At 71.0% G+C, this 49,428-nt stretch carries 43 protein-coding genes; 20 read left to right on the forward strand and 23 right to left on the reverse strand.

The genetic code is table 11. The features are described 5' to 3' along the window. Positions 1-144: 144 nt before the first annotated feature. A complete protein-coding gene (locus tag AB0I53_RS32115) occupies positions 145-846 on the reverse strand; it encodes a TetR/AcrR family transcriptional regulator (protein ID WP_358611363.1) in 702 nt (233 codons plus the stop codon). 167 nt (positions 847-1,013) lie between these two features. On the opposite strand from AB0I53_RS32115, the gene AB0I53_RS32120 reads away from it, so the two are divergent. The 3 genes from AB0I53_RS32120 to AB0I53_RS32130 all read left to right on the forward strand — a co-directional run bounded on the left by AB0I53_RS32120 (position 1,014) and on the right by AB0I53_RS32130 (position 3,782). Next, the gene (locus AB0I53_RS32120) at positions 1,014-2,432 is read left to right on the forward strand and encodes an amino acid permease (RefSeq protein ID WP_358611366.1); all 1,419 of its coding nucleotides are present in this window, start codon (positions 1,014-1,016) and stop codon (positions 2,430-2,432) included. Between the two features lie 65 nt (positions 2,433-2,497). After that, on the forward strand, positions 2,498-3,259 hold the full coding sequence (locus AB0I53_RS32125; RefSeq protein WP_358611369.1) for an alpha/beta hydrolase: 762 nt from the start codon (positions 2,498-2,500) through the stop codon (positions 3,257-3,259). 73 nt (positions 3,260-3,332) lie between these two features. Further along, positions 3,333-3,782, forward strand: a complete 450-nt coding sequence (locus AB0I53_RS32130; RefSeq protein ID WP_358611372.1) for a DUF3574 domain-containing protein — start codon at positions 3,333-3,335, stop codon at positions 3,780-3,782. 43 nt (positions 3,783-3,825) lie between these two features. Here AB0I53_RS32130 and AB0I53_RS32135 read toward each other — a convergent pair whose 3' ends face one another. Then, positions 3,826-4,347 carry an aminoglycoside adenylyltransferase domain-containing protein gene (locus AB0I53_RS32135; protein ID WP_358611375.1) on the reverse strand — a complete coding sequence of 174 codons (522 nt, stop codon included), beginning with the start codon at positions 4,345-4,347 and terminating at the stop codon, positions 3,826-3,828. Between the two features lie 79 nt (positions 4,348-4,426). Next, the gene (locus AB0I53_RS32140; RefSeq protein WP_358611378.1) at positions 4,427-9,163 is read right to left on the reverse strand and encodes a CHAT domain-containing protein; all 4,737 of its coding nucleotides are present in this window, start codon (positions 9,161-9,163) and stop codon (positions 4,427-4,429) included. Positions 9,164-9,274: 111 nt separating this feature from the next. On the opposite strand from AB0I53_RS32140, the gene AB0I53_RS32145 reads away from it, so the two are divergent. After that, complete coding sequence (locus AB0I53_RS32145) at positions 9,275-10,075, forward strand: APH(3'') family aminoglycoside O-phosphotransferase (RefSeq protein ID WP_358611381.1); 801 nt, start codon at positions 9,275-9,277, stop codon at positions 10,073-10,075. A 74-nt stretch (positions 10,076-10,149) separates the two neighbouring features. On the opposite strand, the gene AB0I53_RS32150 is transcribed toward AB0I53_RS32145, so the two are convergent. From AB0I53_RS32150 to AB0I53_RS32160, 3 genes are all read right to left on the reverse strand, one after another. After that, positions 10,150-11,505: a VWA domain-containing protein gene (locus AB0I53_RS32150; protein WP_358611384.1), complete on the reverse strand. Its 1,356-nt coding sequence runs from the start codon at positions 11,503-11,505 to the stop codon at positions 10,150-10,152. Then, positions 11,502-12,389: a MoxR family ATPase gene (locus AB0I53_RS32155; RefSeq protein WP_358611387.1), complete on the reverse strand. Its 888-nt coding sequence runs from the start codon at positions 12,387-12,389 to the stop codon at positions 11,502-11,504. The genes AB0I53_RS32150 and AB0I53_RS32155 overlap by 4 nt, the downstream gene beginning before the upstream one ends. 70 nt (positions 12,390-12,459) lie before the next feature. Continuing rightward, complete coding sequence (locus AB0I53_RS32160; RefSeq protein WP_358611390.1) at positions 12,460-13,404, reverse strand: DMT family transporter; 945 nt, start codon at positions 13,402-13,404, stop codon at positions 12,460-12,462. An 82-nt stretch (positions 13,405-13,486) separates the two neighbouring features. Between AB0I53_RS32160 and AB0I53_RS32165 the strand changes: the two genes are divergently transcribed. Next, positions 13,487-14,395 (forward strand): LysR family transcriptional regulator, encoded by a 909-nt coding sequence (locus AB0I53_RS32165; RefSeq protein WP_358611393.1) that lies wholly within the window; start codon positions 13,487-13,489, stop codon positions 14,393-14,395. Here AB0I53_RS32165 and AB0I53_RS32170 read toward each other — a convergent pair. From AB0I53_RS32170 to AB0I53_RS32200, 7 genes are all read right to left on the reverse strand, one after another. After that, a complete protein-coding gene (locus AB0I53_RS32170; protein WP_358611396.1) occupies positions 14,349-14,609 on the reverse strand; it encodes a hypothetical protein in 261 nt (86 codons plus the stop codon). The two genes, AB0I53_RS32165 and AB0I53_RS32170, sit on opposite strands and share 47 nt — an antisense overlap. Positions 14,610-14,692: 83 nt before the next feature. Further along, complete coding sequence (locus AB0I53_RS32175; RefSeq protein ID WP_358611399.1) at positions 14,693-15,532, reverse strand: endonuclease/exonuclease/phosphatase family protein; 840 nt, start codon at positions 15,530-15,532, stop codon at positions 14,693-14,695. Positions 15,533-15,672: 140 nt separating this feature from the next. Further along, positions 15,673-16,605, reverse strand: coding sequence for a tellurite resistance/C4-dicarboxylate transporter family protein (locus AB0I53_RS32180; RefSeq protein WP_358611402.1), 933 nt, complete (start codon positions 16,603-16,605; stop codon positions 15,673-15,675). Positions 16,606-16,610: 5 nt separating this feature from the next. Beyond that, on the reverse strand, positions 16,611-17,342 hold the full coding sequence (gene narI / locus AB0I53_RS32185; RefSeq protein WP_358611404.1) for a respiratory nitrate reductase subunit gamma: 732 nt from the start codon (positions 17,340-17,342) through the stop codon (positions 16,611-16,613). Then, the gene (gene narJ / locus AB0I53_RS32190) at positions 17,339-17,956 is read right to left on the reverse strand and encodes a nitrate reductase molybdenum cofactor assembly chaperone (RefSeq protein ID WP_358611407.1); all 618 of its coding nucleotides are present in this window, start codon (positions 17,954-17,956) and stop codon (positions 17,339-17,341) included. Before narJ ends, narI begins: the two co-directional genes overlap by 4 nt. Further along, positions 17,953-19,521 (reverse strand): nitrate reductase subunit beta, encoded by a 1,569-nt coding sequence (gene narH / locus AB0I53_RS32195; RefSeq protein ID WP_358611410.1) that lies wholly within the window; start codon positions 19,519-19,521, stop codon positions 17,953-17,955. The genes narJ and narH overlap by 4 nt, the downstream gene beginning before the upstream one ends. Next, complete coding sequence (locus AB0I53_RS32200) at positions 19,521-23,240, reverse strand: nitrate reductase subunit alpha (protein WP_358611413.1); 3,720 nt, start codon at positions 23,238-23,240, stop codon at positions 19,521-19,523. The genes narH and AB0I53_RS32200 overlap by 1 nt, the downstream gene beginning before the upstream one ends. 533 nt (positions 23,241-23,773) lie before the next feature. Here AB0I53_RS32200 and AB0I53_RS32205 point away from each other — a divergent pair. Continuing rightward, positions 23,774-27,313 (forward strand): NAD-glutamate dehydrogenase domain-containing protein, encoded by a 3,540-nt coding sequence (locus AB0I53_RS32205; protein WP_358611416.1) that lies wholly within the window; start codon positions 23,774-23,776, stop codon positions 27,311-27,313. A gap of 7 nt (positions 27,314-27,320) precedes the next feature. Here AB0I53_RS32205 and AB0I53_RS32210 read toward each other — a convergent pair whose 3' ends face one another. After that, positions 27,321-27,959: a TetR/AcrR family transcriptional regulator gene (locus AB0I53_RS32210; protein ID WP_358611419.1), complete on the reverse strand. Its 639-nt coding sequence runs from the start codon at positions 27,957-27,959 to the stop codon at positions 27,321-27,323. Positions 27,960-28,004: 45 nt separating this feature from the next. Here AB0I53_RS32210 and AB0I53_RS32215 point away from each other — a divergent pair, with 45 nt between their 5' ends. From AB0I53_RS32215 to AB0I53_RS32230, 4 genes are all read left to right on the forward strand, one after another. Beyond that, positions 28,005-28,865 carry a CPBP family intramembrane glutamic endopeptidase gene (locus AB0I53_RS32215; RefSeq protein ID WP_358611422.1) on the forward strand — a complete coding sequence of 287 codons (861 nt, stop codon included), beginning with the start codon at positions 28,005-28,007 and terminating at the stop codon, positions 28,863-28,865. A 23-nt stretch (positions 28,866-28,888) separates the two neighbouring features. After that, entirely contained in the window at positions 28,889-29,740 is an 852-nt protein-coding gene (locus tag AB0I53_RS32220) for a helix-turn-helix transcriptional regulator (protein WP_358611425.1), read from the forward strand. Positions 29,741-29,810: 70 nt separating this feature from the next. Further along, positions 29,811-30,572, forward strand: coding sequence for a glucose 1-dehydrogenase (locus AB0I53_RS32225; protein ID WP_358611428.1), 762 nt, complete (start codon positions 29,811-29,813; stop codon positions 30,570-30,572). Positions 30,573-30,623: 51 nt separating this feature from the next. Next, a complete protein-coding gene (locus AB0I53_RS32230) occupies positions 30,624-32,186 on the forward strand; it encodes an MFS transporter (protein ID WP_358611431.1) in 1,563 nt (520 codons plus the stop codon). On the opposite strand, the gene AB0I53_RS32235 is transcribed toward AB0I53_RS32230, so the two are convergent. Beyond that, positions 32,177-32,860: a hypothetical protein gene (locus AB0I53_RS32235; RefSeq protein ID WP_358611434.1), complete on the reverse strand. Its 684-nt coding sequence runs from the start codon at positions 32,858-32,860 to the stop codon at positions 32,177-32,179. The two genes, AB0I53_RS32230 and AB0I53_RS32235, sit on opposite strands and share 10 nt — an antisense overlap. A 37-nt stretch (positions 32,861-32,897) precedes the next feature. On the opposite strand from AB0I53_RS32235, the gene AB0I53_RS32240 reads away from it, so the two are divergent. Then, positions 32,898-33,524, forward strand: a complete 627-nt coding sequence (locus AB0I53_RS32240; protein WP_358611437.1) for a helix-turn-helix domain-containing protein — start codon at positions 32,898-32,900, stop codon at positions 33,522-33,524. A 4-nt stretch (positions 33,525-33,528) separates the two neighbouring features. Here the strand turns inward: AB0I53_RS32240 and AB0I53_RS32245 are convergent, their stop codons facing one another. Further along, positions 33,529-35,049 (reverse strand): molybdopterin-dependent oxidoreductase, encoded by a 1,521-nt coding sequence (locus tag AB0I53_RS32245; RefSeq protein ID WP_358611440.1) that lies wholly within the window; start codon positions 35,047-35,049, stop codon positions 33,529-33,531. A gap of 136 nt (positions 35,050-35,185) precedes the next feature. On the opposite strand from AB0I53_RS32245, the gene AB0I53_RS32250 reads away from it, so the two are divergent. Continuing rightward, positions 35,186-36,250 carry an NAD-dependent epimerase/dehydratase family protein gene (locus AB0I53_RS32250; RefSeq protein WP_358611443.1) on the forward strand — a complete coding sequence of 355 codons (1,065 nt, stop codon included), beginning with the start codon at positions 35,186-35,188 and terminating at the stop codon, positions 36,248-36,250. Here the strand turns inward: AB0I53_RS32250 and AB0I53_RS32255 are convergent. The 3 genes from AB0I53_RS32255 to AB0I53_RS32265 form a co-directional block, all read right to left on the reverse strand. Continuing rightward, a complete protein-coding gene (locus tag AB0I53_RS32255; RefSeq protein WP_358611445.1) occupies positions 36,212-37,240 on the reverse strand; it encodes a HAMP domain-containing sensor histidine kinase in 1,029 nt (342 codons plus the stop codon). The genes AB0I53_RS32250 and AB0I53_RS32255 overlap by 39 nt on opposite strands. Positions 37,241-37,412: 172 nt before the next feature. Beyond that, positions 37,413-38,117 (reverse strand): response regulator transcription factor, encoded by a 705-nt coding sequence (locus tag AB0I53_RS32260; protein ID WP_358611448.1) that lies wholly within the window; start codon positions 38,115-38,117, stop codon positions 37,413-37,415. Positions 38,118-38,121: 4 nt separating this feature from the next. Continuing rightward, positions 38,122-39,438, reverse strand: a complete 1,317-nt coding sequence (locus AB0I53_RS32265) for a hypothetical protein (protein ID WP_358611451.1) — start codon at positions 39,436-39,438, stop codon at positions 38,122-38,124. A gap of 143 nt (positions 39,439-39,581) precedes the next feature. Between AB0I53_RS32265 and AB0I53_RS32270 the strand changes: the two genes are divergently transcribed. The 4 genes from AB0I53_RS32270 (at position 39,582) to AB0I53_RS32285 (ending at position 42,770) form a co-directional block, all read left to right on the forward strand. Beyond that, positions 39,582-40,235 (forward strand): glycosyltransferase family 2 protein, encoded by a 654-nt coding sequence (locus AB0I53_RS32270; RefSeq protein WP_358611454.1) that lies wholly within the window; start codon positions 39,582-39,584, stop codon positions 40,233-40,235. Next, complete coding sequence (locus AB0I53_RS32275; RefSeq protein WP_358611457.1) at positions 40,232-40,954, forward strand: DUF2064 domain-containing protein; 723 nt, start codon at positions 40,232-40,234, stop codon at positions 40,952-40,954. The genes AB0I53_RS32270 and AB0I53_RS32275 overlap by 4 nt, the downstream gene beginning before the upstream one ends. Before the next feature lie 371 nt (positions 40,955-41,325). After that, positions 41,326-42,342, forward strand: a complete 1,017-nt coding sequence (locus tag AB0I53_RS32280) for a TerC family protein (RefSeq protein WP_358611460.1) — start codon at positions 41,326-41,328, stop codon at positions 42,340-42,342. Positions 42,343-42,392: 50 nt separating this feature from the next. Next, positions 42,393-42,770 carry a TraR/DksA C4-type zinc finger protein gene (locus tag AB0I53_RS32285; RefSeq protein WP_358611462.1) on the forward strand — a complete coding sequence of 126 codons (378 nt, stop codon included), beginning with the start codon at positions 42,393-42,395 and terminating at the stop codon, positions 42,768-42,770. Positions 42,771-42,774: 4 nt separating this feature from the next. Here AB0I53_RS32285 and AB0I53_RS32290 read toward each other — a convergent pair whose 3' ends face one another. Beyond that, complete coding sequence (locus AB0I53_RS32290) at positions 42,775-43,737, reverse strand: helix-turn-helix domain-containing protein (RefSeq protein WP_358611465.1); 963 nt, start codon at positions 43,735-43,737, stop codon at positions 42,775-42,777. Positions 43,738-43,854: 117 nt separating this feature from the next. On the opposite strand from AB0I53_RS32290, the gene AB0I53_RS32295 reads away from it, so the two are divergent. Next, a complete protein-coding gene (locus AB0I53_RS32295) occupies positions 43,855-44,061 on the forward strand; it encodes a hypothetical protein (protein ID WP_358611468.1) in 207 nt (68 codons plus the stop codon). Positions 44,062-44,219: 158 nt separating this feature from the next. Then, positions 44,220-45,065 carry an alpha/beta hydrolase gene (locus AB0I53_RS32300; RefSeq protein WP_358611471.1) on the forward strand — a complete coding sequence of 282 codons (846 nt, stop codon included), beginning with the start codon at positions 44,220-44,222 and terminating at the stop codon, positions 45,063-45,065. Here AB0I53_RS32300 and AB0I53_RS32305 read toward each other — a convergent pair whose 3' ends face one another. From AB0I53_RS32305 to AB0I53_RS32315, 3 genes are all read right to left on the reverse strand, one after another. Next, positions 45,066-45,809: an NPP1 family protein gene (locus tag AB0I53_RS32305; RefSeq protein ID WP_358611507.1), complete on the reverse strand. Its 744-nt coding sequence runs from the start codon at positions 45,807-45,809 to the stop codon at positions 45,066-45,068. 231 nt (positions 45,810-46,040) lie between these two features. Next, a complete protein-coding gene (locus AB0I53_RS32310) occupies positions 46,041-47,033 on the reverse strand; it encodes a DUF1015 family protein (protein WP_358611474.1) in 993 nt (330 codons plus the stop codon). Further along, positions 47,030-48,022: an NAD(P)-dependent oxidoreductase gene (locus tag AB0I53_RS32315; RefSeq protein ID WP_358611477.1), complete on the reverse strand. Its 993-nt coding sequence runs from the start codon at positions 48,020-48,022 to the stop codon at positions 47,030-47,032. The genes AB0I53_RS32310 and AB0I53_RS32315 overlap by 4 nt, the downstream gene beginning before the upstream one ends. Positions 48,023-48,251: 229 nt before the next feature. Here AB0I53_RS32315 and AB0I53_RS32320 point away from each other — a divergent pair, with 229 nt between their 5' ends. Together AB0I53_RS32320 and AB0I53_RS32325 are read left to right on the forward strand one after the other, a co-directional pair. Then, positions 48,252-48,509, forward strand: a complete 258-nt coding sequence (locus AB0I53_RS32320) for an SHOCT domain-containing protein (protein ID WP_358611480.1) — start codon at positions 48,252-48,254, stop codon at positions 48,507-48,509. Positions 48,510-48,570: 61 nt separating this feature from the next. Continuing rightward, a complete protein-coding gene (locus AB0I53_RS32325) occupies positions 48,571-49,263 on the forward strand; it encodes a DUF2306 domain-containing protein (RefSeq protein WP_358611483.1) in 693 nt (230 codons plus the stop codon). The last annotated feature ends 165 nt before the right edge of the window (positions 49,264-49,428 follow it).

A 49,428-nucleotide genomic window follows, 5' to 3' on the forward strand; every position in this document is an offset into this window, starting at 1 on the left:
GCAGTCGTGCACGCCGCCCCGCCCCGCCGCCGCGTTGTGGCAGGGTGAACGGGTGCGAATCCTGGTCGTCGAGGATGAGAAGCCGCTGGCCGATGTCCCGGGTGGCGATTTCGCCACCCGGGCCACGTGGAGAGCCCTCTTCGGTCAGTCGCGAGGCGCGCGGGCTCGCATCGATGGCAGGCGGATCTGCCAGATCTCCTCGATGAGGCCGTGGATCTCGGCGGCATCCGGCAGTGGTGTCGCGGCGGCGCGCTTCGCCGAGACGCCCAGCAGTTGCAGGGCCAGCCGCGCGTGCGCCGCGCCGATCGCGTCCAGGTCCATCTCACCGGACGGCGAGTACCACTTCGCCACGCCCGAGCACATCTCCAGCACGGCCATCCGCGCGAACCGCTCGTCGGGGACCGAGAAGACGCCGCGCTGGCAGCCGTCGGCGATCGCGTTGCGCCAGAAGTCCTCGTAGCGGTCGCGGATCTGCACCATGGTGTCGCGGCGCTCGGGGCCGAGCACGCCGATCTCGTTGTCCACCACGGTCGTCTCGTCGCGGTGCAGCGCGTGCGTGAGCACGTGGACGTGCACGAGCCGGGCGATGACCGCCTGCGGCTGCGCGGCGCCGGACGACACCCGCTCGGCCGCGGTGATCAGCCGGTCCAGGGACGCCTTCATGATGGAGAAGAGCAGGTCTTCCTTGGTGCCCATGTAGTGGTAGAGGGTCGCCGAGGACAGCCTGGCGGCCTCGGCGAGCTCCCGGATGCCGGTGCCGTGGAAGCCCTGCGCGGCGAACAGCCGGACGGCCGCCTCCCAAACCTGGCGCTGGGTGTCGTCGCCCGCGCGGCCTTGTGCGCTCATCTCGTCGTGCTCCGGATTCCTCGGTCGATTGATCGATCAGCCCGACGTGCACGGTACCGCCGCCGGGGCGGTGCGCCCGCGTTGCGCTCCTCTTGACCCCGCATTTCGGGAGAACTACGGTGCAACGCACCTCTCGATCGATCGATCGAACGAGCTTTGGAGGCGGGATGACCGATGAAGCGACTTCCCTCCGGCGGGCCCGGCCGCTAGCCGACGGGGATCCCGGATCCTCGTCGGGCCTGCGGCCTGCCCTCGGCGACCGGCAGATGAGCATGATCGCGATCGGCGGCGTGATCGGCGCCGGGCTGTTCGTCGGCACCGGCAGCGTCGTCAACAAGGCCGGGCCCGCCTCGCTGGTGGCCTACGTGCTGTCGGGCCTGCTGGTCATCCTGGTCATGCGGATGCTCGCCGAACTGTCCGTGGCGGCCCCGCGAACCGGCTCGTTCGCCAGCTACGCCACGCGCGAGTTCGGCAGCTGGAGCGGCCTGGCCATCGGCTGGCTCTACGCGTACGCGTGGTGCGTCACCGTCGGCGTCGAAGCCGTGGTCGGCGGCGGGCTGCTGCACGGCCTCGTGCCCGCGATCCCGGCCTGGGTCGCGGCGGTGGCGTTCATGGTCGTGCTGACCGCCTCGAACCTGGTCGCGGTGCGCGCCTACGGCGAGGTGGAGTTCTGGTTCGCCCTGATCAAGGTCGTGGCGATCGTCGGATTCCTGGTGCTCGGCGTGCTGGCCATCGCCGGGCTGCTGCCCGGCGTCGAGCCGCCCGGCGGCCAGAACCTGTTCGAGCGGGGCGGATTCGCGCCGAACGGCTGGTACGCGGTGCTGCCTGCGCTGCTCGTGGTGACCTTCGCGTTCAACGGGGCCGAGGTCGTCACGATCGCCGCCGGCGAGGCGAAGCGCCCGGCGGAAGCGGTGCGCAAGGCCATCCGTTCCACGGTGGTCCGCATCCTGGTCTTCTACATCGGCTCGGTCGCCGTGATCGTCACCCTGCTGCCGCACACCGACGCCGGCATCACCGACAGCCCGTACTCCGCGGTCCTCGACCGGCTGGGCATCCCGCACGCCGGGCTGATCATGGACCTCGTCGTGCTGGTGGCGGTGCTGTCCTGCCTGAACTCCGGGATCTACACGGCGTCGCGCATGATGTTCGCGCTCGCCGGGAACGGCGACGCACCGCGCCTGCTCGCGCGCTCGAACTCGGCGGGCGTGCCGATGCCGGCGGTGCTGCTGGTGGCGCTGGCCGGCCTGATCACCGCCGGGGCGAACTACTTCGTCAGCACGGCAGCGGTTTTCGACTTCCTGGTGGACTCCAGCGGCTCGGTGATCATCCTGCTCTACCTGTGCATCGCGGCGACGCAGCTGCGCAGCCGCGCCAGGGCGGCGCGCGAAGGCCGCGACCTCCAGGTGCGCATGTGGGGCTACCCGTACCTGTCCTGGGGCGTGATCGTCGCGCTGGTGGCGCTGTTCGCCCTGCTGGCGTTCGACCCCTCGACCCGGCGCTCGCTGATCCTCACCCTGGCGGTGGCGGCCGTCGCGGTGACCGCCGGAGCGCTCCGTCAACGCCGGAAATCCCACCCCACCAGCTGAACAGGGCTGACCGAGGTTGACCGGTGCGCCATGCTGGTCGCGGAACTTCTTTGTTGGAGGTGGGAATGCCTGCTGGGCGTGAGGAAGTCGGCGTCGGGGAACACCCGGTCATCGCACTGCACGGTTGGTTCGGTTCGGGACGTGCCTGGCGGCCGTTGCAGCCGCACCTGGACGGCACTCGTTTCCGGTACGTCTTCCCGGACTACCGCGGGTACGGCGCGCGGGTCGGCGAGCCTGGCGCGCACACCCTCGAAGAGGCCGCCGGGGATGTGCTCGAGCTTGCCGACGAGCTTGGCTTCGACCGGTTCTCGCTGGTCGGCCATTCGATGGGCGGTGCGGTCATGCAGCGCGTCCTGGCGGATGCACCCGATCGGGTTCGCGCACTGGTGGGCGTTTCGCCGGTGCCCGCCAGCGGTGTTCCGTTCGACGAACAGGGCTGGGCGCTGTTCTCCGGTGCCGCCGCCGAGGCCGGGAACCGGCGGGCCATCATCGACTTCACCACCGGCAACCGGCTGACCGGCGTGTGGCTGGACGCGATGGTGCGCCACTCGCTGGACACCTCCGATCCGCGGGCCTTCGGCGACTACCTGCTGTCGTGGGCCAAGGCCGACTTCCACCCGGAGATCGAGGGGCGCGAGCTGCCGGTCAAGGTCATCGTCGGCGAGCACGACCCGGCGCTCGGCGAGTCGACGATGCGCGCGACGTTCCAGCAGTCGTACCCCAACTGCGAGCTGGACGTCCTGCGCAACGCCGGCCACTACGCGATCGACGAGACCCCGGTCGCCCTCGCTACCAGCATCGAGACCTTCCTGGTGGAGGTCGAATAGCCGCGGTGCGCCGTCGCATCCGGGCCGATATCCTCCTGCGGACACGTGTATCCACTGTGGATGGAGAGCTCGGATGATCAAGTCGCCTGTTCGCCTGACCGCCGCGGTGCTGGCCGCCGGGCTCATCGGAGTGGGTGGCCCGGTGGCCTACGGCGCCCTCGGCGACGAGGCGCCGTCCGAGCGGGCCGTCGGCGCGGCGTACCTGGAGACCAGCCTGTTCTTCGGCACCGCCATGCCCGGCGGCGGCGAGCCGGTGTCGGACGAGCAGTTCCACGCGTTCGTCGACGAGGTCGTCACGCCGCAGTTCCCGGTCGGGCTGACCGTGCAGGACGGGTACGGGCAGTACCGCGACGCGCACGGCGTGATCGAGCGGGAGCGCTCCTTCGAGCTGATCCTGCTCTACCCGGTCGCCGAGTACGACGCCAACGACCCGAAGATCGAGGACATCCGGGAGGAGTACAAGAAGCGTTTCGCGCAGGAGTCGGTGGCGCGCGTCGACGACCGCACCGCCGTCGACTTCTGAGTCGGGGTCGCCGGGCCGTCGAGACCGTTCGCCGCGGTCGAGGCTAGGGGCGGTTCGCGTCGGCGATCAGTTCGAGGATGAACTCGCCGGCCATGCGTGGAAGTTCGCCGGGCTCCGGCGAGTCGCCGGGTTCGGGCTCGCCGGTGCGATGGGCGAGGGCCGTGCGGATGAGGGGATGCCAGCGTGCCGCGAAGGTGTCGAGGGCGTACTCGGCGGCGCTCTCCTTCGTGATCACCTGGCCGGTGGCGATCGTGCAGTGCAGGCGTGGCGGGCCGAGGACGCGGTTGACCGCCACGCGGTGGGCCGGGACCAGCGGCTTGCTCGGCGGTCTCCGGGACAGGGACTTCTCCGCCCGGTCTCGCCAGTGGCCGCGCAGCCGGCGCGCCTCCCGGTCGCCGATGCCCCCGTCCACCACTGCGATGAGGTCGATGTCGCGGCGACCTGGCCGCCACGCGCCCAGCGCCGCCGAGCCGACGACGTAGAAACCGGTGATCTTCCCCGGGAGCAACCGGTCGGCAGCCGTCAGGTAGCGGGCGACGGCGCTCTCGGCGTCATGCTGAAGCATCCATTTGGTCTGCCATTGCGAGAGGTTCGGCGATCGCGGGCATGACACGGGTGCCAAGATTTTGGTCCATAGTGGACTTTTAGCGGCCGTGGTAGGTGAACGCCGCCCAGCGCATCGGTGCCGCCGGGTCGATTTCGGCGAAGTGCTCGGCGAGTTCCGCCGGAACTCCGGGAATGGGGCGGCGATCGTCGTCGAGCATCCAGAGCTGCGCGGCGCGCAGGGCCGCCGCCGGATCGCAATGATCGGCGTTCAGGTGGTGGTGGAACACGATCATGAACATCGCGGTTGCCAGGTCGTCGATCTCCCACTTGGTGCCGACCACGCCGCTGGCGCCCGCGGCGAGGAACGCGGTGGCCAGCGTCAGGACCTCGTCGTGCGCGCGGATGGTCAGGTCGCTGGCGCACGCGGCGAGCACGACGAGCGCGGCGTGCGGGCCGTTCTCGTGGTGCTGGCGCAGGATGTCGCGCACCGGCAGGGCCCGCCCGGCCCCGAGCCGGAGCGCGGATTCGACCGGGATCTCGGCCTGATCGGCGTGGCAGCTCAGGTGCAGCAGCGACGCGCCCGGCAGCGCGGCCAGGACGTCCTCCGGCGTCGGCACCGACCGGCGGCGCGGGCCGGGCCGGCCGAGGTAGCTGCCGTCCGGGTAGTGGGCGTCGTGGATGTGCCCGAGCTCGTGGCGGGTCCAGTGCAGTTCGGGCGTGCGCACCAGGACCGGTTTGCGCGGCCAGGGCCGGGGGTGCCGGCGGGCGGCCTCCACGAACTGGCGCGCCGAGGCGGCGTATGCGATGACGACGTCCTGGCAGGCGTAGCGGACTTCGCCGCCCGGCGTCCGGTAGCGCGCCGCGTGCCACGGCACGACGGTGAACTTTCCGGTCGGCACCAACACGATTCGGGGCGTGCCGGGATCGTCGAGCCACTCCAGGACGGGGCCGAGCGCGGCGTCCCACGCCCAGTTGCACACCGCCTCCAACGCGGCCTGCCACGGCTGCTGCACCGCCGCGCCGACGCTGGCGAGCTCTTGCTGCAGCAAGTCGAAATGCCTGGCCGCGTCGTGGTGCACGGAAAGCTTAGGGCAGGGGAGCCGGTGGATGGTGCCGAGATCGGTGACCAGCACGGCCTCGTCGTCGATCAGGTACACCAACGCCCGGGTGCGCCGCGCTCGCAATTCGGCGGCGATGTCGGATATCGCCGTGGCCGAGACCAGTTTCCCTTCCGCGTCGGTGTCTTCGAGCGCGTGGAGCACCTTGTAGCGCAGGTCGCTGGGCAGCGGGCTCTTGGTCGGATCCGTCCGCTCGGCATGGGTGTCCCACGGCTGTTGCCGGTCGACCTCGGCTTCCCAGCGATCCGCCAGCTCGGGACTTCCGTTGTCGCGCAACAACTCCGGCATGCTCGCCGAAGTGGTGGCGGCGTGCAGGACCATGCCGCGTCCCAGTTCGAGCGCCCGGACCGCGGACTCCGGCTGTTCTGCCTCCAGGCACCGGCGCGCGGTGCGCACGGCTTGCCCGGCCGCATCCGCTGCGGCGTGCATCGCGCGCCTGGGGTTGGACTGCAGCAGCACGCCCCGAGCGCGCACCCGCAGTGCTTCCAGGTTCGTTTCGAGCGCCCGTTCCCGGTCGCCGGGATGGTCGCGGCGCCGGTAGTTCACCGCGAGCAGATCCAGGTCGTTGGCCAGGAAATCGCTGGATTCCGAGCGGAACTCGGCCACCATCCGCTCCATTCCCTCGATGGCGGGGCCAACGGCGTCCGACGGCATTCCGCGCCCGAAGCGGGACTGCCGCCCGAACGCCAGCATCCGCATCGCCAGGTGCCGGTCGTGCGCCGGGCCCACCGAACCTTCGACGAGTTCCGCGAGCACGTCCAAGCCGTAGTCAGCCAGCGGCAGATCTCCCGCAGCCAGGCCGAAACTAATGCACAGGCACGCGGCCCCGATGTTCTCGGTGGCGTGGTCGGCGCGGGTTCGCGGGATCTCCCGGGCCGCGTCCAGCGCTTGGCGGGCGGCGTCGAGGTCGAGCTTCCCGGTGAAGCCGATCCGCTGCTGGATCTTGCGGATCGAGGCGACGACATCGGCCACCTTTGCCTTCGATTCGGGTTCTAGTGCGTCCGACGCCGCGTCGATGCTGCCGGCCAGGGCGTCCATTTGCCGCAGCGACGAGATGATGCCGTTGTCGAAGGGAAGCATGCCGAGCAGTCGCACCGAGGCGGTGATCCTGGCTGTCATCCGGATGCGCTCCTCCGGCATGAGGCCCTCCAGCACCGGCCGCAGGTCGCGCAGCACGACGTCGGGTTCGCCGATGGAACTCTCCGCGACCCGGCTGTGCACGTCGTTGATCAGGTTGGCGAGCGGGCTGCCGTCCGGCGCGTAGTAGCCGGCGGCTTCGATGTCCTCGCGGTTGCCCGTCAGCGCGAAGCGGACGAAGAGCATGCCGCCCAGGGCGGGCCCGAAATCGCCCCACGCCTCATGCTCGGCGGGCAGCAGCTCGCTGGCCCGCTGGAGGTGGCCGAGCGTCGCCTCCACGGAATCGAGATCCATTTCGCCCTTCTTGTCGAAGGCGAGCAGGCTGTGGCTGAACCCGGCGGCGATGTTGTCGGACGGGTACTTCCGCACCACCTCCTCGGCGATCGCCCTGCTCCGGGCCATCGCGTCGGCGGAATCCGCACCGTCGCGCCGGGACTGGGTCACCAGCGCCGTGGCCAGCGCGGTCAGCTCCTCGGCGCGTTCCGGGGCGTCGTCGGGCATCGCGTTGACCTGTTGCTCCTGCCAACTGATCAGCTCCGCCAGATCCTCGGGGCTCAAGCCCTCCACGCCATCGACGGACAGCCGGTGCATGGTGGCCAGGAGGCGCACCGGAGATTCGGGTGGGAGGCCCGCTGTCGCGGCGCTGATCAGCCGAGGGGCATCGTCGCCCGCCAGGGCCGACTTGATGGCGTGGACCGCGTCCAGTTCGGCGCTGGTCAGCGCGGCATCCAAGGCATCTTCGGCGGCGGTGACCAGATCGTCGAGCGCACCGGCGAGGTCCTGGTGCTCGCTGCTGCGTCCCGCCCAGACGAGCAGCCGCAGCGCCGCGAGTTCGGGATTCGACGCGTTCGCCGACACCGCCGCCAGGTGCCGCCGGGCCGTGGCGAGTTCGGCTTCGTCCAGGTAGCCGACGAGTTCATCGATCCGATCCGCGCCGAGTCGCTTCCGGCGGTGTTCGGCGGGCACGTTCTTCAGCAGCGAGAGGAACGCGATCCCGGTGTGGCAGGTGTCGCGCAGGCCGGTGCTGATATCGGTCCGCTGCAGCGCTTCCTGAAAGGCGGCGATGGCGTTCTGGCGGTCGTCTTCGCCGCCGCCGAGCGTGGTGAACCGGGTCAGCTGCATCGATGCGCGGGCCATCGACGCGTTGCGGCGGAGCTGGCCGTCGCCGAGCCCGGCCAGCGCGGCGTCCAGGTCGGCGATCGCGTCGTCGACGTGGTCCAGCTCGTCCGATTCGGCCACCAACTTGGCGATGATCACGCCGCTGCGCGCGAAGATCTCCGCGCAGCCCGGATCGTCGACGGTCAGCAGCGGGCGCAGCCTGCGCAGGAGATCCACCGTGAGGCGCAGGTCGCCGCGCATCGCGTGCGCCAGGGCGAGTTGGTAGAGCGGGAGAACCTGCCCGGCCGGCTCGTCGTCGTGGAGCGCGGCCATGCTCGTGGCGATTTCGATCGTCTTGGCGGGGTCGCCGTCAGTCAGGGCGGCGCGTTCCAGCAGCAGGGCGGAGATCGTGAGCAGGTCGCCGGTGACGGATTCGCCGTCGAGATCCGAGATCACCTTCCGGCGCAGCGCGCCGATGGATTCGTCGAGCTCGGCCAGCCTGGCTACCGGCGCGGCCGGTAGCGGGTCCGACGACGACGCGGCCCGGAGCACGACCGAGCGGTGTCGACCGGGATCGTCGTCCGGGGAATGCTCGATCAGCGTGCCCAGATCCGCGGCCAGGACGTCCCAGTCGTGCGGTGTGGTTTCGGCTCCCTGCGCGAGCACGACGCCGACCCGCGCGGCGGCGACGTCCGGCATCGCGATCAGTTCGGCGGAGAGCGCGTCGAGATGGCCTCGCACGGCGAGGAGTTCGGACTTCGGCAGGCCGTTGATCAGCTGCCGCACCTGTTCGTCGGTGAGCTCCGTCCGGCGCTCGGCGGCCGGCAGGTCCTTCAGCAGGATGAGCAAGGCGAGCTCGCGGTGGCAGGCATCGCGGGCCTGGATTTCGGGCCACACCTGGGATTCGGTGAACGTCGCGACCGCCCGCCGGTGATCGGCTTCATCGCCGCCCAGCGTGCGGAACCGCGCCGCCCACAGCTGAGCGCGGGTCAGCACGGCACCGCGCCGCAGGTCGCGGTCTGCGAGCTCGTCGATGGCGATGTCCAGATCCGCGATCGCCGCGGCGAAATCGGCCGGATCCGCCAGCCGGACCACCGCATCCGAGATGATCAGCGCGCTGCGGGCGTAGATCTCGGCGCGCCCCGGATGATCCGCGGTGACCAGCTGCCGCAGCTGCCGCCAATACCCCACGGCGGCCCGCAGATCGTCCTCGCCGTGATGGGCCGCGCGCAGCAGGTGCGCCAGGCAGAGGTCGTAGAGCGGCGGGATGCGGGCGGGAGAGTCCGCGTCGAACGCACTGGCCAGCCAGTCGGCGATGGCGATCGCCTCGTTCGGTTCCGCGCCGTCCAGTTGGTCGCGCTGCAACAGCAGGTCAACCAGCTGGATGGCGGCGTGGTAGCGCTGCTCGTCGCTCAGGTCGTGCTGCAGCTCTTCGCGCAGTGCGGCAATCGCTTCGGTGAGTTCCGCCGGAACCTCGGTCATCGTCGCTCCCTGGTGCAGCGCCTCGGAACCAAGCTAGCGCGTCCCGATCGAACTCCAGCCCGGATTCGACCACCCGACGACGCTTTTCCGGTTCCCGATAAAGTCGGGTATATGTCCGAATCGTTGCGCGCCGCACTTCCCGCCGACCACGAGTGGCATCCCGTCCTGGGCGGCGAGTCGGGTGCCGGCACCTTCCGCTCCGCAGACGGATCGCGCTATGCCAAGTGCGTCGCGGCCGACCAGGCCGGCGAGCTCGAACAGGAGCGGGACAAGGCCGAATGGCTTTGCTCCAACGGGATTCCCGGCCCTCGCGTCCTCGACTGGCGCGCCGTCGAAGAGGGCGCGTGCCTGGTGACCGCCGCGGTGGCGGGCGTGCCCGCGGATGCGGTTCCGGCCGAAACCCTCGCCCAAGCCTGGGAATCGATCTCGGATGCCGTGCGACGCCTGCACGAGCTGCCCACCGACTCCTGCCCGTTCAGCCGGGACCTGTCGAAGATGTTCGCGATCGCGCAGGACGTCGTCGCCCGCGGCGCGGTCAATCCCGAGTTCCTGCCGGTGGAACAGCAGGAAACGGAGCCCGTGTCGCTGCTCGCGAGCTTGACCCCGCAGCTGGCGGAGCGGCTCGAGCAGGAAGCCGCCGAGTCCGTCGTCTGCCACGGAGACCTGTGCCTGCCGAACATCATCCTCGACCCGGACACACTTGAGGTGTCGGGATTCATTGACCTCGGCCGGCTCGGCACGGCCGACCCGTACGCCGACATCGCGCTGCTGCTGGCAAACGCCCGCGAAACGTGGCCGGACGAGAGCAGCGCTTCCGTCGCGGACGAGACCTTCGCGCGCCGGTACGGGATCAAACTCGACGCCGACCGGCAGCGGTTCTACCTGCACCTGGATCCGCTCACCTGGGGCTGAGCCTGCCCGTGAGTGTTTTGGGGCGCTATGGCACCCCAAAACACTCACGGGCGCTCACCTGGTGGAACAGCCGCTCAGACCGGTAGGAGGCGGGCGACGAGTTCGCTGAGTCGCCGGGCGTTGCGGCACTGGTGCATCTCGACGACCCCGGCGTAGGCGTGGGCCGCCGAGTCGCCGGTCGACCACCGGCTCGTCTGCTCGGGGTTGAGCCAGAACACCCGGCGCGCGCGGTCGACGATCTGCCCCAGCGCGGCCAGGTTCGGATCCCAGCCGTTGGTGCGGGCGTCGCCGAGGATCAGCACCGAGGTGCGTGGGCCGACCGCGTCCAGGTGGCGTTCGGCGAACTCGCCCAGCGCGGCGCCGTAGTCGCTGCTGTCGTGCCAGCCGGTCACCGCAGCCTCGGTGAGGATGCGGCGGCCGAGCTCCACCGGGTCGGCCGAGCCGCCGGTGATCAGGCCGGTCACCTCGTCGGCGCGGTTGACGAAGGAGAACACCCGGACTTTGCTGAACTGGTCGTGTAACGCCTGGACCAGCAGCATCGTGAAGTTCGCGAAGCCCGCCACCGAGCCGGAAACGTCGCACAGCAGCACGATTTCCGGCCGTGCGGGCCGGCGCCGCTGGTAGGCGGGGCGCAGCGGCACACCGCCGGTGGACAGCGAACGACGCAGCGTCCGGCGCAGGTCGATCCGGCCGCGAGCGGCCTGCCGGCGGCGCGCCGCGAGCCGGGTGGCGAGCTTGCGGGCCAAGGGCTGCACCGCGCGGCGCAGCTCGGCGAGCTGCTCGCGCCCGGCGTTGAGGAAGTCGATCTGGTCGGCGCTGGGCGCGATGGCGTGCTTCGCGATCTGCTCCGTGCCGCGCAGTTCGGCCGAGCGGCGCCGGGCGTCGGTGCGCACCCGGTTGCGGAAGTCCTCGATGCGGCGGCGGATTTCGTCCCGGTCGAGCCGGTCGGTGAAGTCGGCGGCATCGCCGGCCCGCATCGCGGCGAGCACGCGGGCCAGCAGCGTCTGCGGCTGCAGCCGGTCGAGCGTCTGGTGCGCGGACCAGCCCTGCGGCCCGTCGCCCGAGCCGAACCGGCCGAGCGCGTCCACCGCCTCACCGGCGAGCTGAGTCAACGCCGACCGGTCGTTCGCGGTGAGCGCCTCGACCAGCCGCTGCTCCAGGTCATGCTCGTCCCCGGCGCCTCCGGGGCGGCCGACGCCGAGCGGGAAGTAGAGGTCGAAAGTCGCGTCGAACACCGCGCGCTGCCGATCGGTTCGCAGAAGTGCCGCGGCGAGACCCTCGCGGATGCGCTCCCGGTCGGCCAGGCCGAGAACGTCCAGCGCGGCGGCGGCGTCGACGGTTTCGCCCGGGCCGATGCGGATGCCGTGGGACCGCAGAGCCTGGGCGAACCCGGTCAGCCGCTCGGGGAGGCCGTTGATCGGCTCGGTCATGCCACTGTCAGTTTTTCGGCGGCCTTGCGGACGTCGTCCTGGTGCTTGAGGATCACGCCGAGGCTGTCGCGGACGATCGCCTCGTCCAGGCTGTCGGCGCCGAGGGCGAGCAGCGTGCGGGCCCAGTCGATGGTCTCGGCGACCGACGGCGCCTTCCGCAGTTCCATTCCGCGCAGCGCGCCGACCACCTCGACCAGCGAGTCGGCCAGCGCGTCGTCGAGCCCGGGCACCTTCAGCCGGACGATCCGCTGCTCCAGCTCGGCGTCGGGGAAGTCGATGTGCAGGAACAGGCAGCGGCGGCGCAGCGCCTCGGAAAGCTCGCGGGTCGCGTTGGAGGTGAGCACGACGAACGGGCGGCGCGCCGCGGTGATCGTGCCCAGTTCGGGCACCGTCACCTGGAAGTCGCTGAGCACCTCCAGCAGCAGCCCCTCCACCTCGACGTCGGCCTTGTCGGTCTCGTCGATCAGCAGCACCGTCGGCTCGTCGCCCCGGATGGCGGTCAGCAGCGGCCGGGCGAGCAGGAACTCCTCGCTGAAGATGTCGGTGCGCGCCTCGTCCCAGGTCTCGTCGCGACCGGCGGTGATCCGCAGCAGCTGCTTGGCGTGGTTCCACTCGTAGAGCGCGCGGGCCTCGTCGACGCCCTCGTAGCATTGCAGCCGGACCAGGCGAGCGCCGCCGACCTGCGCGACGGCCTTGGCGAGCTCGGTCTTGCCGACCCCGGCCGGGCCCTCGACCAGCAGTGGCTTGCCGAGCCGGTCGGCCAGGAAAACGGTGGTGGCGACGGCGGTCGAAGCGAGGTAGCCGACCTCGGCCAGCTTCGCGGACACGTCGTCCACGGACGAGAAGAACCCGGTCCCGGCCGCTGCTGCGCCGCCATCGGTCATGCCGCAAACTCCCGTCCACCCGGCCCGGCGTGCCCAGGCCTCGCCGCGCTGAAGATTTGCTTAGAGAGACTCACTTTGTCAACGCGTCGGCCGACTTCGCGCGGCCAGTGCTGGTTCGGCGGGAGATCGCGACTCCGATGAGGCAGATCGCGCCTCCGATCAGGCCGTAGGCCGTGGGGACCTCTGCCAGCAACAGCCAGGACAGCAGGATCGACACCACCGGTACCGCGTAGCTCGCCGCGCTGAGCCTTCCCGCCGGCATCCGGTGGAGGGCGTAGGCCCACGTCGTGAAGCCGATCGCCGTCGGGAACAGGCCCAAGTAGACGGAGGCGAGGATCGCGCCGGCCGGAGCCGCCTGGAGTTCGGTGATCAGTTGCGGGGCCCACGGCAGGAGCACCGCGGTGGCGACGAGGCAACCGAGCCAGATCGCGATCGTGCCGTCCACCCCGCGAAGCGCGGCCTTCTGGACGAGCACTCCCGCCGCGTACAGGACGGCGGCCAGCACGCAGAGCGCCGCGCCGAGCCAGTCCCGGTCACCGGAGGAACCAAGTGCGATGATCGACAGCCCGCCCAGCGCCACCACGGAGCCGGCGACGAGCGCCTTGGGATAGCCCTCGCCCAGGAACAGCCCCGCGCCGAAGGCGATCAGCAGGGGCGCGATGTTCACCAGCAGCGCGGCGGTTCCCGCGTCGATGTGCCGCTCGGCGGCGTTGAGGACGACCGTGTATCCGGCGAGCCACAGCACTGCGTACACCGCGATCAACGTCAGCGTGCGGCGGGAGCGCGGGACCGGGGCCGAGCCGTGGTGCCGGATCAGCACGAGAATCGTGAGCGCGGCTGCGGCGACCGCGATCCGGATCAACGCCATCGGCGCGGGGGACAGGGTTTCGCCGATGCCGCGAATGGCGACGAACGCCGATGCCCACAGCAGCACGGTCACGATGACGGCGGCCGCCGCCTTGCCGCGTTGTGCCCCGGCCGGGGCGGATTCGGAGATCTGGAGTTGTCCGGTCACGTCAGCTATCGTCGCCAGTCCAATTGACAAGGACAAGCGATTAGTTCTGCACAATGATTAAGCTCACCTGTACAGTTGGAGGATGCTCGACGTACCTCGGCTCCGCGTGCTGCGGGCGGTTGTCGCAACGGGATCGATCCGCGCGAGCGCGACGGCGCTCGGCTACACGCCATCGGCGGTCAGCCAGCAACTCGCCTCGCTGCAGCGCGAGACCGGGCTGCGGCTGTTCGAGCGGGTCGGCCGGGGCATCGAGCCGACCATGGCCGGCCGGACGCTCGCGGCCGAGGCGGAACCGCTGTTCGCGGCACTGAGCCGGGTCGAAGGCGTCGTCGGCGATCTGCGCGCCGGCCGGGTCGGCAGCCTCTCGATCGGCTACTTCGGTTCCGCCGGCTCGACCTGGCTGCCGACGCTCGTGGCCGCACTGCGCGCCGAGTTCCCCGAACTGCGGCTCGACCTGCGGATGACCGACATCCTGGAGGCCGATCCCGACATCGACATCTTCGTCGAACATCCGGACAGCGAGCACTCCCCGCTGGTCGACGTGCACCGCCTCATCGACGACCCGTACCTCGTGGTCGTCCGCGACGACGATCCGCTCGCCCAGCGGACCGAGGTGCCGTTGGCGGATCTGGCCGAACTGCGCTGGGTGGACAACGACGTCGTCCAGGGCGCCTGCCGCAAGGTGCTCCTCGGGGCCTGCGCGGAAGCCGGGTTCGCCCCGCGGTTCGTCGTGGAGACGCACGACTACCAGACCGCGATCCCTTTCGTGGCAACGGGCATCGGCATCACGGTGATCCCGCGGCTGGGCATCGGCAACCTGCCCGGCGGGCTGCGCTCGGTGCCCGTGGTGTCACCGGCGCCGGTCCGGCGGATCAGCGCGGCGGTGAAGAAGTCGATCGCGGAGCACCCGGCGGCCAAGCGCACCGTCGAACTGCTCCACGAGCTCACCGCGGAACAGCCATCCCAAGCTGCTCCATCCCCGGCCCGGTGAGTTCTGCGGCCACCAGCTCGCCCGGTTCGCCCGGCACGGCCGGGCGCATCAGGCCCTGGTGCACGAGCCGGTGCGCCGTGGGCTGATCGCAGAAGGCCACTCCGTCGATGAACAGATCCGGCTCGCAGCTGCAGATGATCTGGACGCGGCCCGCGGCGACTGCCCGCAGGGTGGCGCGTTCCCGGTAGTTGAGTTCGAAACGCACGTCGGACATCGCCCCCAGCTCCCTCCCGACGTCGTCGGCGTTCGCGAGCCGAGTCTGCCAACGCCGCGGCCGGGCGGAAAGAGTAGGAAGACCTATCCGGCCACAGTCACCAGCACCGGCCGGTGATCGGAAGCCTGCGTGTCGGGGACCTCGGCGCGGATCGCGCGCAACCGCCCGGCGAAGGTCACGTAGTCGATCCTGTTCTCGGGAGCCTGGGTGGGGAACGTCAGCCCGCCGTCCGGCCCGTTCGCGGCGGCCCAGCCGTCCCGCATGCGCGCCAGCAGCGGAGCCAGCTCCGGCGCGTGGGGCCCGGCGTTGAAGTCGCCGAGCAGGAGTTGCCGGGCGCGCGGCGGATCCTGGTCCAGGATGCGGATCGTCTCGGCGACCTGCGTCTGCCGGACGGCCGGATCGGGCCGGTAGTCGAGGTGCGTCACGTAGACGTGGGTCGGCCCGCCGGGAGTCGCGAGGACGGCCTCGGCGAAGCCGGGCATCGGCTTCGGCACCGGCTCGGGATCGACCGTGGAGAGCCGGGTGATCTGGTGGTTCTCGGCGCGGATGATGGGGAACCGGCTGAGCAGAGCGACGCCGTACCGGCGGCGCTCGGTGCGCCCGGGCTCCGGGTCGAGGTCGTAGATGGGCGCGAAGAACGCGTGCATTCCGGTCATCCGGGCCAGCTGCGCGACCTGGTCGGCGTAGCCGCTGCGCGCCGACCAGTGCGCGTCGACCTCCTGCAGGCCGACGACGTCCGCGCCGGCGATGACCTCCGCGGTGCGGGCCAGGACGAGCCGCCCATCGGCGCCGATGCCTGTGTGGATGTTGAAGTCGAGGACGTCGATGCCGTGGTGGGGCGCGGCCTGCGCGGTGTGCGGCAGCAGCGAGATCAGCGCCGCGGCAAGGGCGATGACGACATTTCTCCGGCGAGAGGCGGTCACAACCCCGGGAGCATACGAGCCGCCGGTGACGCCGTCATGGATTCCGCCTTGCCGGAGCGAAAACGCCGATCACGGCCGGGCGCTTCGTTCCTGTGGCCGCGATCGCCATCACGACCACGAGGCGTCCGACCGGCTGCCGATCACGGCCCGGGCTTCGGCCTTGCGAGGTTGTGGATGGTGCCCCAGGCGGTCAAGCACAGGACCGCCAGGGCCGGCCACAGGAGGATCCGGGCCGTGTCGGCCATCCACGTCATGCCGGACGCCGCCGCCGTGCCGAAGCTCGCCGTGCAGGTCATGCCGAGCGGGAAAACCGTTGCCCAGCGGCGGAAGTCGTAGCGCAGCCGCGGTGCGAGCAGCTCGGCCGCCGCCAGCACCGCGTACCAGCACATGGTGATCGCCCAGAGCGCGATGCCGATCGCGCGCACCGCGGTGGCGAACGCGCCCGGCGCGGCGAGCTCCTGCACCGCGGAGTCCAGCTTGGCGATGGCCACGGTGCTGATCGCGAGCGCGCCTCCGGCGACCCAGTGATCACCTGCTCCGCGGGTCAGCTGCCGGAAGTCGAACCGGACGAGCACCAGGACGTAGAGTGCCAAGCCGACCGCCGCGGAGGTGGCGCAAACCGCGAGCAGGAACGGAGATCGCGTGTCGGCGGCCAGCTGACCGGCCAGCACCGCCAGCGACTGCGTGCCGACGCAGACCAGGAAGCTCACCCCGACGGTCGGAGTGGCCAGGCCGCGCAGCACCAGGGGCATCAGCCCGAACCACAGCAGCGTCGTCAGCACGAGGAAGATCCAGCCGGTGGACCAGCCGTGCAGGACCAGGGCGAGGCCGAGGACACCGGTCCCGGCGACGCACGTCAGCGCGCCGGGGCGACCGGCCTCCGACATCCAGCGCTCGTTGTCGAAGGCCAGCCGCGCCAGGAACGCCACGCCCAGCACACCCCACAGCCCCGCGGCCACCGCGAGCAGCACCGCCGAGAGAACGGGGAAACCCGCCAGGTGACCGGCGACCGACATCACCCCGAGACCCATCACCGCCGCGCCGGATTCGGGCGGCACGCGCTGCCAGATCATCCGCGCTACAGCCGCTGCCAGCCGCGCGGCGCCTGCCTGGTGCCCACGCGGTCGCCGCTGCGGCTGCGGTAGACGACGTAGGGGCGGAACAGGTATTGCACCGGCGCGCTGAAGGCGTGCACGAGCCGGCCGAACGGCCACAGCGCGAACAAGGCGAGGCCGAGCAGCGCGTGCAGCCGGTAGTCCAGCGGGGCGTCCGCCATCAGCTCCGGGTGCGGCTGCAGCAGGAAGATGCCGCGGAACCACGGCCCGATCGTCTCGCGGTAGTCGTACGGGCCGCGGACGCCGTTGTCGATGACGGTCGTCCACAGGCCGAGGCAGATCGTGGCCGTCAGCGCGGTGTAGGTGAACAGGTCGCTGCGGCTGGTCGCGCCGCGCACCGCGTGGTTGCGCAGCCGCCGCCACAGCAGGACGAGCAGCCCGGCCAGCGCGGCGCAGCCCGCGAAGGTGCCCATGCCCAGCGACACCACGTGGTAGTTCGCTTCCGTCACGCCGAACACCTCGGTGAGCCACTTCGGCACCACCAGGCCGAGCACGTGCCCGCCGACGACGAACAGCAGTCCATAGTGGAACAGCGGGCTGCCGATCCGCAGCAGGCGGGATTCGTGCAGCTGGCTGGACCGGGTGGTCCAGCCGAACTTGTCGTACCGGTACCGCCACACCGTGCCGCCGACGAACACGGCGATCACGACGTACGGCAGCACGGCCCACAACACCACGTCGATCGGGCTGGTCATCGGCGACCTTCCTGGAGGGTGAGTGAAAAGGGCTGCAGGCCGACCTGTTCGGTCGGCGGCTGCGCTGGAACGGCGGCGCGTTCGCGCTGCTGCGGCACGACGTCGAGCACGGCTTGCACGGCCGAAGCGTAGGGCGTGTCGAGCTCGGCCAGCTTGCGGTGCAGCACCTCGATCGCCGGCCGGAAGCGGCCGAGCAGGCGCTCGCCTTCGCGCCGCTCGGCGGTCGAGAACTCCAGCAGCGCGGGCAGGTAGTCCGGCAGTTCACCGCCGGCGACGCGGTAGCCGTGCGTGCGGTAGACACCCGCCAGCTCGGCCAGCGCGCCGCCGCGCAGCCGGGTGTCGCCGTGCACGTACCAGGTCAGGTAGAGGCCGCGGCGGGGACTGACGTCGAACACCTCGACGTAGTGCTGCTCGGCCTCCTGCGCCGGTGTTCCCGCGAGGTGCTCAAGGGTGCGGTGCAGGTGTTTCGCCGGGTCGCTTCCGGCGATTTCGCCGAGGCATTCCCGCAGCAGGCCCATCCGCCGCGCCAGCTCGGCGTCGGGATAGTGCAGGCACCACGCGGCGATCTGGCGCACCAGCGCGCGCGAACGGGCGTCCAGGCGGCGGCGCCTCATGACTTCTCCCCGCGCAGCGTCGGGAACATGCCCTCCGGGCGTCCGCCCTCGTTCCACACGACGAGGTCGGTGCTGCCCGAGCGCAGGCCGCCCATACCGGGGCCGCCGTCGGTGTCCAGGCTGCACGTCGTCGCCAGCGCCTCCAGCTCGTGCGCGTCGCCGATGCCCGCGGTCGGGATGACGTAGCGGTCGTCGTACTTCGCGATGGCCAGCAGCCGGTACATCGACCGCAGCTCCGCGGTGTCCAGCCCGGCCGCCCGCACCGGCTCCTCGTCCGGCGGCTCGTCCAGGTTCACCGAACGCATGTAGGAACGCATCGCCGCCAGCTTGCGCAGGGAATCGCGCACCGGGCCGATGTCGCCCGCGGTGAACAGCTCGGCCAGGTACTCGATCGGGATGCGCAGCGCGTCGATGGCGCCGAAGAGGTTCCCGGCCTCCTCGCCGTCGAACCCGGTCTCGGCGACGGCATCCACCACCGGCGACAGCGGCGGGATGTACCAGACCATCGGCATCGTGCGGTATTCCGGGTGCAGCGGCAGCGCGACGCGGTAGCGGCAGATCAGGTCGTAGACCGGCGAACGCCGGGCCGCCTCGACCCAGTCGTGCGGGATGCCCGCCCGCTCGGCCGCCGCCGCCACCTCCGGGTCGTTCGGGTCGAGGAAGAGGTCGCGCTGCGCCGGGTAGAGCTGGTGCTCGTCGGTCACCGCGGCCGCCTCGCCGACCCGGTCCGCGTCGTAGAGCAGCACGCCGATGTAGCGCAGGCGGCCGACGCAGGTCTCCGAGCAGATCGTCGGCTGGCCGACCTCGATCCTGGGATAGCAGAAGGTGCACTTCTCGGCCTTGCCCGTCTTGTGGTTGAAGTAGACCTTCTTGTACGGGCAGCCGGAAACGCACATCCGCCAGCCGCGGCAGCGGTCCTGGTCGACGAGCACGATGCCGTCCTCGGCCCGCTTGTACATCGCGCCCGACGGGCACGAGGCGACGCAGGACGGGTTGAGGCAGTGCTCGCAGATCCGCGGCAGGTAGAACATGAACGACTGCTCGAACTCGAACCGGATGCGGGTGCCCAGCTCGGTGCGCAGCTTCGCCACCACCGGATCCGACTCGCCGTGCTCGGGCGTGCCGCCCAGCGAGTCCTCCCAGTTCGGTCCCCATTGGACGTTCGCCGGGCGTCCGGTGATCGCCGAGTTGGGGCGGGCCACCGGGGTGTCGTCGCCCAGCGGCGCCTCGAGCAGCATGCGGTAGTCGTAGGTCCAGGGCTGGTAGTAGTCGTCGAGCTCCGGCAGGTCCGGGTTGGCGAACAGCGTCGCGAGCTTGCGCAGCCGCCCGCCGCCGCGCAGCTTCAGCCGGCCGCGGCGGTCTAGCTCCCAGCCGCCGCGCCACTGCCGCTGGTCCTCGTAGCGGCGCGGATATCCTTGCCCGGGGCGGGTTTCCACGTTGTTGAACCAGACGTATTCGACGCCACCCCGGTTGGTCCAGGTCTGCTTGCAGGTGACCGAGCAGGTGTGGCAGCCGATGCACTTGTCCAGGTTCATCACCATGGACAGTTGTGCCATGACGCGCATCAGTACTCGACCTCCTGGTTGCGGCGGCGGATGACGGTGACTTCGTCGCGCTGGTTGCCGGTGGGCCCGTGGTAGTTCAGCGCGAAGGACTGCTGCGCGTAGCCGCCGATGAGGTGCGTCGGTTTGATCTGCACGCGGGTCAGGGAGTTGTGGATCCCGCCGCGCCGGCCGGTGGTCTCGCTCTTCGGCACGTTCACCGTCCGGTCCTGCGCGTGGTACATGAACACGGTGCCGGTGGGCATCCGGTGTGACACGACCGCGCGGGCGACCACGACGCCGTTGCGGTTGACGGCCTCCACCCAGTCGTTGTCGGCGACTCCGATGGCGGCGGCGTCCGCCGGGCTCATCCAGAACGTCGGTCCGCCGCGGGAGAGCGTCAGCATGATCGGGTTGTCCTGGTATTCGCTGTGGATCGACCACTTCGAGTGCGGCGTCAGGTAGCGCACCACCACCTCGGCGGTGCCGTCCGGGCCGAGCCGGCGTTCGCCGGCCAGCCGGTGCAGGTCCAGCGGCGGCCGGTACAGCGGCAGCTGCTCGCCGAGCTCGGCCATCCAGTCGTGGTCCAGGAAGAAGTGCTGGCGGCCGGTGAGGGTGTGCCAGGGCTTGAGTTGTTCGACGTTGATGGTGAACGGCGAGTAGCGCCGGCCGCCGGACTCGTCGCCGGACCACTCCGGGCTGGTGACCACCGGCACCGGCCGGGATCTGGTGTCGGCGAAGGTCACCCGGTGTCCGGTGTGGTGGGTCGAGATGTGGGTCAGGTCGCGGCCGACGCGGTCCTCCAGCACCCGGAATCCCTCGTTGGCGAGCCGGCCGTTGGTGGTGCCGGACAGCGCGAGGATGGCGTCGGCGGCGCGGCGGTCGGTGTCCAGGAGCGGGCGGCCGGCGGCAGGTCCGCCGACCGCGACCCCGTTCGCCTCGGCCAGCCACGCCAGTTCCGGGCCGACCTCGACGGTGTAGCCCTTGGTCGTGGTGCCGAGCTTGTCCAGCAGCGGGCCGACCGCGCCGAGTTTCGCGGCCACCGCGGGGTAGTCGCGCTCGACGACGGTGAGCGTCGGCATGGTCCGGCCGGGAACCGGGTCGACGTCGCCGTTGCGCCAGTCGCGCAGCACGCCACCGGGTTGCGCCGCTTCGCCCGGGGTGTCGTGGCCGAGCGCGGTCGCCACCACGTCCCGCCGGACGCCGAGGTGCTGCGCGGCGAGTTCGCTGAACTTCTTGGCGACGGCGTGGAACGCGTCGAAGTCGGTGCGGCACTGCCACGGCGGGTCGACGGCCGCGTTGAACGAGTGCACGTACGGGTGCATGTCCGTGCTGGACAGGTCGTGCTTCTCGTACCAGGTCGCGGCGGGCAGCACGACGTCGGAGAACAGCGTGGTGCTGGTCATCCGGAAGTCCAGCGACAGCAGCAGATCGAGCTTGCCCTCGGCCGCCTCGGCGCGGTGCACCTCGGCGGGCGGCCGGTCGGGCTCGGTCGAGCGCGGCGAGGCGTCGGTGCCCAGCAGGTGCTTGAGGAAGAACTCGTTGCCCTTGGCCGACGAGCCCAGCAGGTTGGAGCGCCACACCGTCAGCACGCGCGGCCAGTTGCCCGGCGCGTCCGGATCCTCCCCCGCGAAACCGAGCCGGCCTTCCCGCAGTTCCCGCACGACGTGCTCGCCCGGTTCGAGGCCGGCGGCCTCGGCCTCGTCGGCGAGGTCCAGCGGGTTGCGGTCGAAGGTGGGATAGGACGGCATCCAGCCCGCGCGCGCCGAGCGGGCGAGGCAGTCGGCGGCCGTCGCGCCGGAAAGCGTCCCGGCCGCGCCGGGCCAGGCGAGCGCGTCCGCGGTGAGCCCGTCGTAGCGCCACTGCCCGGTGTGCAGGTAGAACCAGGCGGTGCCGATCATCTGGCGGGGCGGGCGCTGCCAGTCCGCCGCGGACGCCAGCGTGGCCCAGCCGGTCAGCGGCCGGACCTTCTCCTGCCCGACGTAGTGCGCCCAGCCGCCGCCGTTGCGGCCCTGGCAGCCGGTGAGCAGCAGCAGGGTCAGGAACGTCCGGTACACCTCGTCGGAGTGGAACCAGTGGTTGGTGCCCGCGCCCATGAGGATCATGCACCGGCCCTTGGAGCGGATCGCGGTGTCGGCGAACTCCCGGGCGATCCGCGCCGCCCGCGCGGCGGGCACCGAGGTGATCTGCTCCTGCCAGGCGGGCGTGCCGGGCTCGTCCGCGTCGTCGTAGCCGGACGGCCAGCTGCCGGGCAGGCCTTCTCGGCCGACCCCGTACTGCGCGAGCAGCAGATCGAACACGGTCGTCACCAGCGGGCCGTCCGGGCGCAGCCGGGCCGCCGGGACGCCGCGGGTGACGGCCGCGCCGGTGCCGTCCGGGGCGTCGAAGCGGGGCATCATCACCTCGACCGCTTCGCCGCCGTGGCCGTGCAGGCTCAGCCGCGGTGTCACGGCGCCGAGGTCGAGGTTCCACCGCCCGTTCTCGTCGTCGTTCCACCGGAATCCCATGGATCCGTTGGGCACCACGGGTTCGCCGGTCGCGTCGTCGAGGAGGACGGTCTTCCACTCCTCGTGCCGGCCTTCGCCGCCGAGGTCGGCGGCGGTGACGAATTTGCCCGGCACGAGTCCGCCGCCGCGCTCGACGAGGCTGACGAGGAACGGCAGATCGGTGTAGCGCCGCACGTAGTCGGTGAAGAACGGCGTCGGGTTGTCGACGAAGAACTCCTTGAGCACCACGTGGCCCATCGCCACCGCCAGCGCCGCGTCGGTGCCGGGGTGCGGCGCGAGCCATTCGTCGGCGAACTTGGTGTTGTCGGCGTAGTCGGGCGAGACGACCACGACCTTCTGGCCCCGGTAGCGCGCCTCGGTCATCCAGTGCGCGTCCGGCGTGCGGGTCACCGGCACGTTGGAGCCCCACATCATGAGGTAGGCGGCGTCCCACCAGTCCGCCGACTCGGGCACGTCGGTCTGGTCGCCGAACACCTGCGGCGAGGCGACCGGCAGGTCGGCGTACCAGTCGTAGAACGACAACATCGGCGCGCCGATCAGCGCCATGAACCGCGAGCCGACCGCGTGCGAGACCATCGACATAGCCGGGATCGGGGAGAAACCGGCGACGCGGTCCGGGCCGTGCGCGGCGATGGTGTGCACATGCGCGGCGGCGATCATCTCGACCGCCTCGTCCCAGGTGATGCGGACCAGCCCGCCCTTGCCGCGCGCCCGCTGGTAGCGCCACCTCCGCTCCGGATCGTCCACTATGGACCGCCAGGCGGCGACCGGATCGCCGGTTTCCCGTCGGGCCTGGCGGTACATCTCCGCCAGCACGCCGCGGGCGTGCGGGTAGCGGATGCGGGTGGGGGAGTAGGAGTACCACGAGAACGAGGCGCCGCGCGGGCAGCCGCGTGGCTCGTACTCGGGCCGGTCCGGGCCGACGCTCGGGTAGTCGGTGTCCTGCGCCTCCCAGGTGATGATGCCGTCCTTGACGTACACGTTCCACCGGCAGGAGCCGGTGCAGTTCACGCCGTGCGTGGAGGGCACCACCTTGTCGTGACTCCACCGGTCGCGGTAGAAGGCGTCGCCCTCGCGGCCGCCGCTGCGGTACACCGCGCGCAGGTCCGCGGAGGTGTCCGCTTTGGACACCAGGCGGCTGAGTCTCAGCAGTGCGTCACCGGCGGTGCCCTCCGTCCGGTCTTCGGGGAATCGTCCGGGGGCTCCTTCGGCGTCCCGGATCGGTGCTGCGCACATGGTTACTTCTCCCGGTCTCGCGGAGAAAGGTCGCGGCGAATGCCGCGTTGTTCCGCGATCACAATTTAGGGTCGAGTTATCCGCCGCGCATCGGCATTAAGTATGGGAAACTTCACATCGGTTAAATTGCGAAAAACTCTCGCTGACCGATTTGTGCGACTGTGGTTCTCTGATTTCTTTTGTCCAATTTGGCAGTGAATTGGGATTTCATCATGGCTTGGTGAACAGCGATTTCGTACTATCGGGTGATCTTTGTTTGGTATATACCAAGAAACTTTGAAGTTGTTTTGGGAATCCTTGAAGGAGTCTCGAATGGTCTGATGCCATCTTTATGTCCTTTTGATGGACAGGTGATCCACTATTCGGATCAAGTGAACCACCATTAGTCGTCAATCAATCGGACGAGCCGTCCGGAGCGGGCCTGATCGCGGGTCGGCCGGTGCCCTGGGCGCGGTTGCGCGGCGCGGCTCGGTCGGCGGAGCGGACTTGATCCATTCGGCGGGCCGGGCCTGCGCGGAAATCGTCCGATGTGGATGAACGGCCGGGCTTCGCGGGCGCTGCGGGAGCGTCGGCAGGGGCTGCTGTGGCGGGTGGTGGCCGGTGCGGTGTGGGCCCGGTGGCGGCGGCCTAGACTCGGGCCAGGACCGTCGAGGCGGCCCTCGTTCGTCGAGGGGGTGGTGGCGGTGGTCGTTCCCGCGACCGAGTCGTGGCAGGACGGGTTCCGCGTCCAGCTGGCGGATCGGTACGGCTCCGCCGAAGGGAGCCGGTTGTTCGCCCGGTACGCGGAGGCGTTTCCCGCCGGCTACCAGGACGTGTTCTCCGCGGGCCAGGCCGCCCTGGACGTCGGCGCGCTGGAGGAGTTCCGGTCCGACGCCGGGCCCCGGCTGACGATGTTGCCGCTGCTGGGTTCCGGCGCCAGCGCCCGGTTCGCGCTGCTCTGGTCGAGCCCGCGCCCGGCGCTGCTCGCCGACGTGTTCCCGGTGCTGGAGAACATGGGCCTGCGCATCGCCGACCACCGGCCGTTCGACGTGCGCCCGGCGGGCCGCACCGCCGTCCGGGTCGAGGAGTTCGAGCTGCTGCCGAGGGATTCCGCGCTGCTGGCCGACCCCGTCGCGCGGGATCTGGTGGCGGCCGCGTTCACCGCGGTGTGGTGCGGAGACGCGGAGGACGACGGCTTCAACCAGCTCGTGCTGAAGGCCGGGATCGGCTGGCGGGACGTGGTGCTGCTGCGCGCGATCCACGCGTACCTGCGGCAAGGAGGCGTCACGTTCAGCCAGTCGTACGTGGAGCGCACGCTGCTCACGCACCGCGAGGTGACCAGGCTGCTGGTGGCGCTGTTCCGGACCCGATTCGACCCGGCGGTCGCCGACCCCGGGCGGCAGGCCGCGCTGGACTCCCGCGTCGAGGCGGCGCTCAACGCCGTCGTGCACCTCAACGAGGACAGGGTGCTGCGCGCCGTGCGGACCGTGGTGCTCGCGGCGGTGCGGACCAACTTCTTCCAGCGCGGGCGCGACGGCCGCGCCAAGCCGCACCTGACGCTCAAGCTCGACCCGGGCAAGCTGCCCTTCCTGCCTGAGCCCCGGCCCGCCGTGGAAACGTTCGTCTACTCGCCGCGCTTGGTGGGCGTGCACCTGCGCGCGGCGAAGGTGGCCCGCGGCGGCATCCGCTGGTCGGATCGCCCGGAGGACTTCCGCACGGAGGTGCTGGGCCTGCTGAAGGCGCAGATGGTCAAGAACGCGGTCATCGTGCCGCAGGGCGCCAAGGGCGTGTTCGTCGTCAAACGACCGCCGCCGAGCACCGACCTGGAGGCCGTGGCCGCGGAAGTGCGCGACTGCTACACGATGTTCGTCCGCGGGCTGCTCGACGTCACCGACAACCGCCGCGGCGGCGCGGTGCTCCGGAGGGCGGACACGGTCTGCCACGACTCCGACGACCCGTACCTGGTGGTGGCCGCAGACAAGGGCACCGCGGCGTTCTCCGACCTGGCGAACTCGATCGCCGCGGAGTACGGGTTCTGGCTGGGCGACGCGTTCGCGTCGGGCGGCTCGCGCGGCTACGACCACAAGGCGATGGCGATCACGGCGCGCGGCGCCTGGGAATCGGTGCGCCGCCACTTCGGCGAGCTGGGCATGGACCCGGAGCGCGACGAGTTCACCGCGGCCGGGATCGGCGACATGTCCGGCGACGTGTTCGGCAACGCGATGCTGTTGTCGCGCACCGTGAAACTGGTCGCCGCCTTCGACCACCGGCACATCTTCCTCGACCCCGCACCGGATCCGCTGGCGTCCTGGACCGAGCGCCGCCGGCTGTTCGACCTGCCGCGCTCCTCGTGGGCGGACTACGACCCGACGCTGATCTCGCCCGGCGGCGGGGTGTTCGCCCGCAGCGCGAAGTCGGTCCCGCTGACCTCGCAGGTCCGCCGCGTCCTCGACGTCGACGTGGCATCGCTGCCGGCCGACGAGCTCATCCAGGCGATCCTGCGGGCGCCGGTCGACCTGCTGTTCAACGGCGGCATCGGCACGTACGTGAAGGCCGCCGCGGAGTCGAACGCACAGGTCGGGGACAGGGCGAACGAAGGTGCCCGGGTCGACGCGGAGCAGGTGCGGGCGCGGGTGGTCGCCGAGGGCGGCAACCTCGGGTTCACCCAACCCGCCCGGATCGAGTTCGCCCTGCGCGGCGGCCGCATCAACACCGACTTCATCGACAACTCGGCAGGCGTCGACATCTCCGACCGCGAGGTGAACCTCAAGATCCTGCTGGACTCGGCCGGTATGCTCCCGCCGCAGCGCCGCGACCGGCTGCTCGCCGAAATCGACGCCGAGGTCGCCGAGCAGGTGTTGGCCGACAACTACCGGCAGGCGCAGTCCATCAGCGTCAGCGAAGCGCTCGGCCAGACCACCCTGGACCGGAACCTGCAGCTGATGCGATTCCTGGAGGGCGAGGGCTTCCTCGACCGGGCGCTGGAGTCGCTGCCGGACGACGACGTCATCGCCCAACGGCGGGCGCTGGGGCTGGGATTGACCCGGCCGGAGCTGGCCATGCTGCTCGCGCACAGCAAGAACCAGTTCCACCGGATGGTGCTCGATTCGGCGGTGCCGGACGATCCGCACGTGATGGCCGGGACCGCCGAGTACCTGCCCGCGGCGCTGCGCGCCGAGTTCGCCGACGAGATCCAGGCCCACCCGCTGCGCCGGGAGATCGCCACGACCGTGCTGGCCAACGAGATGATCAACAGGCTGGGATCTGGGGTGCTGCGCCGCCTGATGCAGCTCACCGGGGACCTCAGCGCGCCGTTCCGGGTCTACGTCGCGACGCGCGACCTGCTGGACCTGCCCGCGATTTGGGCGGAGATCGACGCCCTGGAGCTGCCCCGGCACGCTCATGCCCAGTTGCGGCTGCTGGCTGCGGTCCGTGAGGTCGTCGAGCAGGTGGCGCTGTGGTTGCTGCGCAACCGCCGGGAGATCGACACGGCGTTCGAGGTACGGCGGTTCCGGCCGGCGATGCTGCGGTTGGCCCGCGCCCTGCGCGGCCGACTCGCCGGACGGGAGCGGCGGCGGGTGGAGCGGGCGATCGCCGCGCTGGCCGGGGCCGGCGTCCCGGAGCGGCTGTGCGAGCGGGTCTTCGTGCTCGACCCACTGTGCTCGGGCATGGACATCGCGGAGATCTCGTGGGCATCCGGCCGCGACCTGGAGTGGACGGCCGGGCTGTACTTCGCGCTGGGCGAGCGGCTCGACCTCGACTGGCTGAAGGAACAGGCGGTGGAGCAGGCGAGCGACTCGCACTGGACCATGCTGGCCAAGGCATCGCTGCGCGACGACCTGCTCACCCAGCGCCGCAGGCTCACCGCCGCTGCGCTGCACGACGCGGACGAGTCGACGCCACCGGACCGGCTCGTCGACGCTTGGCTCGACGGCAATCCCGACCGCGTCCGGATGTACCGGGAAACCTTCGTGCTGCTGAAGGAAGCCGCGGAACCGGACGTGTCGATGCTGTCGGTCGCCCTCCAGGAACTGCGCAACCTGGCCCAAAGCGGCGGCGGCAACGCGGCCGAACTCGACGGCCTCGCGGGCTGACGGCTGCTCAGCCCTTCCGGGATTTCGCCTGCGCGGAGCCGGAAACGAGCTCCAGCTCCGCGCGGAGCATGCGGCGCACCTCCGCGGCCGGAAGCTCGCGCGGATAGGTCGCCGCCTGCAACGTCAGGCCGTCCACGAAGATGTGCAGGTGCCTGGCCCGCTGCTCCAGCCGGGCGCGGGGGAGCTCGTCGCCGATGGCGGCCGGGGGCGGCACGGCGCAGCAGTCCGCGACCGCGATCCGGCAGGCGTGCCGTTCGCCTTCCCACGCCGCCTTCCGCAGCCCGTCGAGCGAGCGGTCGACGCGCGCCCGCATCAGGCAGGCCGACCACACGTCCACCTCCACGCGGCGCTCGTCGTCGAGCGGGAGGAGCTCCTCCAGCAGCAGCTGTGCCCGCCGCATGCCGGGTTGCTCGTTGCACAGGTGCTCGGTGAGGCGTGCGCCGGCGTTGGTGGCCACCGCTTCCGCCGCGAAGCGGAGCAGTCCGCGCTGGCTGTCGAAGTAGTGTCGCAGCCCGCCGATGGAGACGCCGGCCTCGTCGGCGACCTTCCGCACCGTGGCGCCTTCGATGCCGTCGCGGCTGATCACGGCCCACACGGCGCGGGCGAGTTCGGCGCGCCGCTGGTCGTGGTCGACGAGCTTCGGCATGTCGTTTTTATAGCACAGCTGTGCGGTTTCCGTTACGGTACAACTGTGCTAAATAAATTGCGGGCGAGCGCGCCCGGCGGGACGGTCGTGCTCGTCGCGGGACTGGCCGTGTTCGCCGGATCGGTCCTCTTGCTGTTGCTGACCGGAAACACCGGTATCAGGTACTCCGCCGACCACCACGACGCCATTCCGCTCTGGCACCGGTGGATCCCGGCGCTCGTCGGCATCGCGCTCGTCCGGCTGGTGCCGTGGGATGTCCGGCGGGAGCCGGCCGGAGTGCCTGCGGAAGCGGGAAAAGCGCTCCGCGTCGAAGCATGGGTCCTGGCGGCGGCCGCCGTGCTCTTCGCCGTGCTGCTGTGGTCGGCCGGTGGCGGCGAGCCAGCTCACGTGCTGCTGAAACTGGTGTTGCTGCTCGCCGTTCCGGTGGTGACCTTCCGGGTGCTGCGCCGCAGGGGCGCGGAACTCCGGCAGCCGTGGCGCGGTTGGGGCCCGCTGATCCCGGTGGTGGCCTGGTTCGTGCTCAGCTACACGGGTCCGCTGGCGATGCCGCCGAGCGACTTCGCGCTCACCGTCGACCTCGTCACGCTGATCGTCACGGTCGTCGTGGTGTTCCTGGTCAACAGCTTCCTCGAAGAGGTCTTCTACCGGCGCTGGCTGCAGACCAGGTGGGAGGTCATGCTCGGCCGGTGGCCCGCCATCGTGCTCGCGTCGCTGCTCTGGGCGGTGTGGCACATCGCCATCCAGGGCACCGGCGAACTGCCCGTCGACGTCGCGTCCGTCGTCGCCAACCAAGGCGTCCTGGGACTGTTCCTCGGGTATCTGTGGAGCAAGTACCGCCTGATGTGGCCGATCCTCGTCGTCCACGGCGCGACCAACGCGGCCCCGATCCTGTTCGGCCTGCTCTGACAACGTGCTCCTAGCATGGGTGGGTGGATGTTTCACGGCTTCCCGCAGCGGCCCGAAGGCGGCGCAGTGCCGAGATGCGCGAGTTCCTGCGCTCGCGGCGCGCCCGGCTGACGCCCGAGGCCGTGGGGATGCCCGCCGGGCGCGGGCGGCGTACGCCGGGATTGCGCCGCGAGGAGGTCGCCGTGCTCGCCGGGGTCGGTGCGTCCTGGTACACCTGGCTGGAGCAGGGCCGGGAGATAAACGTGTCGGCCGAGGTGCTGGACGCCATCGCGCGCGTGCTGCGGCTCGACACCGCCGAGCGCGAGCACCTCTACCTGCTGGCGGGGCTCAACCCGCCGCAGGCGCCACCAGTGGACCGGCAGGTCGTACCCGAGCTGCGGCGGGTGATCGACAGCTGGCTGCCGCGCCCCGCCTACGTCATCGACCGGCACTGGAACCTCGTCGCCGTCAACCGCGCGGCCGAAGAGGTGTTTGGTTACAGCCAGATCGATCACAACTGCCTGGTCAGCTTCTTCACCAACGCCCGCTACCGGGCCGCGATCTGCCACTGGGAGGACGGGGCGCGGCAGATCGTCGGCCAGTTCCGGGCCGACGCCGCGCGCTACCCGGACGACCCGGAGTTCGGCCGGCTGGCCGAGGACATGTGCGCGGTGAGCGCCGCGTTCGCCGACATCTGGGCGGAGCACGGGATCGGCAGCGCGACCCAAGGGATCAAGGTGGTCGACCACCCGGTGGTCGGGGAGCTGGTCTTCGAGTACAACTCGCTGCCGCTGGCCGATCAGCCGGGACACCGGCTGCTGCTGTACGTGCCGAAGCCGGGCACCGGCACCGAGTCGCGGCTGGCGGAGCTGCCGGCCGAACCGGCGGCGCGCTGAGACTGGTGGTGCCAGACCCAGGCTCGGCCGACACTCCCGGAGGCGCTCGCGCCACCTGAGGATCGTTGGCATGCAGCGATTCACGAACAAGACGGTCCTGATCACCGGCGGTGCCAGCGGTATGGGGCTCGCCACCGCGCGCCGGGTCCTCGACGAAGGTGCGTACGTCGTCATCAGCGGTCGCGACCAGACGCGCCTGGACGCCGCGGCCGCAGGGCTCGACGCGGAGCGGCTCCTCGCCGTCCGCGCCGATGTGACCTCGCAGGACGACCTGGACCGCCTTATGCGGCGGATCGAGACCTGGCGCGGCGGGCTGGACGCGGTGTTCGCCAACGCCGGCGTCGGAATCTTCAAGCCGAGCACCGAGCTCACCGAGGCCGACTTCGACCGCAGCGTCGACGTCAACTTCAAGGGCGTCTTCTTCACCATCCGCAAGGCGCTTCCGCTGATGCGTGACGGCGGCGCGATCGTCATCAACGCCTCCTGGACGTTGCAGCGCGGCCTGCCCATCGCCTCGATCTACTCCGCGACCAAGGCCGCCGTGCACAACCTCGCGCGCACGCTCGGCGCCGACCTCGCGCCGCGCGGCATCCGGGTCAACTCGGTCAGCCCGGGCTACATCGACACGGAGATGTACCGGGCCGCGAACCAGGATCCCGAAGCCGAGGCGCGCAACGCCGCCGAGGTACCGCTGGGTTCCCTCGGCCACCCGGACGACGTGGCGGCGGTGGTGGCGTTCCTTGCCTCCGACGACGCCGCCTACATCACCGGCCAGGACCTCCTGGTCGACGGCGGCCTCGTTGGCTCGTTCCCCGTCGCGCCGATGCCGTGACGCGCACCTGATCAGCCCAAGTCTTCGCGAATCTGAAGGAACTGCAAGGAAATGAGTGCCCTCGTGGGTGTCCGGACGAGGTCCGGGATCGCGCTGGTCGCGATCCTGCTGACCCTGTTGATCCTGCCGACCTCGGTGACCGGGTCGGGCGTGGCGCTGCCGCACATCGGCGCCGAGACGCGCGCGTCGCTGGACGCGTTGCAGTGGGCGGTGCACGCCTACAACCTGACCTTCGCCAGCTTCATGCTCGCCTGCGGCTCGCTGGCCGACCTGCTCGGACGCCGCCGCGTCTTCGCCGCGGGCGCGGTGGTGTTCGCCGTCGCGTCGCTGGTGAGTGCGGTGGCGACCGACATCTACCTGCTCGATCTCGCCCGCGGGATCGCCGGTGTCGGCGCCGCCGCGCTGCTGACCAGCGGCAGTTCGATCCTGGCCACGACGTTCGAGGGAGCGGCCCGCACCAGGGTGTTCGCCGCCGTCGGCATCACCACCGGCGCCGGGCTCGCCCTGGGCGCCATGGCGGCGGGGTTGTTGGCCGACAACTTCGGCTGGCGGTCGTTCTTCGGTTCGCACGCGCTGCTGATGCTGTTGGTCCTGCTCGCCGTTCCGTTCCTGCGGGAGTCACGCGGCTCGGCTGTGTCCAAAGTGGATTGGCCGGGCACGACGACGTTCGTCGCCGGCCTGTTCCTGCTGATGCTCGGCGTCGTCGAAGGCCCGCAGTGGGGCTGGGGAAGTCCCGGCGTGCTGGGTCTGCTCGCCGGATCGGTGCTGCTGATGGTGCTGTTCGTGCTCGTCGAGCGGCGGCAGCGGCATCCGATGTTCGACCTGGCGCTGCTGCGCAGTGCGAGGTTCGTGGCGCTGTGCCTGATCCCAGTGGTGGTCACGTTCGCCTTTGTGATCCTGCTGCCGCTGCTGCCGAACTACCTGCTGGTCGCCAACCGGGCGAGCAGCCAGGCGGTGGGCGCGACGATGCTGCTGATGACCCTGCCCATCCTGGTGGCCCCGATCCTGGCGGGCCGGCTGATCAAGACCGGGGTCACCGCCAGGACCGTGTTCGTGCTGAGCCTCGCGTGCCTGACGATCGGCGTCGGTTGGCTGGCCGCCGCCCTCCAGCCCGGTGTCGGCGTCGCGGCGCTGGCCGGGCCGCTGATCCTGCTCGGCGTCGGTCTCGGGTTGAACTTCGGTCTGGTCGACGGGGCGGTGCTGACCGTGGTGCCGCCCGAATCCACCGGCGCCGCAGCGGGTTTCCTCAACACGCTGCGGCTGGGCAGCGAGGCCGTGGTCATCGCGGCGGCCGGTTCGGCTCTGGTCGACCTGTTGCGGAACCGGCTCGGCGACGGATGGTCGCCCTCCTACCCGGGCACGCCGGAAGCCTTGGCCAACAGCGTGAACTCCGGTGACCTCGGCGGGCCGATGTCGATGCTCCCGGCCGGAATCCGGCCCCAGTTCTTCGATTTCGTCACGCAGAGCTTCACCGGGGCCTGGCAGGTCGTGCTGTGGTCCAGCGCGGCCATCTGCGCGGCGCTGTCCGTGGCGATCTACGCCATGCTCGCCGAGCCCGAGCGGGAACCCGCGACCACCACCGAGTTCGAGGCGTGCCGGGTCGGTCAGGCGTAAGCGCGAGCCGGGGTGAGCCGGATCAGCTTGATGCCGTAGATGACGATCCACGCGACCCACATCAGCCAGCCGACTAGACCGAGCAGGCCGAACGCACCGCCGTGAGCCATGGCCAGCGGGGTGAGAGTGGCGGAGCCGAACAGCAGCGCGGCGGACACCAGGCCCAACGCGCCATGCCACGGCAGGACGAGGCCGGCGCGCAGCCCGGCGATGGACAGGCCGAGCAGCCCCAGCGCAAGGAAGGTGCCGTTGAGGGTGAACAACGCGTCGTGCAACGCCCACAGCCCAGAGCTGGCGGAGCTGTCCTGTGCCGTCGTCGCTCCTAGTGCGAGGCGTATCGCTATGACCCCGGCGAACGTGGCGTTCTGCAGGATCAGGCCGGCGAGTCCGACCAGCGACCAGGCTTCGCCCCGGTCGTGCTCGGACCGGCGCAGCGCGGCGACCGCACCCGCGCCGAACAACGTGGCCAGCACCCAAGCTGCGGGCGTGAGCGCGGACGAGATCCCGACGATGCCGGCCTGCGTGCCGAAGAACGCGTTGACCTCGCCGATGTCGGCGCCGGTCAGCGGCAGGCCGGCGGGCGCGGCGATCACGTTGGCGAGGACGATCGTGGTGGCGAAGCCGATGCCGGCGATGCCGCCGACTCGTGCGAAAGAATTAGTTTTACGCGGCATATAATGAATATAGTGACCGACAAGTTCGAGGGCAATCATGGATGCAGAACCAGGCCGCCGCCGGTACGACTCGTTGCGCCGCGCCGCGCAAGCGCACGAGACGCGGGCCGAGATCGCCCGCGCCGCCCGCCGGTTGTTCGTCGCCCGCGGCTGGGCAGCGACCACCGTGCGGGACGTGGCGCGCGAGGCGGGAGTCTCCGCGCCGACGGTCTACTCGGCGTACGGGAACAAGGCCGGGCTGACCCGCGCCCTGGCGGATGCGGCAGACATGTCGGCCGATGTGGGGCAGATGCTCGCCGAGCTCGAAGCCGCAGGGTCGGACCCCGCGCGGCAGCTCGCGGCGATGGCGGCGTACGACAGGCGGCTGTTCGAACGCGCGGGTGACGTCATCGCGCTGCTGCGCGAGGCGGGACGCACCGAGCCCGAGCTGGCGGTGGCCTACGGAGAGGGTCGTCGACGCGGCGATGAGACCCGCATCCAGACGTTCTCCGCCTGGCCGGCCGGCACCCTTCGGCGGGACTTGGACGTGCAATCCGCCGTCGACATTTACGGGGCGCTGTGCAACATCGACGTCTACGTCACGCTCACCGCGGAACGCGGTTGGTCGCCCGATCAAGTCGAGCGGTGGTGGGGCGGAGCGCTGGCCCGAGAGCTCCTGGGTTAGCGGGTCATGTGGTGCAGGTGAATCTCACGGCGTGCCAACCGGTTGCGCCGTCCGGGACGACCGAGCGGTGCTCCGGCGTCTGCGGCTTGCCGGTCCGGTCGGTCGCCCGGCATTCCACGACGTGATCGCCGGGCGGGAGGTTCAGGTTGGCACGCCACATCCGCCAGGTGTCGCGGCTGACGTCGGTGGCGAGCTCGGCGGGCTGCCACTCGCCGCCGTCGGCGCGGACCTCCACCCGGTCGATGCCGGTGTGCTGTGCCCACGCGATCCCGGCCATCGTCACCGTCCCGGCGGGCACCGTCGAACCCGCCCGGGGGCGGTCGATGCGGGACTCAGTCTTGATCGGCGCCTGCCGGGCCCAGCCCCGCCGCTCCCAGTAGTGCTGCCGGTCGAAGGTGGTGACCTCGGCGTCCACCAGCCACTTGGTCGCCGACACGTAGCCGTACAGCCCGGGAACGACCATGCGGACCGGGAAACCGTGCTCGGTGGGCAGCGGCTCGCCGTTCATGCCGACGGCCAGCAGCGCGCCCCGGTCCGGTTCGCGCAGCACGTCCAGCGGCGTGCCCGCGGTGTAGCCGTCGACGCTGGTGGTGAACAGCTGCTGGGCGCCGGGCCGCACCCCTGCCTCCAGCAGCAGGTCGCGCACCGGCACGCCGACGAACGTCGCCGTGGAGATCAGCGGGCCGCCGACCTCGTTGGACACGCAGGTGAGCGTGATCGGGCGGGCCTCCACCCGGCGCTGCAGCAGCTCGTCGTAGGTCAGCACCAGCTCGCGCCGCACCATGCCGTGCAGCCGCAGCCGCCAGTCCTCGGCGCGGAGCTGCGGAACCGCCAGCGCCGTGTCGATCCGGTAGAAGTCCCGGTTCGACGTCAGGAACGTCGGAGTGCCGGAGGCGACGAAGTCCGCGCCGGGCGGGATGGGCGGCGCCGGGACCTTCGGGATGCGCGCGGCGGCCGCGAGCTGCGAGGAGATCACGCCGGCGCCGCGCTGCAGGATGCCGCCGACGATCCCGGCCGCACCCGCGCCTAGGACCACCAGCGACGAAGTGATCAGGAACCTCCGCCGGCCCGCGTCCACCTCGGCCGGGGTGTCGGCGGCGGGCCGCGCGGCCTGGTGCAGCCACCAGAACACGACGACGCCGACCACTGGTGACGTCAGCGCCGCGAGCAGGCCACCCTCCGGCCGGGACATCGCCGCGACCACGCCGACCAGCCCGAACAGGCCGATCACGACCGCTCCTGGCCACCAGCGCCGCTGGGACAGCAGCCCGGCCACGACCGCCAGCGCCGCGATCACGAGGGCCATTCCGGTCTGCAGCGCCAGCTTGTCGGCGGTGCCGAACAACGCGATGGCCAGTTCCTTCACCGGCTCCGGCGTCAGGTCGATCAGCGCGCCGCCCACCGCGACGAACGGCGACGGCATGGCGGCGAGGCCTGCGACGAGGTGCCCCGCGCCGAGCGCGGCGCCAGTGGCGAGCAGGCCGATCACGGCGGCGCGAAGCCGTGGGATCGGTTCCGAGGTCATGCCCCCATTCGACGTCGCGCGGGCCGCGTCTGCCAGCGGCCTTTCGGCCTCGTAAGACAATGGCAAGATCTGACGGAATCATGACGTCGCGGCGTTCGGCCCGCCGGTCGGCGTCGGTCGGCCTTACCGTCGGGGCGTGCGAATTCTGGTAACCGGCGGGGCCGGGTTCATCGGAGCGGCCGTCGCGGACGCGTTGGCCGACCGCGGGCACGAAGTCGTGCTGCTCGACGCGTTCCTGCCGCAAGCGCACGGCACCGAACCCCGCTCGCGCCACCGGTTGATGCGGGGCGACGTGCGGGATTTCGGCGTGGTGCGCGGACTGCTCGACGGGGTGGACGTCGTGTGCCACCAGGCCGCGATGGTCGGCCACGGCGTCGATCCGTCGGACATGCCCGACTACGCCTCGCACAACGACTTCGGCACCGCGGTGCTGCTATCCGCGATGCACGCGACCGGGGTGCGCCGCCTGGTGCTGGCGTCGTCGATGGTCGTCTACGGCGAAGGCCGTTACCGCTGCCCGCAGCACGCGCTGGTCCGGCCCGCCCCGCGGCGAGCCGACGACATCGCTGATGGGCAGTTCGAACCCCGATGCCCCGCCTGCGCGACTCCGCTCGAACCCGAGCTGGTGCCCGAGGACGCCGCGCTGGACCCGCGCAGCACATACGCGGCGACGAAGCTCGCGCAGGAACATCTGGCCGCGGCGTGGGCCCGCCAAACCGGTGGCGGCGTGTGGGCCTTGCGCTACCACAACGTCTACGGGCCGTGGATGCCCAGCGGAACCCCGTATGCGGGCGTCGCGTCGCTGTTCCGCTCCGCACTGCACAACGGCGAAGCGCCGGTCGTGCTGGAGGACGGCCGGCAACGGCGGGATTTCGTGCACGTCACCGACGTCGCCGCCGCCAACGTCGCGGCGGTGGAAACCGAACCGCCGCAAGGAGAACTGGACGCGCTCAACATCTGCTCCGGCCTGCCGCACACGATCGGCGACCTCGCCGACGAGCTCGCGCGGGCCTGCGGCGGGCCGGCGCCGCGCATCGTGGGCGGTGCGCGGCCCAACGACGTGCGGCACATCGTGGCCGATCCGGCGAAGGCGGCGCGGGTGCTGGGATTCCGGGCGTCGGTCGATTTCGCCGACGGCGTGCGGGCTTTCGCGCACGCCCCGCTACGCGAGCCCGCCGCGATCGGCAGGGGCGAGCGGTAGCCGGACCTCGAAGCGGCAGCCGGGCCCGTGGTTGCGGGCCGTGATCGTCCCGTGGTGCGCCTGCACGAGCCCCCGCGCGATCGCCAGGCCCAGCCCGGCGCCCGCCTCGTCCCGGCGCGCCTGGCTGCCCCGGAACGCCACGTCGAAGACCCGCGCCAGCTCGTCGGGCGCGATCCCGCCGCAGGCGTCGTCCACCCGGAACAAGGCCTGCGCGCCGTCGCGGCCCGCGGTCAGCACCACCGAGCCACCAGGCGGGGTGTGGCGGATCGCGTTCGACAGCAGGTTCCGCACCACCCGGGCGAGTTCCGGATCGCTGCCGGACACCACCGGCCAGACGCCGGTGTCGGCCCGCAGCCGGATTCCCCGGCGCTGCGCCAGCGGGTTCTCCACCGCGACCGCCTCGCTGACGACGTCCTGCAGCGGGACGGCGGAGAAGTCGAGCCGCACCGCGCCGGCGGTGATGCGGGACAGCTCGAAGAGGTCCTCGACCATGCCGGACAGCCGTTCGGTCTCGCCGCGGATGTGGGTGGCGTAGTCGCACACCTCCGCCGGCTCGTCGACCACGCCGTCCGCCAGCGCCTCGGCCATCGCGCGGATTCCCGCCAGCGGGGTGCGCAGGTCGTGGCTGATCCACGCGACCAGCTCGCGCCGCGACTCCTCGGCGGCCCGTTCCCGCGCCCGAGCCTCCCGCTCCCACACGCTGCGCTGGGCGATGCTGCGGCCCAGCAGCACCGCGACCGGCACGGTGACGACGGCGACCGCCGTGCAGATCACGACGACGGTCGTCAGCTGCGGGCCGAACATGAACCCGGTGACGCCGAGAACCCCGGCCAACGTGGCCAGCAGCGGAGTCAGCACCAGCACGGTCAACGTCGTGGCCAGGGAGCGGTGCTGCAGCGCGTAGAGCAGGCCGGCGCCCACCAGCGCCACCGGCAGCGACAGGCCGATCGCGTACGGCGCGACGTGGGTGAGCTCGGTGATCACGTCCATCGCGAATCCATCCCGATCCGTCCTAAGCGGTTGTGGCCGCCGGAGAGGAGTCGCGCAGCGCCGACCATGCGACCGGGGCCCTGGCGCTTTCGCGCGAAAGCGGCGATCGGTAGGCGTGGGGAACGGCGTTCTCGCGCGAAAACGCCGCCGGCCTTGGCTCGACCATCGCCGCTCACGGACCCTCCGGGTCGTACCGGTAGCCGACGCCCCAGACCGTGCTGATCCGGCTGGGCCGCGCCGGGTCCGGTTCGATCTTCTCCCGCAGTCGTCTCATGTGGACGGTCACGGTCGAGTGGTCGCCGAAGTTCCCGCCCCACACCGCTTCCAGCAGTTCCGGCCGGGTGAAGGCCCGGCCCGGATTGCGCAGCAGGAACGCCAGCAGGTCGAATTCGCGGCCGGTCAACGCCAGTTCGGCCCCGTTCAGCGTGCCGCGCCGCGCCTCCAGATCCAGCCACAGGGCGCCGTCGGCCAGGGGGTCGCGGGCATCGGCGGGCGCGGCACGGGAGCGGCGCAGCACCGAGCCGACGCGCAGCACCAGTTCGCGCGGGCTGAACGGCTTGACGACGTAGTCGTCGGCGCCGAGCTCCAGCCCGAGCACGCGGTCGGACTCCTCGCCCAGCGCGGTCAGCATCACCACCGGGACCTGGCCGCGTTCCCGCACCCGGCGGCACACCTCCAGCCCGCCGATGCCGGGCAGCATCAGGTCCAGCACCACCAGATCCGGTTCCCGTTCGGCGAACAGCCGAAGCGCGGTATCGCCGTCCTCGGCGAGGCCGACCTCGTAACCGGAGCGCTCCAGGTATCTGCGCAGCACGTCGCGGACGGCGTGGTCGTCGTCGACGACGAGCACCCGTCGCGTCTCGGCCTCGTGCTTCATCGGCTCACCAGTTCGTCGCGATCAAGTGGTTCACCGCCAACGCGGTCACCGCCTGCCCGGCCAGCCACCAGCGGTGATGCCGGGCCGGCAGGAGCGCGGCCCCGACAGCGAACCACACCGCGAACGGCAGCCAGATCCGCTCCACCTCGGCCTTGCTCAAACCGGAGACGTCGGCGGCCAGGACGGCCGTCGCGGCCGCCAGCACCAGCCACGCCGCCGCGCCCCGGTCCACGACCGCCCGCCGGATCGCCACCGCGGCCAGCGGGCCGGCCGAGATCAGCAGCGCGGCGATGTTGCCGGCCACCCAGTAACTGTACGGTCGCTGGGCGAAATCTCCCTGCTGGTAGCGCTGGATGACCAGGTGGTAGCCGTCCAGCCACCAGAATCCGTGCAGGGCGAACGCCGCGACGACGCAGGCAACGCCGACCGCCGCTAGCAGGAACGCCCGAACCCCACGGGTGCGCAGCAGCACCACGCACACGAGTGGGAACATCAGCACCAGGCCGTAGCTCAGGAACAGCCCGAACCCGAGCAGAACACCGGCGGAAACCGCAGCGAGCCCGGCGATCGGCCCGCCCCGCACCGATGCGATGGCGAGCAGTGCCACGCCGGTTGCCGCGATCCCGGCGAACATCCCGTCGGCGGAGACTCCGGCCCACACCGCGCCCGGGAACAGGACCACGAACGGCACGACCGCCCGGGCCGCCGCGACTCCGGCCAGGGCCCGCACGGTGACCGGCACCGCCACCGCCGCGAGCGCACCGAGGAGCACCGTCACGACCGCGGCCCACGCGCCGCCGCCGAGGCCGATCCGCTCCAGCCAGACGTAGAACAGCAGAACACCCGGCGGGTGCCCGGAAACGTGGACCGTCCAGGAGCCGGGTTGCCCGGCGAGGATGTGCTCGGTGAACGCGCCGAGCATGCCGCCGATGTCGGTCACGCGCGGGACGTCGTGCAGGTACTCCGTCCAGTCGGTGAGCCGGCCGGCGAAGCCGTTCTGCCAGCCGTCGACCATCGCCAGCGAGAAGGTCCACAGCAGCGCGGTGAGATATGCGGCCGCGAGCAGCCTGCCCCAGGGAAGGCGTGCGGCGAGCGCGGGGCCCCAGGCGATGACGGCGCCCGCGGTAGCCAGGGCGAGCGGCGTGCCTGGGCCGGTGCGGGGCAACCAGAAGCCGAACAGCGGCGCGGCGTCGGCGTAGAGCGGAACGCGCGCTCCGTTCAGCAGGATGCCCGCCACCGCGGCGGCCGCTATCACGGCCGCGGCGACGGCGAACGCGAACAGATCGGCACGCGCCTCGGCGCGTCTGGGCAGCAGTCGCACCACTGCGAAGGTAAGTCCGCCGGAACCGTTCGCCAACTCCCCGGCGCGATCCGTCAGAACCTCGTAAGAACTTCCCGGCCGTAATGATTCCTTAAGACTGGCGCGAGTTTCCGATCCGTCCGCGGTGAGTTTCAATCGCTGGTATGGACGATGTGGACGTGGTGCTGCCGTGCTTGGACGAGGCGGCCGCGCTGCCCGGGGTGCTCGCCGCGATGCCGCCCGGCTTCCGTCCGCTGGTGGTGGACAACGGTTCCGAGGACGGCTCGGCCGAGGTGGCGGCGGCGCACGGCGCGACCGTGATCCGCGAGCCGCAGCGTGGCTACGGAGCCGCGGTGCACGCCGGGCTGGCGGCGGCGAGCGCGGAATTCGTCTGCTTCCTGGACTGCGACGGCTCGCTGGATCCGGGCGTGCTGCCGGCGCTGGTCGCCTTGGTGCGTGCGGGGGAGGCGGAACTGGCGGTCGGGCGGCGGGTGCCGGTGTCGGCCGAGGCCTGGCCGTGGCACGCGAGGGCGGGCAACGCGGTGGTGGCGCGCCTGCTGCGGCGCCGGGGCCTACCGGTCCACGACATTGCGGCGATCCGCGCCGCCAGGCGAACCGACCTGCTGTGGCTGGGAGTCGCCGACCGCGGCTTCGGATATCCGCTCGAACTGCTGTGCAAGGCGGCGGAGGCGAACTGGCGGGTGCGCGAGCTGGACGTGGCGTACCGGACCCGCGCGTCCGGGACGCGGTCGAAGGTCACCGGCTCGGTGCTCGGCACGGTCCGCGCGGTCCGGGACATGGCGGGTGTGCTGTGGTGAGCCCGACGGCACTCCTCGTGGTGGCCAAGGCCCCGGTGCCGGGCCTGGTCAAGACGCGGCTGTGCCCGCCGGCGACGCACGCCGAAGCGGCCCGCATCGCCGCGGCGAGCCTGCTGGACACGTTGGACGCCGTGCGGCGCACACCCGGCGTGCGACCGGTGATCGCGATGACCGGGGACCTGGGCGCGGCCGCCGGTTCGGCGGAGCTGCGCGAGGCACTGCGCGGCTGGACGGTCCTCGGTCAACGCGGCGGTGGCTTTCCGGCGAGGTTGGCAGCTGCGCACGCCGACACCGCCGCCGAGCATCCCGGCCTGCCGATCGTGCAGATCGGGATGGACACTCCGCAGGTGTCGCCCGAACTCCTCGCGGAGGCGTGCGAGGCGCTCGGCATCGCGGACGCGGCGCTAGGTCCGGCCGAGGACGGCGGCTGGTGGGTGGCGGGTTTTCGATCGGCCGCGGATGCTCGGCTGCTGAGCGGGATTCCCACGTCTCGTGCCGACACGGGAGCACGAACCTTGGCGACGCTGCGCGCCGCGGGCCTGCGCGTGGCCACGTTGTCGCGATTGACCGACGTCGACGTCATGGATGACGCATTGCGCGTCGCGGAATTGCTGCCGGGTTCGCGATTCGCCGCGAGCCTGCCGGCCGCTTGCGCGCTTCCCGCGGCGACGGTGCCGCGAAGCGTGCCCGGCCACCAGGGCGCCGCTGACGAGCGATGAGGCGCGGTGGCCACCTGTCGATCGGTGGCAGCGCCGATGATGTGTCCGGGCCAACGTTGACGTCGTCCGGCCGGGTGCCGATGATTCTCCGGGTACGGATCAGCTATTTGTCCCTTGTGGACCGAAGAATTAGACGGGTATGCAGTTGAATGTCGGAATCGCGCCATGTTGGCCGAATGGTTCCGTTGATGCGAATTCTCCTTGTCTGTCGGAGCATTTTGCTCCGAACGGGCAGTTTTTCCGATCGCTGCGCCGAATTCTCCGGATGATCCGATTCGCTATCGAAGTCATACAGTATACTGCATGCAAATTGCTCGGAGCCGGAATCGTGCCGGTTCCGACGCGCGTTGGCGCACGGAGGTGAAGTGCCGATGAATTACCCGGTGTGGGTGTGGATCGTGACCCTGGCGGCGCTGGCCGTTCTCATCGTGGGCGACCTGGTGTTCGTCGGCCGTCGTCCGCACGCGGTCGGGGTCCGGGAGGCGAGCCTGTGGGTCGCCTGCTACGTCGCCCTCGCGGCCGTCTTCGGCGCGCTCCTGTTCGTCTTCGCCGGGCCCACCAGCGGCGCGGAGTTCTTCGCCGGTTACGTGACCGAGTACAGCCTCTCGATCGACAACCTCTTCGTGTTCGTCATCATCATGTCGCGGTTCGCCGTGCCGAAGGAGCACCAACACCGCGTGCTGTTCATCGGCATCGTGCTCTCGCTGGTGCTGCGAGGCGTGTGCATCGCCGCCGGCGTCGCGGCGCTCAGCGCCTTCAACTGGGTCTTCTACATCTTCGGCGCGTTCCTCATCTACACCGCGATCAAGGTCGCCAGGGACGGCGCCGGCGATGAGCCCGAGGAGCCGGACAACGCGGTCATCCGCACGCTGCAACGAGTGCTGCCCACGTCCGATTCCTACGACGGCGGCAAGCTGACCACCCGCGTCGACGGGCGGCGGGTGTTCACTCCGATGGTCGTGGTCGTCACCGCGCTGGGGCTGGCCAACGTCATCTTCGCGCTCGACTCTATGCCCGCGATCTTCGGGCTCACCAAGGACGGCTTCGTCATCTTCACCGCGAACGCCTTCGCGCTGATGGGATTGCGGCAGCTCTACTTCGTCATCGGCGGGCTGCTGGACCGCCTGGTGTACCTCAGCTACGGCCTTGCGGTGGTCCTCGGCTTCATCGGGCTGAAGCTGATCGTCGAGGCGCTGCACGGCTCGCACATCGACGAGATCCGCTTCGCGGTCCCGGACATCGGCATCGCCGGGTCGCTGGGCTTCATCGTGCTCACCCTGGCGGTGACGACCGTGGCGAGCCTGCTGCGCTCCCGCTCCGCGGCGAAGGCCCCGGCGGAGCCGGCCGAGGCGCGCGAGCCGGCGCACAGCGGCGAACGCAACGCCTGAGCAGGCGGAATAGGCGGAATAGGCGGTCGAGCGGCGGCGTTCATCTCGTTATGAACAAGCGGACGGACGCGCCGTCCCCACCCGGGCCGCGGACGGCGCGGGAACTGCTGGCCGAGGAGCGCGCCAGCGCGATGGCGCGCGTCGAGTCGCTGGGGCGCCACCTGGCGTCCATCGGCGATGTCTCGACGTGGACCGGCACCGACGACGAGCACGACCCGGAGGGCGCGACGCTCGCGTACGAGCGCGCCCAGGTGCAGGGCTTGCTCGCAGACGCCCGCCACGAGCTCGACGAGCTGGAGCGGGCCGCGGCACGTCTGGACAAGGGCACCTACGGAGTGTGCGCGCGATGCGGGAACCCGATCGCGCCGGAGCGCCTGGAGGCACTGCCGGCCGCGACGACCTGCATCGCCTGCGCCAGCCGCCGCTGAGCGCTCAGGCCACGCCGACCGGGCGGGAGAACGTCCGGCGGTAGTCGCGCGGCGTGACGCCGACGATGCGGCGGAAGTGGTGGCGCAGCAGCGCGGCCGTGCCGAACCCGCACTCGCGCGCGATCTGGTCGATGCCGAGTTGCGTGTCTTCGAGCAGATGCCGGGCGTGCAGCACGCGTTGGGTGGCCAGCCATTGGTTCGGGGTCGTCCCGGTTTCGGCGACGAATCGCCGTGCGAACGTGCGCTGCGACATCTGCGCCCGCATCGCGAGGCTGGCGATGGTGTGCTCGATGTCCAGCGTCTCCTGCAGCCAGCTCAGCAGCGGCTGCAGGCTGTCGCCGGAGCACTCGGGCACCGGCAGGTCGATGAACTGGCGCTGCCCGCCGTCGCGCTGCGGCGGGACGACCATCCGGCGGGCGATCTTCATCGCCGGGCCGGAACCGAGCTCGCGGCGCACCAGGTGCAGGCACGCGTCGATCCCGGCGGCGGTGCCCGCGCTGGTCACCACGTTCCCGTCGTCGACGTAGAGCACGTCCGGATCGAGCCGGGCGGCCGGGAACCTGCGGCGGAACTCGGCGGCGTAGTACCAGTGCGTCGTGCACGGCCGGCCGTCGAGGAGCCCGGCCGCACCGAGCATGAACGCGCCGGAGCACACCGAGAGCACGGTCGCACCACGAGCCGCGGCGTTCCGCAGCCCGGCAAGCACGTCCGCCGGGTAGACGTCCCGGATCCGGCCCGCCGGGACGGCGACGACGTCGGCCCCGTCCAGCCCGTCGAGTCCGTGCTCGGGAACGACGTTCATGCCCACTGACGTGCTCAGCGGCTCTCCTGGGCGCTGCCCGCACACCCGGAACTCGATCGGCGGGACTCCCTCGGCGGTGCGGTCGAGGCCGAAAACCTCGCACAGCACGCCGAGTTCGAACGGCGCGGCGCCGTCCAGGACGACCGCCGCCACGGAACGCAGCATGCCTGAACGATAGCTGGCAGGATTTTGCGGCACAACGGCATCGCTGCCACTGTTGGCAGGAATTAGCTCATCGGAAACTGAGTGCCATCGAACGAACTCCCCCTGAGGATGAGCGAGATGCGCACGCAACTTCGGAACAAGCAGCCGCGGAACCGGTTCGCCGGCATCAGGCAGTACTTCGCGACCCAGAACCGGCTGTGGGCCCACCACCTCGACGCGCTACAGCCGTGGGATCAGGAGGCGGAGCTCCGGTGGGTTCGAACCCCGATCACCCGTCGCTGGGAACTGCGCGGCGGAGTCCTCCCGGGTCCAGAGTGCTCGTGAGTGTTTTGGATTGCTATGACGCTCCAAAACGCTCACGAGCCGGACAGGGCACCGTCGAGTCCGCAGTGGACAGTGGTGTCGGCGGCGCTGGCGCGGTGTACCGACCGGATGGTATGTTAGCGTGCTCGGATGCGGAACCTGACTCGGAGCGACGGCTTATGACGCAGGATGTTTCGGGTAAGCGCGAACGGATCGACGTCGGACCGCTGACCTTCGACGTCGCCCTCGCCGGCGACGCGCAGGGGCGCCCGGTGCTGTTGCTGCACGGCTTCCCGGAGACCGCGCGGAGCTGGGACTTCGTCTCGGCGCGGCTGGTCGAGGCCGGGTTGCGCACGATCGCGCCGAACCAGCGCGGCTACTCGCCAGGTGCCCGGCCCGACGGCGCCGACCAGTACGGGATCGCCCACCTGGTCGCCGACGCGGTGGGCATCATCGACGCGCTGGGTCTGTCCGAAGTGGACGTCGTCGGCCACGACTGGGGTTCGGTGGTGGCGTGGCACCTCGCCGGCTGGCACCCGGATCGGGTCCGGACGCTGACCGCGGTGTCAGTGCCGCACCCGGCCGCCTTCGGCTGGGCGCTGCGCAACGACGCCGACCAGCAGCGCCGCTCCGAGTACATCAAGCTTTTCCGGCAGGAGGGCAAGGCGGAACATGTGCTGCTGGCCGACGGGGCGAAGCGGCTGCGCGGCGTGTTCAGCGACGGGGTTCCCGCGGAGCTGGTCGACGAGCACGTTCGGGTGCTCAGCGAGCCGGGCGCGCTGACGGCGGCCTTGAACTGGTACCGGGCGATGGGCCGCGACATGAACGAACTCGCGTCCGTGACCGTCCCGACGACGTACGTGTGGAGCACCGAAGACGGCGCCCTGGGGCGGGCGGGAGCGGAGAAGTGCGGCGACCACGTGGCCGCGCCCTGTCGCTTCGTGCAGCTGGAAGGCGTCAGCCACTGGATTCCGGAAGAGGCCCCGGACGCGCTCGCCGAGGCCGTTCTCCAGCCGCCGCAGTGATCACTCGTAGGCGTTGAACGGGACGTCGGCCGGCTTGGCCTTCTCGAGGTTCTGCTCGAAGGCGCCGTCCTTGATCGCCAGGCTGGCCGAGCCGAAGTCGGCCCCGGTCAGCTTGTCCCGAATGCCGGGCGGGAAGTTGTTCCAGCTGACCAGGTCCGGGTACTGCCAGGTCCCGTAGTGGTTCTCCGGCTGCTCGGCGCGGCCCGCCAGGCGGAAGCAGTGCGTGCTGGCGCCGTCCTTGTGGTAGACGATCTTGGGATGGTTCCCCTCCCAGGAGACCTCGGAACTGGGCTGCGTGGAGTAGTTGCCGTGCGCCGACGTCGAAACGTACTTCGCCTCGTCCTCGTGCACCCACACCACGACGTGCTCGATGTCGTGCCGGTGGCCGAAGACGTCGTCCACGCCGCCGAGGGCCTGGTCCTTCTCGAAGTACAGGTCGTAGAGGTATGCGCACCAGCCGTTCTCGTTGCACTTGGCGCGGGAGTACGAGTTGGTGTTGTCGAGATCGGATTGGTCGTGGCAGTTCCCGTCGAGCGCACCGGAGGGCTTGAGGCCCTCGGCGATCGCGCCGTCGGGGCCGATCGCCGGGGTGGGATAGCAGCCGTCGCCGTCGTAGTCGAAGGCCGGCTGCCACTTGCCGTCGGCCTCGTCGAAGCTCACCGGCAGAGCCGCGGGCGGTTCTGCGTAGGCGGTGGCCGGCGGCAGCGCGACGACCAGCAGCGCGGCTCCGGCGAGGGCGGTCAGCGACCGCCTGCCCGGTCGTAGCGGGCTTCGGCGCCTGACCGATGCGCCGTTCGGGCGTGCGGTTTGCTTCGTTCGCGGTCTTTCCTCAGCGGCATTCTTCAGCACGGCGAAACCTCCGGATCGACGCGGTCGGCGCGTGATCGTAGTGCGGATTCCGCCGTGTGGGCAGGTTTTTCGCGGTCCGGTGTCTCGTCGGAAGTGAATTTTGCCCGCGCGACTCCGGAAGTTCGCTCAGGTGAGCGGGCGAAGGAACAGGTTCGCGGTCGGTTTCGGGTCGAACCAGGTCGACTTCGGCGGCATCGGCCGGCCCTCGTCCGAGATCGCCAGCACCTGGTCGATCGTCGGCGGGTGCGGGATCAGGCGGAACGCGTTCTGGCCGCTGCACCGGCAGGTTTCCACCGCGTGGCTACCGGGCGCGGCCTCGGCCTCGGTGAGGTCGTGCAGCTTCGGCAGGAGCTCCTGCTCGATGGCGAAGGCGTCGAGAGCTCCCGAGGCGCGCAGCCGCAGGCGGTACCACCGGTCGCCGACACCGACCGCCACCACGCCGGGTTTCGTTTCCGCCGCAGGGGATTCCTCGATCCGTTCGGTCAGCGGATGCTCGGCGAGGCGGTCCAGCACGTCCCGCGCGGTGTTGCCCGATGCCAGGGTGAAGCAGCGGTGGTAGCCGAGGATGCGCATCTCGTCGCTGGGGAACAGCGCCGCGAGGGTGAAGGCGCTGGGGTGCTCGGAGCCGAGGTGGCCGCGCCGCGCGGCGTAGCGCTCGGCGGCCAGCATCCGGTGGTGGCCGTCGGCGATGTAGAGGTTGCCGATGCGGCCGATCTCGTCGCACAGCGCCCGCGCCCAGGCCTCGTCGTGCCGGATCCACACCGTGTGCGTGACACCCTTGTCGTTCAACCGCGCCGTTGGGGCCTCTGCGGTGATCTCGGCGATCCTCAGGTGTCCTCTGTGGACGAGCATCACCGGCATCCGCTCGGTCCCGGTGGTCTCGGCCTGTTCTTCGAGCTCGCGCACCCTGGCCGGTTGGGTGGCTTCGTGGCGGCGGATCCGGCCGCCGCGGTAGTCGTCGATCGACACCTCGACCACGACTCCGGTCTGCCGGTGCCGACCGGATTCCAGCCGGTACACCACCACCGCCGGTCCGGCCGGCGAGCAGCCGCTCCCGCGCAGCAGCACGCGCGGTGGCCGGGCGGTGATCCCGGTGCCGTCCTGCGCGGTGGCGTTCACGAGCGTTCGCCGGAATGCGTTGCGGGTTGCGGGTTCACGCAGTGCAGCACCGTGCCGGACTCGAACGCGTCCACCATCCGCACCACCTCGGCGGCGACCGCCTGCTGGGCCTGCGCGGTGGACGCCCCGATGTGGTGCGTGCCGTAGACGTTCGGATGCCCGGCCAGCCGGGACTCGATGCGCCCGGTGCTCGTCGCCGGCTCGTCCGCGTAGACGTCGAGGCCGACGCGGATGTCCTTGTCCGCCATGGCTTCGATGAGCGCCTCCTCGTCGACGAGCTCCCCGCGCGCGGTGTTGAGGATGATCGTGCCAGGCTGCACCTGCGCCAGCAGGTCGGCGTTGATCAGGTGCCGCGTGGCTTCGGTCGCGGGCGCGTGCAGCGACAGGACGTCGCAGGTGCGCGCGAGGGTGCTCAGGTCGTCGACGAAGTGCACGCCGATCGCGTTCGCGCGTTCCAGCGTTTCCGGCGCCCGTCCGGGCTTGGCCACGGCGTGCACCGCCATGCCGAAGGCCGCCGCGCGCTCGGCGAACGCCAGGCCGATCTGGCCGAGGCCGATGACGCCGACCCGGCGGCCGAGGATTCCGCGTGCGCGCGAGTAGCGCTTCTTGTCCCAGCACCCGGCCCGCAGGTCGGCGACGTTGTCGCAGATGTTGCGATCCAGCGCCAGCAGCAGCGCGAAGGCGAGCTCGGCCACCGCGGCGGCGTTGCGACCGGGCACGTTGCAGACGTGGATTCCGCGCCGGGACGCGGCCTCGCGGTCGATCGTGTTGGTGCCGGATCCGGCCCGGATGACCAGCCGCAGGCCGTCGGCGCGTTCGAACGCGGACGCCGGAACCCGGGTGCTGCGGACCACCAGCGCGTCGAACCCGGCGAGCCGGTCGGCGAGCTGATCGGTGGTGGTGTCCGGCCGGTAGGCGCAGTCGTGACCGTGTTCGGCCAGCTCGGCCAGGTGCGCGGCCGGGAACGCGTCGGCGAGCAGGACCCTCATCGGCAACTCCCCACCTGGAGAAGGTGTTCCTCAATGCGCATCGTGCTGCGCATGGCGCAATGGTGACCGCCGGGGAGAAGCGGCGTCAACACCCGGTCCGTGGTGCGTGGCGCGTACGCGGGCTACGTCGTGCGCGGTAGTCCGGGTGTCGCTCGGTGACCGACGACATCGCCGCCCGCCGAACCGAGACTTGAACGGACGGACGGATGCGGCTTCGGAGGTGGCAGTGATGTTGACCGAGTTCTTGGTGCAGTGGGGACCGAATCCCGCCTGGCACGGACCGCACGGCGGCCCGGGATGGCTGATCGGGTTGTTCTTCCTGGTGTTGGTCGCCGCGCTGATCGCCACGGTGATCTGGCTGGCGGTTCGCGGCCGGCCGCGGCAGCGCTCCGCCGTCGAGCGGGCGAAAGAAATCCTGGCCGAGCGCTTCGCCAGGGGAGAGATCAGCACCGACGAGTACCGCGAGCGGCTGACCGAGCTGGGCTGATCTCCGGTGGCCGCCGGAACTCGGGCTCCGGCGGCCACTTCTACGCGCGAAAGGCGGAACCATGACGACGAAAGCGGGCGTGCGGAGATCGGCGCGGCGCGGCTGGCTGCTGCTGACCATCGCGGTCATCGGCGGCACCGCGCTGGTCGTGCCGTATGCGCTCCTCGACGTGGACGCGAGCAGGATCCAGGTGCGCAGCGAAGCGCACTGGATCCTGTTGCTCGTGCACATCTTCACCGCGGCGGTCGCGCTCGTGCTCGGGCCGTTGCAGTTCATCTCGGCGCTGCGGGCCCGCCGCCGGCTGCACCGGACGATCGGCCGCGCCTACCTGCTGGCCGGCGTGCTGCCTGCGGGCCTGACCGGCATCCCGGTGGCGCTGATGGCCGAGCACACTCTCACCAGGGTCGGCCTGTTCATCCCTGCGGTCGGCTGGCTGGTGACGGGTGCGCTGGCGGTCCGAGCGGCGCGGCGGCGCGACTTCGCCGCCCACCGGGCGTGGATGATGCGCAACTACGCGCTGACCTTCCTGGCCGTGACGTCGCGCCTCGTCGTGCCGCTGCTGCTGCTCGCCCAGTTCCCGTTCATCGGCGCGATGTACGGCGGCTCGGTCCCCGCAGCGGTGGACATGACGATTCCGATCGGCCAGTGGCTGGGCTGGATCATCAACCTGACCATCGTGGAGATCCTCCTCCGCAGGGAGAAAACCCGCGCGATCCCCAGTTCAAAGGGCAGCCCCGAGGAAGCACACGCGTGAGCGCCTGGGCCGCGATGCTGGTTCCGCAGCTGCGAGGTTCGCGTTGCGGCTGGCCACGGGGCCGTGAGTCTTTTTGGGGGGGTATGGGGGCCCAAAAAAAAACGGCCGGGGTGGCTGGGGGATCTTTGGGGGGCAAACGGGGGAATATAAGGGGTTGGTGGTGGT

The organism is Saccharopolyspora sp. NPDC050389, from assembly GCF_040655595.1.
GTDB lineage: Bacteria > Actinomycetota > Actinomycetes > Mycobacteriales > Pseudonocardiaceae > Saccharopolyspora.

What these genes read in the sequence shown, in the direction of transcription:
- narI (WP_358611404.1), bottom strand. Translation starts at nt 17,342, where the DNA reads ATGACCAGCCCGATCGACGTGGTGTTGTGGGCCGTGCTGCCGTACGTC.
- AB0I53_RS32255 (WP_358611445.1), bottom strand. Translation starts at nt 37,240, where the DNA reads ATGGACGTGATCACCGAGCTCACCCACGTCGCGCCGTACGCGATCGGC.
- AB0I53_RS32120 (WP_358611366.1), top strand. Translation starts at nt 1,014, where the DNA reads ATGACCGATGAAGCGACTTCCCTCCGGCGGGCCCGGCCGCTAGCCGAC.
- AB0I53_RS32295 (WP_358611468.1), top strand. Translation starts at nt 43,855, where the DNA reads ATGCGCACGCAACTTCGGAACAAGCAGCCGCGGAACCGGTTCGCCGGC.
- AB0I53_RS32140 (WP_358611378.1), bottom strand. Translation starts at nt 9,163, where the DNA reads ATGACCGAGGTTCCGGCGGAACTCACCGAAGCGATTGCCGCACTGCGC.
- AB0I53_RS32230 (WP_358611431.1), top strand. Translation starts at nt 30,624, where the DNA reads ATGAGTGCCCTCGTGGGTGTCCGGACGAGGTCCGGGATCGCGCTGGTC.
- AB0I53_RS32135 (WP_358611375.1), bottom strand. Translation starts at nt 4,347, where the DNA reads ATGCTTCAGCATGACGCCGAGAGCGCCGTCGCCCGCTACCTGACGGCT.
- AB0I53_RS32180 (WP_358611402.1), bottom strand. Translation starts at nt 16,605, where the DNA reads ATGATCTGGCAGCGCGTGCCGCCCGAATCCGGCGCGGCGGTGATGGGT.
- AB0I53_RS32235 (WP_358611434.1), bottom strand. Translation starts at nt 32,860, where the DNA reads ATGCCGCGTAAAACTAATTCTTTCGCACGAGTCGGCGGCATCGCCGGC.
- AB0I53_RS32285 (WP_358611462.1), top strand. Translation starts at nt 42,393, where the DNA reads ATGAACAAGCGGACGGACGCGCCGTCCCCACCCGGGCCGCGGACGGCG.
- AB0I53_RS32115 (WP_358611363.1), bottom strand. Translation starts at nt 846, where the DNA reads ATGAGCGCACAAGGCCGCGCGGGCGACGACACCCAGCGCCAGGTTTGG.
- AB0I53_RS32205 (WP_358611416.1), top strand. Translation starts at nt 23,774, where the DNA reads ATGAACGGCCGGGCTTCGCGGGCGCTGCGGGAGCGTCGGCAGGGGCTG.
- AB0I53_RS32125 (WP_358611369.1), top strand. Translation starts at nt 2,498, where the DNA reads ATGCCTGCTGGGCGTGAGGAAGTCGGCGTCGGGGAACACCCGGTCATC.
- AB0I53_RS32245 (WP_358611440.1), bottom strand. Translation starts at nt 35,049, where the DNA reads ATGACCTCGGAACCGATCCCACGGCTTCGCGCCGCCGTGATCGGCCTG.
- AB0I53_RS32280 (WP_358611460.1), top strand. Translation starts at nt 41,326, where the DNA reads ATGAATTACCCGGTGTGGGTGTGGATCGTGACCCTGGCGGCGCTGGCC.
- AB0I53_RS32325 (WP_358611483.1), top strand. Translation starts at nt 48,571, where the DNA reads ATGACGACGAAAGCGGGCGTGCGGAGATCGGCGCGGCGCGGCTGGCTG.
- AB0I53_RS32130 (WP_358611372.1), top strand. Translation starts at nt 3,333, where the DNA reads ATGATCAAGTCGCCTGTTCGCCTGACCGCCGCGGTGCTGGCCGCCGGG.
- narH (WP_358611410.1), bottom strand. Translation starts at nt 19,521, where the DNA reads ATGCGCGTCATGGCACAACTGTCCATGGTGATGAACCTGGACAAGTGC.
- AB0I53_RS32170 (WP_358611396.1), bottom strand. Translation starts at nt 14,609, where the DNA reads ATGTCCGACGTGCGTTTCGAACTCAACTACCGGGAACGCGCCACCCTG.
- AB0I53_RS32200 (WP_358611413.1), bottom strand. Translation starts at nt 23,240, where the DNA reads ATGTGCGCAGCACCGATCCGGGACGCCGAAGGAGCCCCCGGACGATTC.
- AB0I53_RS32300 (WP_358611471.1), top strand. Translation starts at nt 44,220, where the DNA reads ATGACGCAGGATGTTTCGGGTAAGCGCGAACGGATCGACGTCGGACCG.
- AB0I53_RS32270 (WP_358611454.1), top strand. Translation starts at nt 39,582, where the DNA reads ATGGACGATGTGGACGTGGTGCTGCCGTGCTTGGACGAGGCGGCCGCG.
- narJ (WP_358611407.1), bottom strand. Translation starts at nt 17,956, where the DNA reads ATGAGGCGCCGCCGCCTGGACGCCCGTTCGCGCGCGCTGGTGCGCCAG.
- AB0I53_RS32145 (WP_358611381.1), top strand. Translation starts at nt 9,275, where the DNA reads ATGTCCGAATCGTTGCGCGCCGCACTTCCCGCCGACCACGAGTGGCAT.
- AB0I53_RS32260 (WP_358611448.1), bottom strand. Translation starts at nt 38,117, where the DNA reads ATGAAGCACGAGGCCGAGACGCGACGGGTGCTCGTCGTCGACGACGAC.
- AB0I53_RS32240 (WP_358611437.1), top strand. Translation starts at nt 32,898, where the DNA reads ATGGATGCAGAACCAGGCCGCCGCCGGTACGACTCGTTGCGCCGCGCC.
- AB0I53_RS32165 (WP_358611393.1), top strand. Translation starts at nt 13,487, where the DNA reads ATGCTCGACGTACCTCGGCTCCGCGTGCTGCGGGCGGTTGTCGCAACG.
- AB0I53_RS32225 (WP_358611428.1), top strand. Translation starts at nt 29,811, where the DNA reads ATGCAGCGATTCACGAACAAGACGGTCCTGATCACCGGCGGTGCCAGC.
- AB0I53_RS32210 (WP_358611419.1), bottom strand. Translation starts at nt 27,959, where the DNA reads ATGCCGAAGCTCGTCGACCACGACCAGCGGCGCGCCGAACTCGCCCGC.
- AB0I53_RS32150 (WP_358611384.1), bottom strand. Translation starts at nt 11,505, where the DNA reads ATGACCGAGCCGATCAACGGCCTCCCCGAGCGGCTGACCGGGTTCGCC.
- AB0I53_RS32320 (WP_358611480.1), top strand. Translation starts at nt 48,252, where the DNA reads ATGTTGACCGAGTTCTTGGTGCAGTGGGGACCGAATCCCGCCTGGCAC.
- AB0I53_RS32315 (WP_358611477.1), bottom strand. Translation starts at nt 48,022, where the DNA reads ATGAGGGTCCTGCTCGCCGACGCGTTCCCGGCCGCGCACCTGGCCGAG.
- AB0I53_RS32290 (WP_358611465.1), bottom strand. Translation starts at nt 43,737, where the DNA reads ATGCTGCGTTCCGTGGCGGCGGTCGTCCTGGACGGCGCCGCGCCGTTC.
- AB0I53_RS32155 (WP_358611387.1), bottom strand. Translation starts at nt 12,389, where the DNA reads ATGACCGATGGCGGCGCAGCAGCGGCCGGGACCGGGTTCTTCTCGTCC.